This window comes from Brachybacterium phenoliresistens (assembly GCF_039530785.1).
Taxonomy (GTDB): Bacteria; Actinomycetota; Actinomycetes; order Actinomycetales; family Dermabacteraceae; genus Brachybacterium; species Brachybacterium phenoliresistens.
On the sequence record NZ_BAAAOW010000013.1, the window covers coordinates 1 to 56,279 of the forward strand.

Sequence of the window (56,279 nt, forward strand, 5' to 3'; positions counted from 1 at the left end):
CGCGAAAGCGGCTTGAATTTGCTACGCCAAGAGAGGTATTCTCCGAGCACCTGTTGCGCTGACCGTTAGAACCCGCCTCGCGAAAGTGGAACAGATCGGGACGATCGCTCGAACGCCCCGAGGTGTCCACCCCGGGGCATCCGTCGCACGGCATCCCGCTGGGCCGTCCTCCCGGGGCGTCCGTTCCGCGTTCGTCCCGGGGCGTCAGCCCCGCTCGATGGCTGCGCGGACCGAGCCCCAGCCCTGCATGATCTCGCGGGCCTCGGGGTACGTCTCCGCGGCGATCGCCTGGACGAGGGCCTCCTCGAGCAGCTCGTCGATGACGACGCGGGCACCGCGGTCGATCGACGCGACGGCCGCCTCGACCATCGCGAAGCTGAGGATGTTCTCGTGGACCTCGCACATCGGCGAGCGCTTCTCCCGCAGGGCGGTGACGAACTCGATGATCGAGGCGTCGATCTGGTCGGGCTCGGGCTCCGCCAGCGCCTGCTCGACGGCGGACTGCAGCTCCCGGGTGCGGTCCTCGTCCTCGGTGCCCAGCACGGGCACGCCCGTGCCGTCCCAGGTCGCCGAGCCGTGCTCCGTGCCGATGCGCCACTCGCTGTTCCAGTACGTCGGCAGGCCGCGCGGGTTCCAGGTGCCGTTGTAGACGAACAGCGAGCCGCCGGTCATCTCGAAGGTGCAGGTCACCGTCGCGTCCCCGGCGTACACGCTCCAGGCGGGGTTGGCGCCGTGCGCGGTGACGGCCACCGGGTCGGTGCCGGTGATGTACCGCGCGGTGTCGAAGGCGTGGATGCCCATGTCGCGCAGCAGCGGGTGCTGCTGCTCGGCGCGGAAGCCCGTGTGCTCGTGGAACAGGGAGAAGAAGGCGCTGGTGAGCACCGTCGGCCCATGGTCCGCGATGAAGCGGCGCAGCTCCCGCACCTGCGGGAAGAAGCGGCGGGACTGGGAGACCATGAACGGGACGCCGGTCAGCTCGGCGTGCGCCATCAGGCTCAGCGCCTCGGGCAGGGTCTCGGTGACGGGCTTCTCCCCCAGCACCGGGATCCCGGCGTGCAGGGCCTTGACCGTCACCGGGTGGTGGGCGACCGGCACGGTGGGGTTGATGAGGATGTCCGCGCCGACCTCGAGGGCGAGGTCCACGCCGTCGGTGCCGATGGCGACCGCGGACGGGTCCTCGACCCCGGACTGCGCGATGGACTCGGCGGGCATGCCCTCGACGAGGTCCGCGACGCCGACGAGCTCCGTCACCGGGCTGGAGGCGATCACCCGGGCCCACCATCGGCCCATGCCCCCGGCGCCCACCACCACGGCGCGCAGCGGCGGCTGCCCGGAGGAGTTCGCGACGGCGGCGTTCGGATCGGCGACGGCCCCGGAGGTGCTCGTCGCGGCCTGCAGATCAGATGACACGGGTGATCTCCTCGCCCTCCGCGGTGCGGGCGCCCTCGCGGAACCAGTCGCGCGGGGCGTTGGCGATCTTCACCGGCGCGGCCTCGCGATCCTCGGGGCGGGCCCAGAGCACGGCGTTGGCGAGCACGCGCTGGATCTCCGGCTGGCGGTAGACCGGGTACTCCTGGTCGCCGGGGCTGAAGTAGAACATCTTCCCCTTGCCGCGGTGGAAGACGCAGCCCGAGCGGAAGACCTCTCCCCCGGCGAAGGAGGAGATGAACACGAGCTCGTCCGGGGCGGGGATGTCGAACATCTCGCCGTACATCTCCTGGGCGGGGATGACGATCGGATGCGGGACGCCGCGGGCGATCGGGTGGGACCCGTTGACGGTCCACACGCGCTCCTCCTCGCCCTCGTTGCGCCACAGCAGGTTGCAGGTGGTGCCCAGGAGCCGCCGGAACGGCTTGGAGTAGTGGGCCGAGTGCAGCGGGATCAGGCCCATGCCCTCGTGCACGCGCCGGGCGACGCGCTCGGCGATCTCGTCGGGCACGTCATCGTGGGCCATGTGCCCCCACCAGGTCAGGACATCGGTGCTCTGGAGGGCCTCCTCGGACAGGGATTCCTCGATGTCGTCGAGCAGGGCGATGCGCACCTCCGCCTCGACGCCGTCGGCGGCGAGGAGGCTGCGCAGGCCGTCGGCGATGACCGTGTGCATCCCCTCGGGGTAGATCTCCTGGACCTTCGGGTCCACCTTCTCGTGCCTGTTCTCGCCGAAAACGGCGACGCGCAACGTCATGCTGGCAGCTCCATCGTGGTGTCGTGGTGCCCGGGGCGGGGCGGGGGGACGCCGGCTCGTCGGTGCGGCCGTGCGTGCGGTCCATCGTAGGCACGTCACCCCCGGGGCATGTCCAGAGCAGAGGCGGCATCATCCGATGTTCTCGCGGTGACGCCGCTCACAGCCCTCAGCCCAGCTCGCGCACCCCGAGCAGCAGGGAGCGCTCGCGCAGGTCCTCCTCGAGGGCGCGGAGGGACTCCTCGAGGATGCGGTGGGCCCGGCGCCGGCCCAGGCTGCCGCCCAGGGCGCGGCCCTCGCGGTCGTCCCAGACCAGGCGCAGATCCGTGCCGTGGGGCCGCTCGGCGACGCCGAGGGCGGCGGTGAGGTGCAGCGCCTGTCCTGCGAGGCCGCCGAGGAGGATCGTCGCGCCGCGGCGTCCTCGCTCGAGCTCGAGCGTCGCGGGGGTCTGCGCGCGCACCCGCCAGCCGAGGGTCCCGAGCACCTCGCGCGCGATCGCCGCCGCCTCGGCCGGGGGCACGGAGACCGACAGCACCCGGCCGTGGCGGGCCGGGGCCGCACGCCGGCCGGCAGGGGTCGCGCGCCGACCGGCCGGCATCGGCCGCGGATCAGGCATCGTCGCGGGCGCCCGCCGAGGCGGCGGCCCGCGCCGGGGCGGCGGCTGCCGCCGGAGAGGCGACTCCCGCCGGGGCTTCGACCCCCGCCGGGGCTTCTACCGCGGCCGGCGCGGCGACCCCCGCCGGGATCTCGCGCAGCTCGGCGTTGCCCAGATGGGCGAGGGCGCGGTGCTCCCGGGCGGGGCGCCCGGAGGCGACGGCGAGCAGGATCTGCAGCACGTCCCCGTGGGCGACGAGGACCACCGGGGCCTGCCCGGGGCGGGCGCGGGCCTCCTCCAGCACGGCCATCGCCCGCGCGGCGACCTCCTCGACGCTCTCGACTCCCTCGCCGGGGTGCGCCCCGGAGGCATCGGCCGCCCAGATCCCGTCGTAGGCGGTGGCGGGGCCCTCGTCGAAGGTGCCGAAGCAGCGTTCGCGCAGCCGCACGTCGACCACGGGCTCCGCCGCGCCGATCGCCGCCGCGAACTCCGCGGCCGTCTGCGCGGCGCGAGCGAAGTCGCTCGTGACGATCACCGCATCGGCCCCGAGGCCGCTGCCGGCCCCGGCCGCGCGGGCCTGCTCGCGGCCGAGCGCGGTCAGCCCGACCTCGCTCAGGGCGCGCCGGCCGGGGCGGCTGACGATCAACCCCTCGACGTTCGCGGTGCTCTCGCCGTGGCGCAGCACGAAGATGCGGCCCATCGGCCCGTCCTCCCAGCCCCCGTCAGGGGCTGACGATCTTGCCGGGGTTGAGGTTGCGTCCCGGATCGTTCTGCGCGAACACGCCCCGGATCACGTCGGCGCCGAGGGAGGTGATGTCCTCCTCGATCCACGGCTGGTGCTCGGTGCCCACCGCATGGTGGTGGGACACGGTCGAGCCGTGGTCGACGAAGGCCTGTTGCACCCGGCGCTTGGCGCCGTAGTACTCCTCCAGCGCGGTCTCCTCGGACTCGTACGGGATCGCGAACGTGAAGTACAGGCAGGCGCCCGCGTGGTAGCTGTGCGACATGTGGCAGAACATGAAGCCGGGCTTGCCGACCTCCCGGCGCTGGGCGTGGAACGCGTCGTACACCCGGGAGTGGATCTCGTTGATCCGCGACCAGGTCGCTCCCGTGTCGCAGACGTCGCCGAACACCTGGTGGCTCATGAGGAAGTCGCGCAGGTACGGGGTGTCGAACTTCTTCTGGTCGTAGATCGCGCCGGGGCCGGAGCCCAGGGTGATCCCGCCGTTGCGCGAGACGATCTTCTTCACGATCGACTTCTCGCGCTCGACATGCTCCTTGGTGCCCTCGAAGCACACGTAGGAGATGCACATCTCGCCCTGGGTCTGCCAGCCCTTGGAGCGCAGGTACGCGAACAGGGTGTCCTGCACCTTCGCGGCGACCTTGCCCTTGGTGGAGGTGGGCTCCTTGACCATGGCGAGGCTGAACTCGGTCTCCGGGCCGTCGGACAGACGGGTGAAGGTGGGCGAGACCTCGGACCGGGCGATCGCGTGCATGCCGCGGATCCCGTGCTCCCAGTCGGGGTACATGTAGGCGATGACCTGGCGGACCGACGCCACCCGGTGCACCTGGACGGTGCACTCGGAGATGATGCCCAGGCGGCCCTCGCTGCCCAGCAGCAGCTCGTGCAGGGACGGGCCCGAGTCGCGGCCCGGGATCGCCTTGGTCGAGATCACGCCGCGCGGGTGGACCACCCGCAGGCCGCGCACGATGTCCTCGATGTCGCCGTACTTGTCCGACTGCATGCCGCTGGAGCGGGTCGCCGCCCAGCCGCCGAGGGTCGAGTAGGTGAAGGAGTCCGGGAAGTGGCCCATCGTCCAGCCGCGCTCCTGCAGCTGCTCCTCCAGGTCGGGGCCGTAGACGCCGGCCTCCACGCGCGCCAGGCCGGCGGTCTCGTCGATGTCCACCACGCGGTCCAGGCGGCCCATGTTCAGGGTGATCACGGGCCGCCGCTCGGCGGGATCGGGGGTGACCGAGCCGGAGATGCAGGAGCCGCCGCCGTAGGGGATCAGCACCAGGTCGTGGTCCAGCACGATCCGCAGGACCGCCTCGATCTCGTCCTCGGAGGCCGGGTAGACCACGGCGTCCACGAGCCGCTCGTAGCCGCCGGCGCGCACGCGCACCAGGTCCGGCAGGGAGCGGCCGAAGGAGTGCAGCACCCGGAACTCGTCCTCGAGCAGCAGGTTGTCCTCCCCCACCGCGGAGGCGAGCTGCTCGCGCACCGCCTCGGGCAGGCCCGACGGCGGCACCTCGAGCAGGGACAGGTCCGGATCCGGGTCCGGGACGCTGGTGGCGAGGTCCAGGCTGATCTTGTCCCGGGCCAGCGGCGCGAAGGCAGGCTTGTTGTCGTGGCGGAACGCGACGTCGTCCTGCCCCCAGCCCCACCACTTGTGACGACGGACCTCACGGGCGGTCGGGCGTGCCGTGCCTGCACTCATGCGTTCTCCTCATCACCTGCGGCGCGCGGGTTCGGCGCCCCCAGGATCTCCTCGTAGTGCTCGTCATACAGATTCTGCACGCGAGCGCGGATGCGCTGCATGTACGCCGCGACCGACTCGCCGTCCTCGGCGGTCATCGGCTCGCCGAAGACCACGCCGACCGGCGGCCGGCCCTTCTTCGGCCAGCTGCGGCCCTTCGGCATGGCCTCATAGCCGCCGATGATGGCGGCCGGGACCACCGGCACGCCGACCCCGGAGGCGAGCGCGGCCGCCCCCGGCTTGAAATCCGTCATCCGGCCGGAGGTCTGGCGGGTGCCCTCGGGGAACACGAGGATCGGGACCCCGGCGCGCAGCAGGCGCCGCGAGGTCCCCGAGTTCCGGCGCGAGCCGTCCCGGTCGATCGGGAAGGCGTTGAACATCCACCGCACGAACCAGCGGCGGTACCAGACGCGGAAGAAGTAGTCGGCCGCCACCCCGGTGGAGAGGTAGCGCGCCTGCGTCCACGGCAGCCCCTGCGCGAGCATCGGCGCGTCGAGGTGGCTGGTGTGGTTGGCGACCAGCACGAAGGGGCCGCGGACGCTGCGCACCCGGCGGGCGACCTTCACGGTCTGGGTGACGTTCGCGCGCACCAGGATGCGGAACAGCACCCGCTGCAGCACCCAGCGCACGCGGGCGCGCCACGGCGAGCGGTACTTCGCGAGGTCGCCCTCGGCGTCCTCCCAGCCCTCCGCGCGGCCCTTGGCCGACAGGGACGGGATCCGGCGCGCGGGCTGCTCCGGCGTGCTCGGGGCCATGGTCAGCGCTCCTTGCTGCGACGGTCGCTGAGCAGCGAGCTCAGCCGATGGACCACCGAGCGGGGGGTCCCCCGCAGCGCGGCGGAGATCACCTTCCAGCGCAGGCTCGGCACGGAGATCGGCTTGCCGCGGGCGACGTCGCGCAGGCACCCCTCGACGAGATCGTCCGCATCCAGCCACAGCGGATCCGGGATGGAGGAGCCCTTGATGCCGGCGCGCTCGTGGAACTCGGTGCGCACCCAGCCCGGCATGAGCGCCGTGGCGATCACCCCGGTGCCCTCCAGCTGCACGCTGAGGGACTCGGAGAAGTTCGCGGCCCACGCCTTGATGGCGGAGTAGTTGTTCTGCGTGACCTGGCTGGAGACGGAGGCGACCGTGATGATCCAGCCCTGCCCGCGCGCGGCCATCGCCCGCCCCGCGGCGCCCGAGAGCTTCAGCACGGCGCGCTGCATCACCTCGAAGCCGCGGTCGTGCTCGGAGATGTCGGGATCCAGCAGCGAGGCGCGGACGGAGAAGCCGGCGTTGTTGACGAGGATGTCCACGGGCGCGGAGTGCGCGAACTCTCCATGGTTCTCGAGGCGGTCGGCGACGCGCTGCTGGTCCTCGCGGTCGGAGAGGTCGGCGACCATCGTCTCGACCTCGACGTCGTAGGCGGTGGCCAGCGAGAAGGCGGTCTGCTCGAGGCGCTCGGCGCTGCGGGCCACCAGCACCAGGTCGACCCCCCGCCTCGCATAAGCCTTCGCGAACGCCGCTCCGATACCTGCGGTTCCACCGGTGATCAGGGCCCTGTGCATGGCGGCTACGATACACTAGCGGGGTTCTGCCCAGCCCCGATCCCGGGGCTGTGACCTGCGTGCAGAGACCTGCGCGCACCGTCCTGCGGGCACCTGCCGTGCACGGAGCCCTGCGCACGGGATCCGCCTGCAGGGCACTGCCGCACAGAACCGCTCCTTCCCGGCCCGCACGTGCGGGCCCGCCGACCCAAGGGAACCGCTGCATGTCGAACTCGTCCCCCGCCGCCCGCCAGATCCTCCTCACGGGGGTCACCGGATTCCTGGGCCAGGCGGTCCTGCAGTCGCTGCTCGAGAACACCGAGGACGTCCACGTCACGGCCCTGGTGCGCCCCAAGGGCTCCGTCGGCGGCATGAAGCGCCTGCAGGGCCTGCTGCGCAAGCCCGTCTTCGCCTCCTGGGCCCAGCGCGCCGGGGCCGATGAGGTCCGGGAGATCTTCGACGCCCGGGTGAGCGCGCTCGAGGGCGACCTCACCGCCATGCCGGAGCTGACCACGACCTTCGACACGGTCATCCACTCCGCGTCCTCGGTGTCCTTCGACCCGCCGATCGACGAGGCCTTCCGCACCAACGTCGGCGGCGCCCGCAACCTCTACCAGGCGCTGCGCGACTCCGGGCAGGACCCGCACGTGATCCACGTGTCCACCGCCTACGTCGGCGGCATCTCCAAGGGCCTGCGCCAGGAGGGCCGCCTGGTCCACGACGTCGACTGGTCCGCGGAGTACGACGCCGCCCTGGACGCCCGCGTCCGCGTCGAGGCCGAGTCCCGCCGTCCCGAGACGCTGCGCGCCCGCATGCGCACCGCCGCCCTGCGCGACGGGCGCATGGGCCCCAAGGCCGCGGCCGCATCGGCCGAGGAGGCCCGCCGCGAGTGGATGCAGGAGCGCCTGATCGACTTCGGCCGCACCCGCGCCCAGTCCGTCGGCTGGACCGACATCTACACCTTCACCAAGGCCATGGCCGAGCGCGTGGCCGAGGAGATGTGGGCCGATGCCGGCCACCGCGTCTCCTTCGTGCGCCCGTCCATCATCGAGTCCGCGCTGCGGCGTCCCTTCCCGGGCTGGATCGACGGCTACAAGGTCGCCGACCCGCTGATCATGGCCTACGGCAAGGGCGTGCTGCCCGAGTTCCCGGGGCTGGCCGACTCGATCCTCGACATCATCCCCGTCGACTTCGTGGTCAACGTGATCGTGGCGCTCGCGACCCAGGACGTCTCCCGCCGCGGCGACGAGGCCTACTACCAGGTCGTCTCCGGCGCCTCGAACCCGCTGCCCTTCCACGAGATGGTCAGCGCGGTGCGCGAGTACTTCCTCGAGCACCCGCTGCAGGACGACAAGGGCCGCGAGGTCGCCGTCCCCGAGTGGACCTTCCCGGCCGTGGAGATGGTCGAGCAGAAGTTCCGCGCCAAGGAGATCGCCACCAAGGTCGGCCAGAACGTCGTCGCGCACCTGCCCTCCTCGCGGCGCACCCGCGAGTGGACCTCCTCGCTGCACCGCGCCTCCTCGGGGCTGACGACGCTGCGCAAGTACATCGAGCTGTACCGCCAGTACACCAAGACCGAGATGGTCTTCGACGACGCCAACACCCGTGCCCTGCGCGCCGAGCTGCCCGCCGAGTTCCTCGAGAAGCAGGACTTCGACGTCACCACCATCGTGTGGCGCGACTACTTCCAGGACCTCCACCTGCCGGCGGTCACCGAGCTCACGAAGGCCTACTCCCGCGGCAAGGCCGCGCTGCGCACCCGCGCCGCCCGCCCCGCCGGCCCGCTCAAGGAGTCCCCCGACGCCCTGGCCGTCTTCGACCTCGACGGCACGGTCATCTCCACCAACGTCATCCAGCAGTACCTCGCCGTGGTCCGCGCCACCAAGCCGCGCACCCAGTGGGCCCTGGAGATCGGCTCGCTGCTGCGCACCGTCCCCGCCTACCTGCGGGCCGAGCAGCGCAACCGCTCCGAGCTGATCCGCATGGTCAACCGCCGCTACGAGGGCTACCGGGCCGAGGACCTGCGCGCCCTCATGAGCGGCGAGCTGGGTCGGCGCATCCGCGCCTCCATCCGCCCCGAGGCCCTCGCCCTGATCGAGAAGCACCGCGCCGCCGGGCACCGCACCGTCCTGGTCACCGGTGCGCTCGACGTCCTCGTCGAGCCGCTGGCCGACCTCTTCGACGACGTCGTGGCCACCACCATGGACGTGGACGAGAACGGCGTGCTCACCGGCTACCTCGCCACTCCCCCGGTGGTGGACGAGGCCCGCGCCAACTGGCTGGCCAAGTACGCCGACCAGCGCGGTGCGAACCTCAAGGCCTCCTACGGCTACGGCGACTCGATGGCCGATGCCTCCTGGCTCGAGCTCGTCGGCACCCCCTCCGCCGTGAGCCCCGACCTGGGCCTCTACTCCGTCGCCAAGAAGAAGCGCTGGGCCATCCTCGAGTGGTGACCCCCGGCCCTCGACGGGCGACCCCCGACGCGGCCGCCGGTCGCTGACCCCGGCGGCACGACCTCACGAGTGCCGGGTGGCGAGCCAGATCCCCTGCGGATCCGGCTCGCCACCCGGCACTCGGTCGTCGTGGCGCCGGATCCGCCGCCGTGAGCGCCCGGTCTGCCGGCGCTCGCTGCCCCGCGGGTCCCGGATCCGCCCCGGACGACGCACGGCCCGGGCAGGCGGGGTGCCTGTCCGGGCCGTGCGGAGGGTGACGCGGCGGATCAGCCGGTGTTCTTCAGACCCGCGGCGACGCCGTTGATGGTGGTCAGCAGGGCGCGCTGCAGGCCCTCGTCCACGGGCTCGCCCCGCTCCGCGGCGGCGCGCACGCGCTGGAGCATCGCGACCTGCATGTAGGAGATCGGGTCGAGGTAGCGGTCCCGGACGGTGAGGGTGCGCTTGAGGATCGGCTGGTTGTCCAGCAGGTTCAGCACCCCGGTCAGCCGCTCCATCTCCGCGACGGTGAGCTCGTACTCCTCGCGGATCCGGTCGTACAGCGGCCACAGGCGCTCCGGAACGAGGGAGCGCACGTAGTGCGCGGCGATGTCCATGTCGGTCTTCGCGAGCGTCATCTCGATGTTGGAGACGACGGTGCGGAAGAAGTGCCAGTGGCGGAGCATCTCGTGCAGATCGGCCTCGAGGCCGGCCTCGCGCGCGGCCTTCAGGCCGGAGCCCGCGCCGAACCAGCCCGGGACGATCTGGCGGGACTGGGTCCAGCCGAACACCCACGGGATCGCCCGCAGGCCGTCGAGGCCCTTCTCCGAGGTGGTGCGCTTGGAGGGGCGCGAGCCGATGTTCAGGTCGCCCAGCTGCTCCACCGGGGTGGAGGTCACGAAGTACTCGGGCAGGTCCGGGTCGTCGACCAGGGTGCGGTAGCGGGCGAACGCCGCATCGGACACCTTCTGCATGACCTCGCCGAAGCGGTCCAGCTGCTCCGGGGTCGAGCGCGGGGTGGTGTGCAGCGCGGAGCCCTCGAGGACCGCGGCCATCGACAGCTCGAGGTTCTCGCGGGCGAGCACCGGCAGGGTGTACTTGTCGGAGATGACCTCGCCCTGCTCGGTGAACTTGATCGATCCCTCGAGCACGCCGTACGGCTGGGCGAGGATCGCGTCGTAGGTGGGGCCGCCGCCGCGGCCCACCGAGCCGCCGCGGCCGTGGAACAGGCGCAGGGTCACGCCGTGCTCGGCGGCCGCGTCGCGCAGGCGCCGCTGGGCCTGGTGGATCTCCCACTGGCTGGTGACGACGCCGGAGTCCTTGTTGCCGTCGGAGTAGCCGAGCATGACCTCCTGGCGATCCCCGCGCAGGCGGACGATCTCCCGGTAGGACGGGTCGCTGAGCAGCTCGTCGAGGATCTCGCCGGCGTGGCGCAGCTCCTCGACGGTCTCCAGCAGCGGCGCGAAGCCGATGTCGGAGCGCTTGTCCTCCCCGGCGAGGCTCACGAGCCCCGCCTCGCGGGCCAGCAGCGCGACGGCGAGGACGTCGTCCGCGCCGCGGGTCATGGAGACGATGTACGTCTCGATGACCTCGGGGCCGTAGGTGCGCTGCGCCTCGCGGATCTCGCGGAACACGTTGTACGTGGTGCGGGTCGCGTCGTCCAGGACGGTCGCGTTCTCGGTGAGGTCGCTGCCCACGAGCGGGCGACGGGAGGCGAGCTCGTGGGAGAGCACGCGGGTGCGGGCCTCGCGGCTCAGCTCGAGGTAGGGCACCTCCAGCTCGCCGACGCGGTCGAACAGGCGGGCCAGCAGCTCGTGGTGCTTCTCCGCGTGCTCGCGGATGTCGAGCGTGGCGAGGTTCAGGCCGATGCCGGCGAGGACCTGCTGGGCGACGGCGAGGGAGCCGTCGGCCGCGCGGGTGCCGCCGTGGCGGCGCAGCACGTCGCGCAGGAGCGTGACGTCGTCCTGCAGCTCGTGGCCGTCGCGGTAGTCGCGGCCGGGCACGTGCGGCTCGCCGGAGCGGATCCGCTCGCGGGTCGCGACGAGCTTGGCGCGCATCGCGTCGAGCTTGAGGCGGTACGGCTCCTGCTGGTACATCGACTGCTGCTCGGGGTCGCTGTCCAGGCGCAGGCCGAGGTCCGCGGCGAGGCTCGCGCGCAGCTCCTCGTCGTCGCCGGTGAGGACGCTCGAGACGGACAGCCCGGCCAGCAGCTCGGTGAGCACGTTGATCGAGATCTCGATGGCGTTCTCCGCCTGCAGCAGCAGCACCTCACGGGTGACCTGCGCGGTGACGAAGGGGTTGCCGTCGCGGTCGCCGCCGATCCAGGAGCCGAAGCGCAGCGGCACGGCGCGCTCGCGCAGCTCCGCGCCGTGCTCGGCGAGCTCGTCGCGGAGGTCGTCGAGCAGTCCCGGCATGGTGTGCTGGTAGATCTGCTTGAGGTAGTAGAGGGCGTTGCGCGCCTCGTCCTGCGGGGTGGGGCGCTGGCTGCGCAGCTCGTCGGTCTGCCAGAGCGTCTCGATGAGCTCGGCGAGCGCACGGTCCTGACGGCGGCGCTCCGGGGTGCCCTCCTCGGTCTCGTGCTCGAGGAGGTCGGAGATCGAGCGCAGCTTCGTCAGCACGGCGCGGCGGGAGGCCTCCGTGGGGTGCGCCGTGAACACCAGGCGCACGTCCAGGGAGTCGACGGCCTCCTGCAGGCCCTCGGCGCCCAGCTTGTCGTGGACGGCGCGGATGGTGCGGGCCATCAGCGACTGCGCCGCGGAGCGCTCGCCCAGCGCGCGCACGCGGTAGACCTGCTCGGCGGCGTTGGCCAGGAGGAAGTACTCGGTGAAGGCGCGGGTCAGCGAGGTCGCCTGCTCGATGGGCAGGGCGGCCAGGCGCTCCTGGACGGCCAGGGCGTCCTCGGTGCGGTCGGAGGCCTTGGCCTCCTTGGTCTGGCGGCGCACGTCCTCGACCAGCTCCAGCAGCTCGGGGCCGTGCTGGTCGGCGAGGGTGCGGCCCAGCAGCGTGGACAGCCTGCGGACGGTGGCGCGCAGAGGCGCATCGATGTGCGGGTCGTCCCCGACCACGGGGAACTCGCTGGTCAGGGTGGGAACGCTGAACGCGTCGGCGTCGGGCACGGGGCCTCCTGGAGTTCGGCGGCGCCGGGTCCGGCCGACTGCGCGCGCGGCGGAGCGGCCGGTCGGCACTGAACGGACGGGGGAAAGACTACAACCCGCCCTCAGGTGCGCCGCCACCTGTCCCCCATCTGGGAGTCCCGCAGCGTCTGTGCAGGTCAGGGGGCTCTGAGGTCCTCCGGAAGGCTCGTCACGGCGGTGAGAAGGAACACGCTGTCCTCGAGCGCCTCGATGCCGTGACGGGCGTGGGTGATCGGCTCGAGCTCCCCGGCGACGATCTCCTGCACCGCGTCCTGCCCGGTCAGCGCGATCCGCCCGGAGAGGACCTGGAGGGACGCGGCATGCGGGGCGTTGTGCTCGTGCAGGCGGGTGCCGGAGGTGACGGCGATGATGCTCTGGCGCAGCACCCCGTCGTGGATCAGCAGCTGCGCGCTGCGGCCGTGCTCGGCGATGCGCGCCGCCCACAGGTGGCGCTCGACCAGCTCGGGGATCGTCTCGGTCGCGGAGATCTCGTCCGGGGTGCCGGAGACGGATTCGGACGTGCTCATGGATCCTCCTGGGGTGGCGGAGTGGTCCACATCACTGTATCCGCGCACTGCTCCGGCCGCGGAGCATTCGCACCGATCGCCGTCGCGCCCGGGCACGAGAGAGGCTCCCCGGACACGTCCGAGGAGCCTCTGGCCCATAGGGGCGGAGACGAGAGGATTTGAACCTCCGAGGCGACTTTTCACCGCCTACTCCCTTAGCAGGGGAGCGCATTCGGCCGCTCTGCCACGTCTCCTGGTGCCGTCCGCCGGAGCGTCGGGCACGCCGGATCAGCCTACCCGAGCAGGGCCCGGCGACCAAAAGGACCCGATGCGGATCACGTCACGTCCTCTCGGTCAGTTGAAGCCGATGTACTTCCGGGCGATCCGGTAGGAGGAGCGCACCAGCATCTCGCCGCCGCGGCCGGGCACGGACAGCAGCAGGCCCGTCGGCGAGCGGCGGAAGGCCTTGTACACGCGCGGGTCGGTGCGCTTGACGTACAGCAGCAGGTCCTTGCGGTCGCGGCGGGACTCCTCGGTCCCGGCGAGCGCGGTCAGCGTCAGCGAGACGCTGCAGACGATGGTGGCGTAGTGCAGCAGGTAGCGGCGGTGCCGGGCATCGGCGATCTCCGTCGAGCGCAGCGCGGCCACCAGCAGGCGGTTCACCCGCAGCTGCTGGTCGATGCGGGTGAGCATCACCGACTCCTGCACCGACTGGTCCTCGCGGCCGATGTAGTAGCGGTACAGGTCGATGTCGAGGTAGGCGAGCGTGCGCACCTCCCGCAGCGGGATGGCCGCCATGAGGTTGTCGACGTAGAAGGTGTGCGGGGGGAAGGAGACCCCGGAGCGCCGCAGCACCTCGCGCCGGTAGGTGAGGGCGTGCATGAGCAGGTACCGCCCGACGCGGGGGCGGCGCAGGTCGTCCCAGGTGCAGATCCGGCCCTCGGGGATGAACGAGCCGTAGCGGACGCGGCGGCGGGAGCCGCGGCCCTCGTTCTCGTAGACGTAGTTGGTGATGACCACATCGGGCTGCTCGCCGGAGGTGACCCAGTCGCGCAGGCGGCGCAGGTACTCCCCCAGGGCCAGCGGGTCCGTCCAGTCGTCGCTGTCGAGGACCTTCACGTAGGTGCCGCGGGCCACCGAGATGCCGCTGTCCATCGCCGCGCCGTGGCCGCCGTTCTCGCGGTGGACCGCGCGGACGGTCCCGGGGTGCGCGGCGGCGTAGCGGTCCACGATCTCCCCGGTGGCGTCGCGGGAGCCGTCGTTCACCAGCACGATCTCCACGTGCTCGGGGGCCGCCAGCAGCGGCTCGACGGCGCGGTGGAGGTAGTCGGCGGAGTTGTAGCAGGGGATCACGAAGGACACCAGCGCCGGGGGGACCTCGCCGTCCGCAGGCTCGGCGGGAGACTGCTGCGCGTCCTCGTCCTCGCCCTGCACCGTGATCGGGGCCGTGGCATTCACATCCGTCACCGACACCTTTTCCCTGTTCGCGACCGGGTCTCGGGGGGAACGTACCACGGCGGGGGGAACCGTCCGCGGCGCCGCGCTCTGCTCCTGGCCGGTCACAGGCCGAGCTTCTCCTGCAGCAGCGCGATGTGCTTCGGGGTGCCCACGCGGTACTTCACGAAGGTCAGCACGCCGTCGGCGTCGATCGCGAAGGTCGAGCGGATGGTGCCCTCGACGAGCTTGCCGTACATGTTCTTCTCGCCCCAGGCGCCGTAGGCCGCCATCACTGCGTGGGACTCGTCGGAGGCGAGGGTGTACGGGAGGTCCTGCTCGGCCGCGAAGCGGTCCAGCTCGGCCACCGGATCCGGGGAGATCCCCACGACGCGGTAGCCGGCGTCCACGAACAGGCGGTGGTTGTCGCGCAGGTCGCAGGCCTGCTTGGTGCACAGGCTGGTGTTGGCCGCGGGGTAGAACCAGATCAGGGCCGGCGCTCCCCGCAGATCCTCGAGGCGGACCCGGCCTCCTCCGGCCGTGGCCAGGTCGAAGGCGGGGGCGGTGTCGCCGACGGCGAGCTTGACGGGCGGGGTGCTCACGGGTTCTGGGCTCCTCGGCCGCACACGGCGGCGATGGGGTGGGTCCTTGCCTGCCCGCGGCGCGGACGGTGGTGCGCGCGGACCCGTCCAGTATCTCCCCGGGCCGGCCCGGGTTCCTGGGAGCGACGCGGAGGCGGTGCCTGCGGCGTGTGCCACGATGGCCCCCGACCGCCCGTCCGTCCTGCTCGAGGAGCCCTGCCGTGCTCGGTGCCATCGTCCTCACCGCCCTGTGGTGGGCGCTGTTCCTGGTCGTGTTCCGCCGCGAGAGGCGGCGGGTGCGCAATGGCGCGCTGCTGCTGTGCGCCCTGTGGTCGAGCATCTCGCTGGTGCTGCACCTGGTCTCGACGCTGGTCCCCTTCGGCGGGGTGTGGAGCCTGGCGACGACGCTCTCCGTGATCCCGGCGGTGCTCGCGCTCGGGGCGTTCCTCGTGGCGAACGGGCTGACGATCCTGCGCAAGGAGGGCCGCAGCCTGGGCAATGCGCTCTCCCTGCTCGCGGGGCTCGCCGTGTTCGCCGCCCCGGTGCTCGCCCTCGCGCTGGTGCTCACCCGCAACCCCTTCGGGATCGGCCTGGGGGTGCTGCTGGGGCTGGTCTCCCTGCACCTCAGCCTCGCCTTCGCGATCTTCCTGGCGGCCTCCCTGCTCTATCAGTCCTTCCCGCTGCGGCTCGACTCCCCCGGCGTCATCGTCCATGGCTCCGGGCTGATCCGCGGCCGGGTGACGCCGCTGCTGCGCGCGCGTCTGGACGCCGGCGTCGCCTGCCGCGAGGAGCTGCTGGCCCGCGGCATCGACCCCGTGCTCGTGCCCTCCGGCGGGAAGGGCCCGGACGAGCCGCGCGCCGAGGCCGAGGCGATGGCCGAGTACCTCGTCGAGGAGGCCGGGGTGCCGGCGGAGCGCGTGCTCGTGGAGCGGGAGTCCCGCACCACGGAGGAGAACATCATCTTCTCGCACCGGCTGCTGGAGGAGGCCGGCCTCAGCGGCCCGTTCACGGTGGTCACCAGCCGGTACCACGCGTTCCGCGCGGCGCTCATCGCGCGCAGCCTGGGTTTCGCGGACCAGGCCGTCGGCGGCCGGACCGCCTCCTACTACGTCCCCAGCGCGACCCTGCGGGAGTTCGTGGCCGTGATGACCTACCGGCGCTGGTGGAACGTGGCCGCCCTGGTGCCCTCGGTCGCGGTGACCGTCCTGCTGACCGCGAGCCTGCTCACGGCCTGAGGCCCCCGGGCCGATGCGGCCCCGTCCGAGCGCGTCGGGTCCGCGGGGGCTGATCGGCGGGCACGCCCCGTCGGGACGGCCCGGCCCGCTCAGCCCTGGTCCGGGAGCACGGACAGTCCGATCTCCCCGGGGTTGTACGCGATCTCCCAGCGGAAGCCGTCCGGGTCGGCGAAGTAGCCGGTGTACCCGCCCCAGGCGCGCGAGGCCGCCGCGGAGACGTCGGGGGAACCGGCCTCGCGGGCGGTCTCCAGGACGGCGTCGACCTCGTCGGGCGAGGCCACGTTGTGGGCCAGGGTGATCGGCGGGACGCCCACGCCGCGGACGATCGGCCCGACCTCTGCCTCGAACTCCTCGGCCCGCCACAGGCTGAGGATCAGGTGCTGGCCGGCCCGGATCATGATCACCTCGCCGGGCACGTCCAGCTCGGCGCTCCAGCCGAGGCCGTCGAGGTAGAACGCGCGGCTCGCGTCGAGATCGCGGACCGCGAGGGTGATGAAGCTGATGCGCTGCTGCATGAGCCGATGATGCCCCACGATCGGCTCCTCCGGCAGGTCCTTCGCCGGAGGTGCCTCCGGGGACGGGGTCCGGTCAGGCGCGCTCGTCGACGGCGCGCACTCCCCGCCATGCCAGCGGGATGAGCACGGCGGCGATGGCCGCCTTGACGAGGCCGCCGAGGATGAACGGGGTGACGCCGACCTGCAGGATGCCCGCGAGGTCGTACTGCGCGCCCAGGACGACGTTCAGGATCATCGCCATGTACGGCACGCCGAGGAGGAAGGGCACGATGCTCGCGGCGACGAAGCCGAGGAACGCCTTCCAGGAGCGCCGGTCCCAGGAGCGCTCGGCGAAGGCCCCGGCGACGAACGCCGCCGGGATGAAGCCGAGGATGAAGCCGAAGCTGGGGGTGGCGACCGCCGCGATCGAGCCGGTGAGCCCGGCGAAGACGGGGGCGCCCGCGAGGCCCGCGAGCAGGTAGGTCACCAGGGCCGCGGCCCCTCGGCGCGCGCCGAGGGAGGCGCCGACCACGATCACGGCCAGGGTCTGGCCGGTGATGGGGACGATCGGCAGCGGGATCGTCACCTGGGCCAGCAGGGCGACGAACGCGGCGCCGCCGAGCACGAGGGCGAGATCGGTCAGCCAGGTGGCGCGCGGCAGGACGGCGTCGGCAAGGACGGGACGGCGGGCCGGGACGGCGATCGCGGACATCGGACTCCTCGGGCGGATCGGGCGGTGAACGGCAAGCGTAGGACAGGTGGCCCTGCCCCGGCCACACGGTCCCGCCGGGCAGCACCCGGCGCCGGGGATCGCCGGCCGCCGCCCCGGGGCCGCCGCCCGCCGCACCGGGGGTCATCGGCCCCGTCGTCCGGGGCGGGAGGCGGCGCGGGCGTCGATCCAGTGCGCCGGGTCGACCTCGCGCGGGAGCGCGCTGGGCGCGTACCCGTGGCGGGCGCAGAACTCCCGCGCCGCGACCTCGCCGAGCCCGCCGGCGCGCTGCAGGACCTGGGCGATCCCCCGCCCGGGGCCGGTGAAGACCCGGCGGACGAACCGCTGGTGCTCGCCCTGCTCCGCGGCGGGGAGCAGGGGCCGGCGGCGCCGGTCGACCACCAGCAGGCCCGCGTCCACGCCGGGGCGCGGGCGGAAGGCCGACTGCGGGATCCGCCCGTCGAGGCGGACCTCGTACCAGGGCCACCACTGGGCGGTCATCATGGTGGCGCCGCCCACACCGGCGCGCTTGCGCGCGACCTCCCACTGCGTGATGAGCACCGCCCGCCGCCATCCGCGCGAGGACAGCAGGTGGCGCAGCGCCGCGGTGGTGAGGTGGAAGGGAAGGTTGGCCACGACGACCGTCCCCGGCGCCGGCCGATGGCGCAGGAGGTCCTGCTGGAGGATCCGCAGCCGGTCCGCGGATCCGGTCCCCTGCGCTGCGGCGCGCCGGGCGAGGGCCTGCGCCGCACGGGGATCGATCTCGACGGCCTCGATCGGTCGGCGAAGGCGCAGCAGCGCGAGGGTGAGGGCCCCGTCCCCGGCGCCCCAGTCGACGATGTCCCCGGGGACCTCCTCGACGCGCCGGACGATGCGCTCGATGATCCGGCGATCGCGCAGATGGTTCTGGCCCAGCTCGTGCGCGCCGGGGGCCCGGGGCGGGCGGGCGCGCGACGGTTCCGGGGAGCGGGACGGCGCAGGCGTGCGGGGTGCGACAGGGGTGCGGGGTGGGTCAGGGGTGCGGGACGGCGCGGGGGTGCGGGACGGATGGCGGGGGCGACGATGCAACGGGGGCTCCTCGGGGAGGCGGGAGCCGAGCGGGCGCAGCAGACGGGCACCGCCCGGCGGGGACCGGGGGCGGCGCGAGATCGTCGAAGGGGTCCGGGATCCGCGCCGTCAGCGGCGGCGGATCCGGATGAACATGCTGGCGGTGATACCCACGGCGACGACCGTACGGAATCCCCCGGCGACCGGGCAACGGATTTTCACCCCGGCCGATGCGGCATCGGGGCCGCTACGATGGCAGAGCGCTCCCGACCCCGCGGGAGCCCTCGGAGGATCCCCATGACCGGCATCGACGCCGACCTCGCCCGCTGGATCACCGCTCCCGGCGAGGACCCCCAGAACCCCCTGCTGCGCACCGCCTTCACGCTGCCGGCCGCCCCGCTGCGCGCGAGGCTGCTGGTGACCGGGCTCGGCGTGTTCCGCGCCCGGGTCAACGGCGCCGAGGCGCTGCCCACCCGCCTGGACCCGGGGCTGACGGATCCGCGCCGGCGCGTGCTCGTGTGCGAGGCCGATCCCACCGACCTGCTGCGCCCGGGGCAGAACGTCCTGGCCATCGCCCTGGGCCGCGGGTTCCATGCCCTGACCACGCCGAACGTGTGGCGCTGGGAGCAGGCGCCGTGGCGCGGCCCCGTCCGTGCATGGGCGCACCTGAGTATCGAGCTGGCCGATGGCACCCGCCGCGTGATCCGGACCGACGACACCTGGCGCACCTGGCCCGGCCCCGTCACCGCCGACTCGGTGTACGAGGGCGAGACCTTCGCCCCCGAGCCCGGCGCCGACGTCGAGGCGTGGACGCGCCCCGGCTTCGACGACTCCGCCTGGCTGCCGGTGCTCGAGCCGCAGCCGGCCGCAGCCCCTGAGACCCTGCAGCTGCGCGAGGCGGAAGGGGTCGTCGAGGTCGCCGAGATCCGACCGCAGGTCGTGCGGCGCGACGGGGGCCGGCTGATCCTGGACATGGGCCGGGTGATCGCCGGCTGGTGCCGCTACGCGCTGCGGGCGGAGGTCCCCGCCGAGGCCGCGCCGCTGGCCTTCACCGCCCGCCATGGGGAGAAGCTGCGCCCGGACGGCACGGTCGATGACGACAACGAGCACATCTGGACCCCGCGCTTCCAGTGCGACGAGGTGCGGCTGGAGCCATCGGGCGCCCGCTCCTTCGCGCCGCAGTTCAGCTACAAGGGCTTCCGCTACGTGCAGATCGACGTGCTGGCCGGGGACCTGGACATGCTCGAGACCACCGGGATCCACGCCCACGCCGATCTCGCCGTCGCGAGCAGCCTCCGCAGCTCCGAGCCGTACCTCGAGCGCTTCGACGCGGCGATGCGCGCCTCCCTCGCCAACAACCTCCACCACGTCCCCACCGACACGCCGATGCACGAGAAGAACGGCTGGACCGGCGACGCACTGGTGGCGCTGGAGTCCTTCTCCGCGAGCTTCGCCGCCCACCGCACGCTGCGGGCGTTCCTGCAGCAGCAGGCCGATGCCCAGCGCCCGGACGGCTCCCTGCCCGTGATCGCCCCGACGCCCGGCTGGGGATACACCGAGCTGTCCCCGGCCCCGGAGTGGACCACGCTGTTCCCGGTCCTCATCGACCACCTGGCCACCGAGTACGGCGATGCGGACGTGGTCGCGCAGCATTCCGCGGCGGCCCGCGCCCACCTGGATCACGAGCTCGCCCGGCGCGATGCGGACGGACTGATCGACGGGGTCCTCGGCGACTACCTGACGCCCGGATCCCCCGGGCCCGCCCCCGAGGACCGGCGCCTGACCGGCACGCTCTTCGTGGCCCGGGCGCTGCGACGGCTGGCCCATGCCCTGGACCTCGACCTCGCCCGCCGCCGTCCCGCAGCAGCCGCCGATGCCCTCTCCCCCGATGCGCGGCGCCTGCGCGAGCAGGCCGCGTCCCTCGAGCGGGCCGTCAACGCGGCCTTCCTCGATGCGGGCGCGGGTGAGTACCGCATCGGCCGCGACGGCGGATTCCGGATGACGGTCAGCGCCCTGGCCCTGGCCTGGGACGTGGTCCCCGCCGCGGCCCGGGAAGCGGTGGTCTCGCGGCTGGTCGAGGAGATCGGCCGCCGGGGCGATCACCACGACTGCGGCCACATCGGCGTGCGGTACCTGCTGGGGGCGCTGTCCGAGGCGGGGCACGGCGATCTCGCCTGGCGGGTCCTCACCAATCCGACGGCGCCGGGGTGGCGGGCCTGGCTCGAGGCCGGGAACTCGACCTTCATGGAGATGTGGGAACAGCCGCGCTCCTGCTCGCACTACTTCATGGGCACGCCGCAGACGTGGATCCACGAACACGTGGCCGGTCTGCGCCGCGGAGCGGACGGCTGGACCGAGGCGGTGCTCGCCCCGGATCCTGCGGTGCCCGTGGACCGCGTCGAGCTGATGCGGCGCAGCGTCGCGGGGACCTTCCGGGTCGCCGTGGACCGCCGGGAGCACCGCCTGGACGCCTCCGTGCCGGCGGGGGCCCGGGTCCGCCTGCGGCTGCCCGGCCTCGAGGAGACGCTCGGCGCCGGGGAGCACACCCGGCACTGGTGAGGGGAGCTGGGCCGCCGGCGGCGCGGCGGGACGGCGCGGCCGAATGCGCAGGACCCGCGACCCGCGCGGCGGGATGGCGCGGCCGAATGCGCAGGACCTGCGACCCGCGCGGCGGGATGAGCGGGAGCTGCGAGCGGCGGGGCCGCATGTGCGGGAGCGGGAAGCGGTGGGGCCGAGCGGTCACATTAGGTGCGGGGACAGGGCCGTCCAGCCCCAGAAGGTGCAGGCCCCGATCACGAGGACGAACGTCCCGTTCCACAGCCAGGCGGGCACGCCGGTGAGCTCGGCGAGCTGCCCCGGATCGTCGTGCCGTCCCCCGGTGGCGATCACCGAGCCCAGGTGGCGCCACGCCCCCAGCAGGAGCAGCACGCCCGCGCCGAGCAGGAGGCACGCGGCGCCGAGCGGCCCGCCCCACCACCACACGGCGGCGACCAGCGCCGCGGTCACCAGGACCGTGAGGACGGTGTGCGCGCTGCGGGCGAAGACGACGCTGAGCACCAGGACCACGAGCGCCGCCAGCAGCACCGCGCCGGCCCAGCCTCCGAAGGCCAGCTGCACGAGCAGCGCCCCGACCACGGCGGGCGCCGGGTACCCGGCCCAGGTCGAGGCCACCCGGCCGAATCCCCGGCGCGGCCCCACCGTCACCGCGTGCCCCGACATGTCCGCGCTCACCACGAAGCCCGTGAAGCGGCGGCCCAGCAGCATGCCGATCACGGCATGCCCCAGCTCGTGCACGATCGTCACCGCGAGCCGGGCCCGCAGCCAGATCACGGGCACGACCACGGCGACCAGGGCCACGGCGAGCGCCAGCAGCGCCCACCACCCGGCGTCCAGCCCGCTCGCGGGCACGACCCGGTCCCAGACGTCGTCCCGGAGCTGTTCGAGGTCCATCCGGGCATGGTGGCACGCAGCGCTGGGGCGGTGCTGAGGCCCCGGGCGGGGTTCGCGGTCAGGTCCTGTCCGCTCCGGCTGCGAGCATCGACCGCACCGACCCCGTCGTCCGAGGAGGACCCATGACCACCACCGATGCCGCCACCGCCTATCGGATCGGCATGATCACCGTCGACTGCCGCGACGCCCGCGCCCTCTCCACGTTCTGGTCGCAGGCCACCGGCGCGCCCGTCGTGGAGGACTACGGCGAGTACATCGCGCTGGGCACCACGCCCCGCCTCGCCTTCCAGCAGGTCCCCGACCCGACGCCCGGCAAGAACCGGCTGCATCTGGACGGGGGCGGCGGGGACCGCCTGGCCGCGGTGGCCCGGCTGCGCGAGCTCGGCGCGACCGAACGGGAGACCCACGCGATGGAGGGCTTCGCGTGGACGATCATGGAGGATCCCGAGGGGAACGTCTTCTGCGTGGGGGACGATGTCGAGCACCCCTGACCTCGAGCACGCCTGACCTCGAGCCCCCTGATCTCGGGCATCCCGGGCCCGGACGGATCAGTGCAGCGCGGAGGCGAGCTGCGCCGGGGTGAGCTCCCGGTCCGCCAGCACCAGGCGCACGGCCTGCGGATCGGGGTTCCCGGCGTCGGGAGCCCGATGCCGCAGGCACAGCCCCGTCTTCTCGGCCACGCGCCGCGAGGCCCGGTTCTCCTCGAGGAGGTATGCGATCACGGGCAGCTCGGGCCGGAGGGCGCGTGCCGCATCCACGGCGGCCCGGGCCAGCTCTCCGGCGAGACCGCGGCCCTGCACGGCGGGCGTGAGGCGGTATCCGAGGTTCCAGAAGAGCCCGTCCGGCTCCTGCCCGCGCAGGTCGCAGCCTCCGTTGCCGAGCACCGTGGAGGGGTCGGCAGGGTCGGCGTCGTGCCGGCGGACGATCCACGGTCCGAGCCCGGCGCGCTGCCAGCTCCCCTGGAAGCGGTCGAGCATGGCCGCGGTCTGCGCGGGATCGGTGAAGCGCTGGCTCGGGTAGTGCGTCCATACCCGGGGATCGGCGTAGATCTCGTGCAGGGGCTCGAGGTCCTCGGGGCCGGGGGCGTCCAGGCGCAGACGCTCGGTGCGGTGGAGGCGGAGGTCGGGGCTCGGAGGGGGAATGCTCACCCGCGCATTCTGCCGGAGGGGACCGACGCGTCGCCCAGCAGGTGCTCGAGGACCTGGACCACGCCGGCATCGGCATTGCTCGGAGCGCCGTAGCGCGCCGCGGCGGCGACGTCGGGATGAGCATCGGCCATGGCGAAGGAGTGCTCGGCCACGGGGAACATCGGCAGGTCGTTGAGGTAGTCGCCGAACACGGCGGTCTGCGCGGGTGTCACGCCGAGGGCCTCCTGCAGGGCGCGGACCCCGCGGCCCTTGTCGGCCGTGGCGGGCATGACGTCGATCCAGTGCTTGCCGGAGACGACGACCTGCTGGGCGGGCGCGAAGCGCGCGAAGACCGCCTCGGCGGTCGGCGCGGCGTCGATCGCGTCGTGCACGGCGACCTTGATGACCTCGTCCTGGACGGCCAGGAGGTCCTCGACCACGGTGAGCTGGTGGTAGTACTGGCCCGCGACCTGGAGGAACTCCTCGTCGGCCTGCTCGACGTAGGCGCCGTGGACGCCGCAGCGCACGATGCCGAGCGGCCGCCCGGCCCCGGCCTCGCGGGCGGCGAGGATCGCCTCGCGGGCCACGGCGGTCTCCAGGGCGGTGGTCGCGACGATCTCGTCCTCGCGCACCACGACGGTCCCGTTCTCGGCGACGAAGCTGGTCACCCCGTGGGGGCCGAAGTCGGCGCGGAGGGTGGCCAGCTGGCGGCCGCTCGCGGGGACGAAAGCGATGCCGCGCTCCTCGAGGCGCTCGAGCACGGGCCAGAACGCGGCGGGGACCTCGCCGCTGGGCAGCAGCAGGGTGCCGTCCATGTCGACGACGACGAGCCGCAGGTCGACCGCGCCCTCGGGGATCTCGCGCCAGGAGGCGGGGGCGGGGGCGGTGGTCTGCGTGGTCACGGGGCGGGTCTCCGATCGTCGGGGCGGGGCTGCCTCGAATCTACGCGGCCGATGCCGGTGCTGCCGCACCGGCGGACGAGTCTCACACCGGCGGACGGTCCAGCAGCGCTCACCCCGGCGGACGCTCCAGCAGCTGCTCGACCTCCTCGCGCGCCGGCGAGGTCGCCGAGCCCTCCCGGGTGACGGACAGCGCGGCCGCGGCTGCGGCCCATCGCGCCGCCTCCGGCAGCTCCGCGCCGGCGGCCAGGCGCGCGGCGAGCGCTCCGCAGAAGGCGTCTCCGGCGCCGGTGGTGTCCACGGCGCGCATCGGGACCGGCGGGATCTCCTGCACGTCCCCGGACGGGTCCACGAGCGCGGCGCCCCGACCTCCCAGGGTGATGAGCACGCGGCGGCGCGTTCCCGTCAGCGCCCGGGCCGCGGCCCGCGGGTCCTCGAGCCCGGCGAGCGCACACGCCTCGTGCTCGTTGGGAACCAGCAGGTCGACCGCCGAGAGGAGGTCGGCGCCGAACTCCTGCACCGGGGCAGGGGTGAGGATCACCCGGGTGCCGTGGTCGCGGGCATGGACGGCCGCCTGCTCGAGCGCGACCACGGGCACCTCGCCCTGCAGGAGGAGGACGTCGGCGGCGGCGACCGCGGCGAGATCATCGGCCGTGAGCTCGGTGAACGCGGCGTTGGCACCGCCGGCCACGACGATCGAGTTCTCCCCGGCGCCGTCGCGGAGGATCGCGGCGCTGCCGGTGGCCGCGGGGACCTCGAGCATCCCGGCGGTGTCCACGCCGGCTCCGGCGGCGGCGGCGCGCAGCATCCGCCCCTCCTCGTCGCGGCCGATGCGGGCGCGCAGCGCGGTGGCGGCGCCCGCTCGGGCGGCGGCGATCGCCTGGTTCAGGCCCTTCCCGCCGGGGACGCGGGTGCGCGAGCGCGCGAAGACGGTCTCTCCCGGGCGCGGGAAGCGGTCGACCTCCCGGACGTCGTCGACGTTGGCGCTGCCGAGCACGCAGACGCGCCCCGGGGCATGGGTCGTGGTCATCGCTCCTCCACCGTTCGCGGCTCAGATCGCGGGGTCGCCCTCGCCGGCGGCGGCGCGCAGCCGGTCCCGGGCGAGGGTCGCCAGCAGCAGGGCCTGGTCGGCGAGGACGGAGTCGTCGAACACGGCCATCGGCGAGTGGTTGGAGGCGGGCATGTCCTCCGGGTCGAAGTCCTTCGCGGCGCCGACGAAGCCGTACGCGCCGGGCACCTCGGCGAGGACGCGGGAGAAGTCCTCCGAGCCGGTGCGCGGGTTCTCGAGATCGACGTACCGCTCGGCGCCGAAGATCCCCTGGGCGGTGCGTGCGAAGAAGCCGGCCTCGGCGTCGTCGTTGATGGTCGCCGGCAGCACGGTGCGGAAGGTCGCCTCCACGGTGAGCCCGTGGCTGCGGCCGATGCCCGTCACGAGCTCCGGCAGCTGCGCGGCCATCCGGGTCGCCATGCGCGGGGAGAAGGTCCGCACCCCCGCCCGGAAGTGGGCCTCGCCCGGGATGATGTTCGGGGCGCTGCCGGCGTGGACCTCGCCGACCGTCACCACCACCGGGTCGAAGACGCTGGTGCGACGGGTGACGTGGGTCTGCAGAGCGGTGATCATCTCCGCCATGGCGGGGATCGGGTCGAGGGCCTCATGGGGCCGCGAGCCGTGGCCGCCGCGGCCGATCACGCGCACCTCGAGCACCGAGAACGCCGCCATCAGGGTGCCGGCCCGGGTGGAGATCTGCCCGGAGGGGGCATCGGCGCTGACGTGGATGCCGTAGGCGGCGATGGGCCGCTCCCCCGCGGCCTCGAGAACGCCCTCCCGCAGCATGACCCCGGCGCCGTCGTAGCCCTCCTCCCCCGGCTGGAACATGAGGATCACGCTGCCGGGCAGCTCCTCGCGATGCGCCGCGAGCAGGCGTGCCGCCCCGACCAGTCCCGCCATGTGCAGGTCGTGGCCGCAGGCGTGCATGGTGCCGGTGTCCGCGGCGTAGGGAAGGCCGGTCGCCTCGACCACGGGCAGGCCGTCCATGTCCCCGCGCAGCAGCACCGCCGGCCCGGGCCGGCCCCCGCGCAGCACGCCGACGACGCTGGTGGTCTCGGTGCCCAGGGTGATCTCGAGGTCCAGGTCCGCGATCGCCTCGAGGATCATCTCCTGGGTGCGCGGCAGCATCAGCCCCACCTCGGGGTGGGCGTGCAGGCGCCGGCGCAGCGCGATGAGGTCCTCGAGGAAGCCCTCCGGGACGCGGAGCCCGCCGCCGGCGGCGACCGCGCCCGGGCCGGATGCCGTCCCGGGACCTGCGCCGATGCCCGCCCCGGCCTGCTCCGGCCGCTGCTCGTGCTGCGTCATCCGATGCTCCTCGCCCTCGTTCCGGCCGCGATCCGCATGCGGCCCGTGGATCCTGCCATCCTCGCGCGGCGGGCCGCTGGGCTCCACCGGGTCTCAGGCGGCACCTGGTCTCGGGCGGCATAGGCTCCTCCCATGTCCGACCCCACCTCCCGCGGCATCGCCGAGCTCAGCGCCTGGATCGACCGCGGCAGCGCGCACCGAGACCCGGAGGCCGTCACCTGGGCGCGCCTGGCGAAGATCACCGAGGAGGCCGGGGAGGTCGTCGCCGCCTACATCGGCGCGACCGGCCAGAACCCGCGCAAGGGCGTCACCCATGCGCAGGCCGATGTCGAGGCGGAGCTGCTGGACGTGGCGATCACGGCGCTGGCGGCCCTGGAGCATCTGCGCGGGCACGATGCGCGCTCGATCCCCCTGCTCGAGGAGAAGGTCGCCGCGACGCTGCGCCGGGCCGGGCTCGAGGTCCCCGGTCCGTCGGATCCACAGCAGAGCTGACCCCTCCCGGCGACGCGCGCGGCGGCCGGCAGGTCCTCGCCGCGCCGCGGGCCGTCGAGGCAGCCGGGCCGTCGAGGCAGTCGGGCCGTCGAGGCGGGCCGGGCCCGCCCCGACGGCGTCCGATCAGCGGCCGAGGAAGTCGAGCAGCAGGGCGTTCACCTCCGCGTGGTGCGTCCACAGCAGGCCGTGCGGGGCGCCCTCGATCTCGTGGTACTCCGCCTCGGGGAGGAGCTGGGCGAAGCGACGTCCGGTCGCGTCGATCGGCAGGATGTTGTCCGCCGTGCCGTGGACGATGAGGGTCGGCACGTCGATCCGGGGCACGTCCTCGCGGAAGTCGGTGAGCCAGGCCGGCTGCGCCGCGATCGAGGCGTACGGCGAGGCGTTGTAGGCCAGCTGCTGGTTCGCCGCGAGCGCCTCGGGGCTGAGGCGGCTGCCGAGGGTGTCGTCGGTGTTGAAGAAGTCCCGGAAGAACGCCGTGAAGAAGGCGTAGCGGTCCTCGGTGACGGAGGCCTTCAGCCCGTCGAAGACCTCCTGCGGCACGCCCTCGGGATTGTCCTGCGTGCGCAGGAGGAACGGCTCGAGCGAGCCGAGGAACACCGCCTTCGCGACCCGCTCGGATCCGAAGCGGGAGATGTACCGCGCCACCTCGCCGGTGCCCATCGAGAAGCCGACCAGGACCACGTCGCGCAGGTCCAGCGTCTCCAGCACGGCCTTCAGATCCGCCGCGAAGGTGTCGTAGTCGTAGCCCTCGGTGACCTTGGCGCTGCGCCCGAAGCCGCGCCGGTCGTACGTGATCACGCGGTGGCCGGCCTCGAGCAGGGCCGCGGTCTGCTTCTCCCAGGACGATCCGTCCAGCGGGTAGCCGTGGATGAGGACGACGGGACGCCCGCTGCCGTGGTCCTCGTAGTAGAGCTCGACGGGGGTGCTGTTCTCGGTGCCGACGGTGATGGTGCCCATGATGCGTTCCTCTCAACCAGGGGAGAACGATCGTTCTCCCTCGTGTCGACTACAATAGAGAACGATCGTTCCCCGCGCAAGCGGGGCGGCGGAGAAGTTCCCGAACGGGCGGTGGAGGAGAGGACCGGCATGGCGACGAGGACAGGCGGCGCAGGCGCGGCGCCGGAGGCGAACGAGGCGCTGCGCGCGCAGATCGTCCGCGCCGCGGACGCGCTCTACTACTCCCGCGGCATCACCGCGGTGGGCATGGACGAGGTGCGCAGCACGGCGGGCGTGTCCCTCAAGCGGCTGTACGCCCTGTTCCCCGGCAAGGAGTCCCTGATCCTCGCCGTCCTGCGCCACCGCCACGGGATCTGGGAGCAGGGCGTGGAGGCCGCGGTCGCCGCGGCCGGCTCGCCCCGCGGCCGGGTCCTGGCGGTGTTCGACTTCCTGGCCGAATGGTTCACCGAGGAGTCCTTCCGCGGCTGCGGCTTCGTCAACGCGTTCGGGGAGATGGGCCCCGGATTCCCCTCGATCGCGCAGTACGTGCGCGAGCACAAGGAGGGCTTCCAGGCGCGGATGGCCGAGCTGGTCCGGGAGGCAGGGCTGCCGGAGCAGCTCGCCCCGCAGCTGGCCCTGCTCGCCGAGGGCGCGCAGACGACCGCGGCGATCCTCGGCACCGCCGAGCCTGCCGAGCACGCGCGCGCCGCCGCCGAGACCCTCCTCGACGCCTCCGACACCACCGCCGGCGCGCGGCCATGACCCCGGCGCGCACGCCACCCCCCAAGACGACCCTGGATCGAGGCCCCCGATGACCCCTTCCCGCACCATCGTGATCACCGGCGCCTCCGACGGGATCGGCGCGGCGGCGGCCCGCCTGCTCGCCGGGCGCGGCGACCGGCTGATCCTCATCGGCCGCTCCCCGGCGAAGACCGCGGAGGTCGCACGGCAGACGGGGGCCGAGCACCTCATCGCCGACTTCGCGAGCCTGACGCAGGTCCGCGAGCTCGCCGCACAGCTGGCGGACCGCGTGGACGGGACGGGGATCGACGCGCTGGCCAACAACGCCGGCGGGATCTTCGGGCGGCGGGACCTCTCCGAGGACGGCCTCGACCTCACCTGGCAGGTCGACCATCTCGCCCCGTTCCTGCTGACGAACCTGCTGCTGCCGCAGCTGCGGGCCCGCCGCGGCGCCGTGATCACCACCTCGTCGATGGCGCATCGGATCCCGCGGCGGCTGGACCCCGAGACGGCGGGCCGGATCCCGCACCGCAGCGCCCTGGGGGCCTACGGCGCGGCGAAGCTCGCGAACGTCCTGTTCACGCGCGGCCTGCACGACCGCGTCCACGGCGAGGGCGTGAGCACCGCCGCCTTCCACCCCGGCGTGGTCGCCACCGGCTTCGGCGCGAGCACCAGGGGGCCGATGCGCTGGTTCTACGCCTCGGGCCTGGGCCGGCGCACCATGATCACCGCCGAGCAGGGCGGGCAGAACCTCGCCTGGTTCCTCACCGGCACCCCCGGCACCACCTGGACCTCCGGCCGCTACTACGACCAGCGGCGGCCCACGACGAAGGTCAATCCCCTCGCGGAGGACCCGGACCTCGCCGACCGGCTGTGGCGGCGCAGCGCCGAGGCCGTGGGCCTGGACGCCTGACGCCCGCGCGCCCGCGCCCTCAGGCCCGCAGACCGCGGCCGTGGCGCAGGGCGCGGGCGCTCCATCGGCCCTCGTCGTGACGCACCTCGATGGGATGCGCGAAGGCCGCGCTGACCCCCTCCGAAGTGAGGACCTCATCGACCGGCCCGGCCGCCAGGATCCGCCCGTGGGCGAGCAGGACGGCGTGCGTGGTGCTCTCCGGCAGCTCTTCGAGATGGTGGGTGATCAGCACCGTCGCCACGTCCGGCTCCTCGTGGGCGAGGGCGTCGAGGGTGTCCAGCAGCTGCTCGCGGGCGGCGAGGTCCAGGCCCGTGGTCGGCTCGTCCAGCAGGAGCAGCCGGGGCTGCCCGATCAGGGCGCGGGCCACCAGCGCCCGGCCCCGCTCCCCCTGCGACAGGACCGGCCAGCGGGAGGCGGAGCGATCGGCCAGGCCGATGCCCGCGACCAGGCGATCGGCGCGGGCCAGCTGCTCGGGGCTCGGCTCCCAGCGCGGCGGCAGATCGATGGTGCCGGTGAGGCCGGTGAGGACCACCTGGCGGATGCTCAGGGCGACATCGAGAGGGTGTCGCGGGTTCACGTGGCCGATCTCGCGGTGCAGCTCCGAGATCGCGACACGGCCCATCCGCCGGCCCAGCACGTCGACGGTGCCGCGGCTGGGGAACTCCCGGGCCCCGCAGAAGCTGAGCAGGGTCGACTTGCCGGCCCCGTTGGGGCCCAGCAGCGCCCAGTGCTCCCCCGCGCACACCTCGAGGTCGACCTCCGCGAGGATCTGCTTGTCCCCGCGATGGAACTCCACACCCTGCAGCTGCAGAACCCGCTCGCTCACCCTGCTCCTCTCGACGACGAGCCCCGGCAGTCGCCTGCCGGGGCCCGGAACGCGGAGGGTGCGGGATTCGAACCCGCGGTACGGGGTTGCCGCACAGTGGTTTTCAAGACCACCACATTCGGCCGCTCTGTCAACCCTCCATGGCGCCGCGCCGTCGACGCTCCAGGGCGCTGCGCCGCGGATGAGCCTATCGCGACTCGCCCGGACGGAGGCGCCCCGGCACCGTCCGTGCCGGCCCGGCGCAGGACTCGGTCAGAGGTCGTTGCCGTCCAGCGCCTGCTGGAGCTCGTCCAGGCACCGGTCGAGGGCGACGTGCACCGGCTCCTCGGGCCCCGCATCACGGAGGTCGCGCTCCCACCGGGCGGCGAGCTCGCGCACGCGGCGCACCTGGCCGTCCAGGGCCTCCAGACGCTCCGGGTCCGCGTCCGTATCCGACAGCGCGCGGTCGCGCACCCGGACGGCTCGCCGCGCCACCTCCCGCCAGAGCTCGGCGAACTGCTCGTGCTCGGAGCGGGGAACGGACGGCAGGGAGGGCGTGGTGGGCATGCTCGAGGACTCTCTCGTGATCGGACGCTGCCCTGCGGACGCCGCGGGGGCACAGGTCCTCACGGCGATGGGACGCAGGACACACAGCCACCGTCCCGTGCCGCCTCCCGCTGTGACATGAACGACTGTCCAGAAAATATCCCTCGTCCCGCAAGTTTCCCATTGGTAGCTTCCGCCGCATGGACCAAACACGAGCAATGCCCACCCGCCGGACGCTGATGCGCGGGGCGACCTGGGCGACCCCGGTCGTCGCGGTGTCGATGACCGCTCCGGCCTATGCCGCCAGCACCACCTGCATCAGCGTCGATCTCGCCGTCGGCCAGACGGCCACCCTCCCGTGGGATGCGGAGTGGGAAGAGGTGCTGAGCACGGCGAACTTCGTCGACGGGACCGGGACGCTCGCCGGGGCACCCCGGTCCTTCAACCCCAGCGGGGGCTCGCGCTGCTATTACGGCCGGAACGTCACGTCGCTGCAGGGAGTGACGAACGCCAAGGTCGGAGAACGCGACCCCCGGGTCAACGGGGCGTCCTTCGCCTATCGCCGCGCGGTCTGCTTCGCGCCCGGCACCTATGAGCTGCGGTACTACGCGGCCGCCTACCGCGGCAATCCGGTCACGGCGTACATGACGCCGTCGGTCCTCTCGTCCACGGGAAGCACCGTTGCTCTGGGATCGATCTCCGGCATGAGCACCGGCGTGACAGCCCATGGCTTCGTCGACCCGACCACCGGGTCCGGCACGAATGCCGCCTACGTGTCCGCGAACCTGGGCCGCACCCAGTACGGATTCCGGTTCACCGTCGACAGGCAGGGAACCTTCACGTTCCAGCTCACCTGGTCCTTCGGCCGGATCGCCACCGACAGCAGCAACACCGGCCGGCTGCGCCAGACCAATGCCTTCGGCGACTCCTGCATCCAGACGTACGCCAACGACATCGCCGTCGAGGCGCCCGTCATCCGCAGGATCGCCTGACCCTCCGCGCCCGTCCGGTGCCTGCGCTCCTCCGGTGCCCTCGCCCGTCCGGTGCCTACGCTCGTCCGGTGCCTCCGCGGACTACCGTGGTGCGCATGCGCGCCATCCGGATCTCCGCGGAGAACACCCTCGAGCCCGTCGACCTGCCCGAACCCGTTCCCGCCCCCGGCGAGGTCCTGGTCGACGTGATCGCGGCGGGCGTCAACCGGGCCGACCTCGCCCAGACGGCCGGGCACTACCCGCCGCCGCCGGGCGCCTCCGAGCTTCCCGGCCTGGAGGTCGCCGGGCGCCGTCGCGACACCGGCGAGGAGGTCGTCGCGCTGCTCGCCGGGGGCGGCTACGCGCAGACGGTCGCCGTGCCGGAGGGCCAGCTGCTGCCCCTGCCGCCCGGCATGCGTGCGGCCGATGCCGCCGCCGTCGTCGAGGTCTGCGCGACGGTCGTCTCCAACCTCGACCTCGAGGCGCAGCTGCGCCCCGGCGAGACGGTGCTGATCCACGGCGGCACCGGCGGCATCGGCACCGCCGCCCTCCAGATAGCCCGGGAGCTGGGCGCGCGCGTGCTCACCACCGCCGGCTCGGACGAGGCGCTTCCCGCCCTGCGCGAGCTCGGCGCCGACCTCGCCTGGAACCGCCGCACGGTCGACCTCCCCTCCGAGGTCGCGCAGGCCGGCGGCGCGGACGTGATCCTCGACGTCATCGGCGGCAGCGCCCTCGCGGACAACGTCGACATGCTGCGCGAGCACGGCCGCCTGGTGATCATCGGGACCCTCGGAGGCGCCACCGGCGAGCTGCCCATCGGCCGCCTCATGGGCAAGCGTTCCCTCGTCATCGGCACGACCCTCCGCTCCCGGCCCGTCGCCCAGAAGCAGGAGATCCTCGCGCGGACGGCCGAGCTCGTGTGGCCGATGCTGGCCGACGGCCGGGTCCGCATCCCCGTCCACGCCCGCTTCCCCTTCGAGCGCGCGGCCGAGGCCCACCGCGTCCTCCACGAGGGCGGTCACCTGGGCAAGGTCGTCCTCGACGTCAGCGCCTGACCGACGCGGCTCGTCCGCACCTGATCGAGGCGGCTCGTTCCCTCCCGCCACGTCCCGACGTCATCGATCGGACGGAAACCGTCGCTTTCCGCGCAGGAAGCGACGGGTTCACTCCGGTCGATGGCGTAGCGACGGGTTCACTCCGGTCGATGACGCGGCGACCAGGGAACGCCCGTCCTTCTCAGCCGGCCCGACCCGACCCGACCGACCCGACCCGACCCGGCCAGCCCGAGCCGACCCAGTCGGCCCGCCCGACGGCGCCGGATGGGCGGGCTCGGCCGGGGAGCGCCAGGTCAGGCGGGGGTGACGCCGCGCAGGACGAGGGCGACGCCGTCGTGGGCGACGTCCGCGGTGCGGAGGTCGGCGATGTCGGCGACGCCCTGGGGCGCCTGCCCCATGGCCACGCCCACCCCGGCCCAGGCGAGCATCTCGGTGTCGTTCCAGCCGTCGCCGACGGCGACCGTGCGCTCGGAGGGGATCTCCAGGCGCTCGCGGACCAGCTCGAGGGCGCTGGCCTTGGAGACGCCGGGGGCGGCCATGTCCAGCCAGGCCGTCCAGCCGATCGCGTACTCGACGCCGTGGACCCCGGCATCGGCGATGATCCGGCTGAACTCCTGGGGCGTGAGGTCGGGGACGTGGACGACCACGCGCACCGCCTCGAGGTCCAGCAGCTCGTCGAGGTCGGTCTCCTCGGCCTCGACGCCGAAGCTGGCGTCCTGGAAGTCGGGGGTGGCGCGGAAGCGGCCGTCGGCCATCTCCACGGCGTAGTGCGCGCCGGGGGCGACCTCGCGCAGCGCCCGCAGCGCCTGCTGGGGACGGAAGGTGCGCACGTCCAGCACCCGGTAGCCGTCCTCCGCCTCGGGATCCAGGGCGAGGGTGACCGCGCCGTTGGAGCAGACGGCGAAGCCGCGCTCGACGCCGGCTGTGCGCACCACCGGCAGGGTCGCGCCGATGGACCGGCCGGTGGCGATGACGACGTGGTGCTCGCGGGCGGCGGCGGTGAGCGCCGCGTGGACCGGCTCGGACATGTGCCCGTCGTGGTCCACGAGGGTCCCGTCGACGTCCAGGCCCAGCAGCACGGTGCCGTCCTGCAGGGGCGCGAGCGCCTCGTTGAGGGCGGCGCGGATCTCGTCGAGCGCGCCGGGGGCGGCGATGGCGGTGTTCATGCCCGGCAGTGTCCCCGGTGCGTCTTGCGCACGGGTGAACCGCCGATGGCCGCGCGCCCCACGGCGGCGGGCGATGCCGTGTCGGAGGGCGGCGAGGAGATCCTTGGGCGTGCGCACGTCAGCGGGCGACCTCGAAGACCTCGCGGCCGCCGAGGTACGGGCGCAGCCCCTCGGGGACCACCACGGAGCCGTCGGCCTGCTGGTGGTTCTCGAGGATCGCGGCGATGAAGCGGGTGGTGCCCAGCGTCCCGTTGAGGGTCGCCACGGGGCGCAGCCCGTCCTCGGTGCGCTCGCGGATGTTCAGGCGCCGTGCCTGGAACTGGGTGGTGTTCGAGGTGGAGGTGAGCTCGCGGTACGTCTGCTGGCTGGGCATCCAGGCCTCGCAGTCGAACTTGCGGGCGGCGGAGGTGCCCAGGTCCCCGGCGGCGGTGTCGATGATGCGGTAGGGCACGTCGATGCGCGCCATCATCTCCCGCTCCCAGTCCAGCAGGCGCTCGTGCTCCGCGTAGGAGTCCTCGATGCGGCAGTAGCTGAACATCTCCACCTTGTGGAACTGGTGGACGCGGATGATGCCGCGGGTGTCGCGGCCGTAGCTGCCGGCCTCGCGGCGGTAGCAGGCGCTCCAGCCGGCGTAGCGGATCGGCCCGTCCGAGAGGTCGAGGATCTCGTCGCGGTGGTAGCTGGCCAGGGCGACCTCGCTGGTGCCCACGAGGTAGAGGTCGTCGTCCTTGTCGAGGTGGTAGACCTCGTCGGCGTGCTCGCCGAGGTACCCGGTGCCGTCCATCGACTCCGGCAGCACCAGGGTCGGGGTGATCATCGGGGTGAAGCCGGCCTTCGTGGCCTGGTCGATGGCGGAGTTGAGGATCGCCAGCTCGAGCTGGGCGCCGACACCGGTGAGGAAGTAGAAGCGGGTGCCGGAGACCTTCGCCCCGCGGGCCATGTCGATGGCCTTCAGCCCCTCGGCGATCTCGAGGTGGTCCTTGATCTCGAAGTCGATCGTGGGGTTCTCCCCTACGACCTCGCGGACTACGAAGTCCTCCTCGAGGCCCTCGGGGGCGCCCTCGGCGATGTTGGGGATGACGCGCAGGGCGCGGTCGCGCTCGGCGGCGGCCTCGGCGGCCTCCGCCTCGAGGCGCTTCACATCGGCCGCGAGCTGCTTGACCTCGGCCAGCAGGGCCTGCTTCTCCTCGCCCTTCGCCTGGGCGACCTTCTTGCCGAAGGCCTTCTGCTCGGCGCGCGCGGACTCGAACGCGCCGGTCGCCTCCCGCCACCGGGAGTCCGCGGCGATCACCGCGTCCACGGTCGCAGGGTCGCGGCGACGCGCCTTCTGGGCGTCGCGGACGGCGTCGGGGTTCTCGCGCAGGAGCCGCAGATCGATCATCCCCCCAGCGTACCCGTGCACGCCGCCGGTTCCGGCGCGCGCCGGGCCCGGTTACGCTTCGACCATGGATCTGTCCGGCGTGCTCATCCTCGCGTCCCTGCTGATCGGCCTGCTGGCCATCATCATGCTGACCGTCGTCATGCGGGGGCAGGAGGACCTGCGCCGCGAGGTCCACCAGCTGCGGGCCCGCATGCGTACCGAGGCGGCCCTGCCGCGCGGCGGCAGCGCCTCCCCCGTCGACCCCGATGTGGACCCGGACTCGCCTCCCGTGCGCCACGTGGCCGTGGTCATGAACCCCTCGAAGTACGAGTCCCCCGAGCGCTTCCGCGCGCAGGTCGAGCAGGCCGTGCGGCGCACCGTGACGAAGGTCGACCTGAGCTTCTTCGAGACCACCCTCGAGGATCCCGGGCAGGGGCAGGCGCGCCGGGCCGTGGCCGAGGGCGCCGATCTGGTGATCGCCGCAGGCGGGGACGGGACCGTGCGGCAGGTCGCCTCGGCCCTGACCGGCAGCGAGGTGCGGATGGGCATCATCCCCGGCGGCACCGGCAACCTCCTGGCCCGCAACCTCGACGTGCCCCTGGAGGACGTGCAGGCCGCGGTCGCCCACGCCCTCGAGGCCACCGACCACCGCATCGACGTGGGCTGGCTGCAGTCGGGCATGTCCGCGCAGTCGGCCGAGCGCGCCCACCGCCAGATCTTCCTGGTCATCTCCGGGTTCGGGGCCGATGCGGAGATCGTCGGCGCGACCGATCCGACCCTGAAGCGGCGCTTCGGCTGGAGCGCCTACGTCGTCGCCGGGGTCGGCAAGCTGGTGGGCCGCTCCCATGACGTGGTGGTCTCCCTGCCCGACGGCACCGAGCACGTGCTGCAGGCCCGCACGGTGCTGATCGGCAACGTCGGGAGGCTGCCCGGCGGGATCGTGCTCATGCCCGATGCCACCATCGACAACGGGCGCCTGGAGGTGCTGGCCCTCGGCTGGCGCGGGGCCGCGGGCTTCGGCCAGATCCTCACGCAGGTGGTCAATCCGCGCCTGGCGCGGGGCCCGAAGCTCTCGACCATGCAGCGCTACCTCACCCGCTCGGTCTCGGTGGCCTCCTCCAAGCCGCTGCCGGTCCAGCTCGACGGGGACACGGAGGCCGATGCCACGCATCTCATCGCCTCGGTCGAGCCCGCCGCCCTGATCATCCGCGCCGGGGTGCGGTGACACGGTCCGCCGGCGTGTCCTGACGCGCTCGCCCGGGTCGTCGCGGCATGCCCGCGCGGAGACCGGCGGCTCAGCGGCCGCTGATCTGCCGGGTGAGGGCGACGACCCACTCGTGGGCGGCGTCGTAGGCCGCATCGGAGGTCGCCTCGCTGGTCGCGGGGCGCAGCCCGTCGGCCCGCGGGTAGGAGCCCAGGAAGTGGACCACCGGGCAGACCCGCCGCAGGCCCCGCAGCGCGTCGCCGACGCGGCGGTCCGCGAGATGGCCCTCGATGTCGATCGAGAAGGAGTACCGGCCCAGGGTGTCCCCGGTGGGGCGGGACTCGATGCGCGAGAGGTTCACGCCGTGGGTCTGGAACTGGTGCAGCGCCTCCAGCAGCGCGCCGGAGCGGTTGTGGGGCAGCTGCACGACCAGCGTCGTCTTGTCCGCGCCGGTGCGGGCGGGGATGCGCCCGTCCCGGGTGACCAGCACGAAGCGGGTCTGCGCGCCGCGGGTGTCCTCGATGCCCTCGGCCAGCACCGTGAGCCCGAAGTGCTGGGCGGCCAGGGGCGAGCAGATGGCCGCCCGCCCCCGGGCCTCCTCCACGGGCGCCGCGGCCAGCTCCTTCGCCGCGGCGGCGGTCGAGGAGGCCGGGACCACGGAGGCGCCGGGCACGTGGGCACGCAGCCAGCCCTGCACCTGCGCCTGGGCGTGGGTGTGGGAGGCGACCTGCGTGACCTCGGCGAGCTCCATCGGCTCGCGGGAGGCGAGCACGAAGGTGATGGGGACGATCTCCTCGGCGACGATGGTGATGTCGCTGGTGGCTGCGAGCACGTCGAGGGTGCCGGAGACCCCGCCCTCGACCGAGTTCTCGATCGGTGCCATGAGCGCGTCGAGCTCCCCGGCGAGCAGGTCCGTCGCGGCGGTGGCGACGCTCGCGAACGGCACCAGCACGGCCTCGTCCCCCGCGAAGCCCGGCTCCGGCGCATGCTGGGCCAGGGCCTGCAGCAGCGCCTGATGGGTGAAGGTGGTCTCGGGGCCGAGGAATCCGTAGCGCATGCTCGCAGGGTAGTCCGCATCCCCGCCGGCGCGGTGGGACGGTCCACTTCGACGGCGACCTCCATCGGGCGCCGGCCGCGCGTGGGGGCAGGCGGGCCCGGACTGCCGATGATGGCGCCGTGGGGCGGTCTGAGATCGCCGTGCCGGTCCCTCCTGAGGCGGAAGCAGCCCTCAAGAGAAGAAGTCCATAGATCCGACCACAGCGATCGCACCCATGAGCAACACGGGGCGCACTCGATCCGACGCCGGCAGTCGGATCCGCCATCCCCGCGCGAGCCCGCAGGCTCAGGCGATCAGAACCACGGCGCGCCGCCCATGCCCCTCCCCCTCACCTCTCGGGCAGCGATTCGTCCGGCGAGCCGGCCCGAGGGTCGACGAGACCTGCGGCCAAGAACCCGAGGACTGCCACAGCGAACATCAGAACAAGCTGATCGGTCGTGCTCTGCACCAGGTAGCTGGCAAGAAGTGCCGCCGATCCACGACGCACCAGGGCGGATCGATGCGTTCTCCTCGCCAGCCGGTCCAGGATTCTCCACGAGCTGCTCGTCGAAACCGCGAGCAGTGTTCCGCACGCCACGACGCCGACGCTCTCGATCGGCGACGAGGGAATCCCTGCCACGTGGATGACGACGATCAGGACGCACGTCAGCACGAGGGACAGGACGACCTGCACGACGAGGCGCTGCCGCACCGCCCGCGAGTCGGCCCGCCATATCACCACGGCCCCGTCCGCATCGACGGAAGGTGGCCGCGACCTGGAATCCTGCGCGGGCGGGACGAAGGTCCGCCCGCGGCCGCGTGCCCGCATCCCCACTGAGCGCTCCCCCCCTCTGCGACGTCGTCGCCCCTCCGACGCCGGAGAGTGGGCTCAGTATGCGACCCGCGAGACCCGAGGCACGCACCGCTTCACGTCACGGTTCCGTCACGGAATGCCGGGGATCAGCACGACCAGAACCCGACGCCCAGGGCGGCTGCCCCGTGCTCGGCGACACCTTTCCTTCGCGGCGATGATCCTCAGCTCAGAGCGCCTTGCCGGGGTTCAGGATGCCGCGGGGATCGAAGGCGTCCTTGATGCGGCGCTGCAGGCTGCGGGTGTCGGCTCCCAGCTCGAGGTCCAGCCACGCCCGCTTGTCCAGGCCGATGCCGTGCTCACCGCTGATGGTCCCGCCGAGCGCGAGGGCGCTGCGCACGAGGTCATCGGCCGCCTCGTGCAGGGCCGCCGGCAGCACGGAGCCGTCCGCTCCCGGGGGCGTGTCCAGGACCAGCGCCGGGTGCAGGTTGCCGTCCCCGGCGTGAGCGAGGGTGGACACCGCCACCCCGTGCTCGCGCCCCACACGGTCGACCTGCTCGAACATCTCGGCCAGGCGGGACTTGGGCACGGCCACGTCCTCCCCCAGGCGCCACTGCCCCGCCATCACGGTGCCGCGGCCGGTGCGGCGCAGCTCCCAGAGCACCTCGGCCTCGGCAGGATCGGGGTGCTGGACGTCGGAGGCCTCCGCGGCGAGCGCGGCGGTGAGATCTGCCGTCTGCTCCTCGATGCCGTATCCGTCGAGCTCGATGAGCAGGATCGCGTCCTCCTCCCGGGCCAGGCGGGAGCCGCTGGCGGCGTCGATGTCGCGCAGCGCCTGCGGGCCGATGAGCTCGGTCGCGGCCGGGCGTACGGGGCTGAGGGAGATGGCGTTGACGGCGCGGGCCGCCGCCGTGACCGCCGGGAAGCGGGCCAGCACGGTGCGCCGCGCCGGGGGCCGGGGGCGGATCCGCACGGTCGCGGCGACGACCACGGCGAGCGTCCCCTCGGAGCCGATGATCAGCTGCGTGAGATCCAGACCGGTGACGCCCTTCAGCGACCGGTGCCCCGTGCGCAGCAGCGTGCCGTCGGCGAGGACCACCTCGAGGGCCAGCACCGATTCCCGCGTCACCCCGTACTTGGCGCAGTGCAGCCCGCCGGCGTTGGTGGCGATGTTCCCGCCGATGCTGGAGAAGGCGACGCTCGCCGGATCGGGCGCGTAGAAGAAGCCGTGCGGGGCCAGGCTCGCGTCCAGATCGGCGGTGATGACGCCGGCCTCGACGACGGCGACCTCGTCCAGCGGGTCGATCTCGCGGATCGCGCGCAGGCGCTCGGTGGACAGGACGATGCTGCCGTCCTCGGGCACCGCCCCGCCGGAGAGGCCGGACCCGGCCCCGCGGGGGACGACCACGGCCCCGGCGGCGTGGGCGGAGCGCAGCACCGCCTGCACCCCGGGCACGGTGCGGGGGCGGGCGACGGCGAAGCGGGCGTCCGCCGCGGCGCGCAGGCGGCGGTCCCCGTCGTAGGGCTCGGCCGTCGCGTCCCCGGGAAGGATCAGCTCGTCGGGGTCCAGCTGGCCGTGCAGCGTCTCGAGCGCTGCCGCGAGCCGGGCCCGGGCTCCCTCGTCGGCGGCGGCATCGGCCGTCCCCGCGGGCCGGCGCTCGGGGGCGCTGTCGATCGCCTCGGGGGCGGCCTGCGGGGCGGCGGGGCGCGCCGCCGGGCCGGCTGTCGTGGGGTCCGTCATCGTCCGTCTCCGTCCTGCAGCGCTTCCGCGAAGGAGGCTGCTCGTGCGTGGTACTCGGCGAGCGCCGACCGCTGCTGCGCCGCCTCGACGCCCACCAGGACGCCGTAGCCGAAGCCGTCCTCGCCGCGCGCGCGAGCCTGTTCGGCGGCGCGGCGGATGCGCTGCGCGAGGGCGTGGGAGTCGCGGTGCTCCCCGAGGGCGTCCTGGATCGCGCAGGCAGGCTCCTCCCAGGCGGTGCGGCGCCTCCCGAGGCCCGCCTCCGGGATGTCCGCGAGGATCCGGACGATGTAGCGGAGGGTCTTGGCGGCCTTGCGCACCCGGTGCAGCGCCTCGGCCTCCTCCGGCGTCCCCTCGAGATCGCGGGCCCTCGCGATCCGTCGCCGCAGGCGGCGGGCCTGGCGGTCCGTGCCCCGGCCCAGCACGGTAGCGGCATCCTCGCCGCCGCCGATGATCGGCGGATCCGCGATCAGCGCCGCGACCAGCCCCCGGGCGGCCGCATGGTCGGCGGACTCGAGGAACGCCCGGGCTCGTGCCTGCGCGGCCCGGTCGTCCGCCTCGACCATCCGTCTCAGCCGTGCGGCGACCCCCGGCGGGACGAGCTCCCTCTCGGTCTCGGTCAGGCGGCGCCCGCACAGCTCGCGCAGCACCTCGGCGTCCCGGGCGGGGCCCAGGGCGCGGCCGATGCCCCGCAGCGCCGTGACGGCGGGATCCACCGTCTCCGGCTCCAGGGCCTCTCGGCTCGCCGCGAGCACCGCCCGCAGGGACCGCGCGGCGACGCGCAGGCGGTGCACGGCGTCGTCCTCCCCGCGCCGTGCCGGTCCGTCCCCGCGGAGGATCTCCTCCGCCGGTCCGCGCAGCGCGAGCGGCAGGACCCGGCCTCGCGAGGTCGGGGACTCTGCTGGGCTCATGGCGGGCTCCGGGAATCGGCATCGGCGGCATCGGCGGTGCCCCCATCGTCCTCCATCATCCGGGGCGCAGGAACGCCTTCGTAGGATCGAGGGGTGCATGCGACCTCCCGATCCCTCCGGCGCCCCGCCGCGCTCCTGGCCCTGCTGCTCGCGCTCGGCGCGGCGCTGGTGCTGGGCCAGCCGTCCCCGGCGCGGGCCGAGGGCGAGCACACCGCCCCGCTCCCTCCGATCCGCCTGGTGCTCGTCACCTCCGGCCTGACCTGGCAGGACATCACCGCCGAGGACACCCCGGCGCTGCAGTGCCTGGCCGACGGCGCGAGCCTGGGCGCGATGAACGCGGCCAGCATCACCGAGCGCTCCACCCAGCGCCAGGGCGAGGAGACGCTCCGCACCGGCTGGCGGGGCCTGGCCGCCGAGGCGCCCCGCGCCGCAGGCATCCCCGACCCGCCCACCGACCTGCTGGCGCAGCTCCCCGGCGGGGTGCTCGACCTCGACGCCTCGGGCGAGGACCCCGCGCCCGTGATCGCCGAGGCCGTCTCCGCGCTCCCGGCCGATGAGGACGGTGCCGTCGATGATGCTCCGGTGGTCGTCCTGGACCTCGGATCCGTCCCCGCGACCGGCGCCCCGGGCCGCGAACAGGCGATCGCGGAGCTCGACTCCCGTGCCGGGGCACTGGTCACCGCCGCCGGCGGCACGGTGCCTCCGGCCGGAGGCGACGTCACCGGCGACGGCTCCGTCGACTGCACCGCCTCCCTCCCCCGCACCCTGCTGGTCTCGGCCGGGTACTTCCCCGACGACGGCGGCGTCCCCGGCAGCGCGCCGCGGGACGTGGAGACCGGCGCGGTCGAGGCCCCCGGGCGCACCATGCTCCAGGTCGCCCTCGACACGGGCGCTCCGGGCATGGCTCTGACCAGCGGATCCACCCATCAGAACGGGGTCGTGATCCTCACCGACGTGGCCCCCAGCATCCTGGCCAGCCATGGCCTCCCGGCGCCGGCGACCGTCCCCGGCCAGCCGATGGCGATGAAGGCGGTACCCGACGCGCAGCGCCTGGCGCTGGACCGCACCCAGGCCGCGGACCGGCTGCGGCAGGCGGAGGTCCCCGCCCTGCTCTCCTGGGCGGGGATGGGGGCGATCGGTCTGGTGATCCTGCTGGTGCCGCGCCTGGCCCGCAGGCCCCGCCTGGCCGCCGTCGGCCGGGCGCTGGCGGCCTGCGCCCCCCTGGCCGCGCCCGTCGGCCTCGCCGCCGGGGCCGTGCCGTGGTGGCGCGCCGATCACCCCACGCTCGCCCTGATCGGCGTGATCTGGCTGGGCGCCCTGCCGCTGGCCGCGCTCCTGCTGCTGGGGCCCTGGCGCCGCTCCCGGATGGGTCTGGCCGCGGCGAGCGCGGCGATCGTCGCCGGCGGGATCCTGCTGGAGTCGGCCACCGGGTCACGGCTGCAGATGGGCTCCCCGCTGGGCGCCCAGGCGATGATCGGCGGGCGATACTACGGGATCTCCAACCACCTGTTCGGCCTGGTCATCGGCGCGAGCACCGTGCTGCTGCTGGGGCTGTGCGCCCGGGCGGCCACGGCGCGCGGCCGGGTGGCGAGGGTCCTCGCCGTCGGCGCGGTGGTGACGGTGGTGTGCGTGGCCCCGTCGATGGGCGCGGACTTCGGCTCGATGCTGGCCCTGGTGCCGATGTTCGGGCTGCTCGCGCTGCTCGTCTCCGGAATCCGCCTGCGCCCCTGGCACGTGCTGGGGCTGGGCGCCCTGGCGGTCGCGCTCGTGGGGACGGTGGCCGTGCTGGACTGGCTGCGCCCCAGCGACCAGCGCACCCATCTGGGGCGCTTCGTCGACAGCGTGCTGGACGGCGACCTCGGCGCGGTGATCCTGCGCAAGCTCTCCGAGAACTGGGAGATGACCGTCGGCATCCCGGGCCTGGGCGTGCTCGTGGTCGTGGCGGCGGCTCTCTCCGTCGTGGTGCTCATGCCGCGCCGGGCGGGCCTGCAGCGGCTGGCCGCGCTGGACGACGCCGTCCCCGCCTCCCGGGCGGTGCGCGTCGCGATCGTGGCCGGTGCCTGGCTGGGCTTCGCGGTCAACGACACCGGTGCCGTGCTCGTGGCGGGAGCGCTGGCCATGTGGCTGGTGCTGCTGCCCGTCGCGCTGCCCGATCCGACCTCCGCTCGAGACGGGGCGATGCGCACCGCCCTCTGAGGCGGGGCGGCGACCGGTGCGGGGGCGAGTCGCGGGGCGCGGGCATCGGCGCCCGAGGCCTGCGCCGCGGAGATTGCCGGAACGGGCCGCGGGCGGTAGCTTCGCAGGAGGCGCGACACGGACGACGACGAGGTGGAACGTGATGACCGCTGGCCCCTGCCCACATCGCAGGTCCCCATGATGCGCGCCCCCGGCTCCCCGGTGGAGGACGCGTACCAGGCCCAGCTGCTGCGCGCCCACGCCGAGCTGCGCGAGGGGAACCTGCCGGCCGGGCAGGACCGGCCCGGCATGGTGCGCCGGGCGGTGCTGGAGTCCTGGCGCCGCTCCCTGTCCCGCCTGCAGGATCACCCCACCGTCCCGTCGCGGCCGGTGCTCGCCGCGCCCCAGCTCGAGTCCGCCCGCTCCGGGCATCTCTTCGGTCCGATCATGCCGCTGCTGCGCTCGCGGCTGATCGCCCCGGCCGTCGAGGCCGGCATGCTGGTGGCGCTCGGCGACGCGCAGGGCCGCCTGCTGTGGGTCGAGGGGCCCAGCGCCGTGCGCACCCGCGCGGAGTCCATGGGCTTCGCCCCCGGCGCGGACTGGTCCGAGGAGGCGATGGGCACCTCCGCCCCGGCCCTGGCGCTGGCCACGGGCTCCCCCGTGCAGGTGGTGGGCGCCGAGCATTTCGTGGAGGCCGTCCACCCGTGGAGCTGCAGCGCGGTGCCGGTGCTGCATCCCCGCAGCGGCGAGGTCATCGGCGTGATCGACGTGACCGGGGACGTAGGCGCCGTGGCCCCGATCGTGCTGCCGCTGCTGCGCTCGACCGCTCTGGCCGCCCAGGAGGAGCTGCGCGCTCTGCTCGCCCCCGGAGCAGCCTCCCGGCCCGGGCGCACCGGGGCCGGGGCCGTCGAGGACGAGGGCGCCGGGCACGGGACCGGGACCGACCATCGGCCGCTGCTGCAGGTGATGGGGCCCGGTGCGCCCCGGCTGCGCTGCGGCGGGCGGGACCTCGAGCTCAGCGGGCGCCACGCCGAGCTGCTGCTCCTGCTGCACCTGCACCCCGACGGGATCCGCGGCGCGGAGCTCGCCGAGCAGCTGCACGGCGACCCCCGCCACGAGGGCACGGTCCGTGCCGAGGTGGTGCGCCTGCGCCGCCTGCTGGGGGCCGGCGGGCCGGGCCCCGACGGCCGCGCGCTCCCGGAGGGCTCCCGGCCGGGGATCGCCTCGCGCCCCTATCGTCTGCTCGGCGAGGTCGACAGCGACCTCCGCCAGGTCCGGCAGGCCCTGGACAGGGCCGATGTCGCCGCGCTGCTGGACGCCCACCGGGGCCCGCTGCTGACCGCATCGGACGCCCCCGCCGTCGTGCGGGCCCGCGAGGAGCTGGCCGCGCATGTGCGCGAGGTGGTGCTGGAGCACGCCTCCGCCGAGCAGCTGTGGCGCTACGCCCAGCGGCCCGAGGGCGCGGGCGACGCGGAGGTCCTCATGACGGTGCTCGCGCTGGCCCCTCCCGATGCGCCCGAGCGCTCGGCCGCCGTGGTGCGCCTGGAGGCCCTGCGCCGAGAGGCCGGTTGAGCCGGACCGCTGCCGCCCGGCGTCGCATCGGCCCATCAGCTGGCGGCCCATCGGCCATGAGCGGGCACGGACCTGCGGTGCAACGTGGATGCAACGTGCGCGGGGCTACGGTCGCGGGACCTGACGGCGTCGTCATGAGCGGCGACGCACCGGTCCGCATCGAAGGAGCTGCCATGACTGTGTACGCACGGCCCGGGACCGAGGGCGCGAAGCTCGCCTTCTCGCCCCGCTACGAGAACTACATCGGCGGCCAGTGGGTGCCGCCGGTGAAGGGCCAGTACTTCGAGAACCCCACGCCCGTGACCGGGCAGGTCTTCACCGAGATCCCCCGCTCGACCGCCGAGGACGTCGAGCTCGCCCTCGACGCCGCCCACGCCGCGGCCGCCACCTGGACGAAGACCTCCGCGGCGGAGCGCTCCGTGATCCTGAACCGCATCGCCGACCGCATCGAGGAGAATCTCGAGATGCTCGCCGTCGCGGAGACCTGGGACAACGGCAAGCCCGTGCGGGAGACCCTCAACGCCGACCTGCCGCTGGCGGTGGACCACTTCCGCTACTTCGCCGGCGCGATCCGCGCCCAGGAGGGCGGCATCTCGCAGATCGACGAGAGCACCGTCGCCTACCACTTCCAGGAGCCCCTCGGCGTGGTCGGCCAGATCATCCCGTGGAACTTCCCGATCCTCATGGCGACCTGGAAGCTCGCCCCCGCCCTCGCGGCCGGCAACTGCGTGGTGCTCAAGCCGGCCGAGCAGACCCCCGCCTCGATCCTGGTGCTCTTCGAGCTGATCGGCGACCTGCTGCCGGACGGCGTGGTGAACATCGTCAACGGCTTCGGCACCGAGGCCGGCAAGCCGCTGGCTTCCAGCCGGCGCATCGCCAAGATCGCCTTCACCGGCGAGACCACCACGGGGCGCCTGATCATGCAGTACGCCTCGCAGAATCTCATCCCGGTGACCCTCGAGCTCGGCGGGAAGAGCCCCAACATCTTCTTCGAGGACGTGGCCCGGGAGAAGGACGCCTTCTACTCCAAGGCCCTCGAGGGATTCGCGATGTTCTCCCTGAACCAGGGCGAGGTCTGCACCTGCCCCTCGCGGGCGCTGGTGCAGGACTCGATCTACGACTCCTTCCTGGCCGACGCCCTCGCCCGGGTCGAGGCCACCGTGCAGGGCGACCCGCTGGACACCGACACGATGATCGGCGCGCAGGCCTCGAACGACCAGTTCGAGAAGATCCTGTCCTACATCGACATCGGCCGGAAGGAGGGCGCCGAGGTGCTCACCGGCGGGGAGCCGAACGACCTGGGCGGGGACCTCTCCGGCGGGTTCTACGTGAAGCCGACCGTCTTCGCCGGCACCAACTCCATGCGGATCTTCCAGGAGGAGATCTTCGGCCCCGTGGTCGCCCTGACCCGCTTCCAGGACTACGACGAGGCGATCGCGATCGCCAACGACACCCTGTACGGGCTGGGCGCGGGCGTGTGGACCCGCAGCCAGAACACCGTCTACCGGGCAGGGCGGGCCATCCAGGCCGGCCGCGTGTGGGTGAACAACTACCACTCCTACCCGGCGCACGCGGCGTTCGGCGGGTACAAGTCCTCGGGCATCGGCCGCGAGAACCATCGCATGATGCTCGACCACTACCAGCAGACCAAGAACCTGCTGGTCTCCTACGCGGACGAGGAGCTGGGCTTCTTCTGATCCGCGGAAGATCCGCCCGGACGCGGCTCGCCGGACCTCGTGGGTTCTTGCTCTGCCCGCAGCGGGCCATCACGAGCGCGTGCACGAACGGCCGCCATAGAGCCGCGAGCCAGGCGATTGCCTGGCTCGCGGCTCTCAGGCCGCCGATCGTGCACACCGCCGGCCCCTCCGTGCGTTCCTCGGTGCACGCGCCGATGCGCTCGCCGGCGGCGCGGGCGGGCCGCCATCGGTCCCCGAGCCCGCGCACCCCCGTGCTACGCTCCCGGCCATGTCCTCGCGTGCGGTCACCTATCCCCCGGCTCTGGTCGCAGCCGGCGGTGCCTGACGCCCGCATACGGACGACCAGAGCTCGAGGCGAGGACACAGGTCCTCGCCTCTCGTGTTTCCCCCGGGGGCTCTGGCACATGCGCTACTCCTCCATCCGAGGAAGGAGCGGACATGTCCCCTGCCGACGAGGTGCTGCGGCCGATGCTGCGCACCGTCGAGACGATCATCGACGAGGAGTCGCTGAGGGCGCGGCTGGATGCCGGCGAGAGGCTGCGCGTCAAGTACGGCGTGGACCTCACGGCCCCGGACCTGCACCTGGGCCACGCCGTGAACCTGTGGCTGATGCGCCACCTGCAGGATCACGGCCACACCGTGGTGTTCCTGCTGGGGGACACCACCACCCGCGTCGGCGACCCGACCGGCCGCAGCCGCACCCGGCCCGTGCTCGGCGAGGAGGAGATCGCGCGCAACGGGCAGGCCTTCCTCGAGCAGGTCTCCCTCGTGCTGCGCACCGAGCCGGAGCTGCTGGAGGTGCGGCGCAACTCCGAGTGGTACGGGCCGATGGGGGTGAGCGAGATGCTGAGCCTGTTCAGCCTCACCACCCACGCCCAGCTGATGGCGCGGGACATGTTCCGCGACCGGGTGGCGCAGGGCCGCGAGATCGCGCTGCACGAGCTGGCCTACCCCGTCCTGCAGGGCTACGACTCCGTGGCGATGGACAGCGACCTCACCATCGTCGGCTCCGACCAGCTGTTCAACGAGATGATGGGCCGCCACTACCAGCAGCGCCTGGGCAGGCGGCCGCAGGCGGTGATGACCACGGTGATCACCCCGGGGCTGGACGGCGGGGCGAAGCAGTCCAAGTCGCTGCGCAACTACGTCGCCCTCACCGATGCCCCGGGCGAGAAGCTCGGGAAGGTGATGTCGCTGCCCGATGCGCTGGTGGGCACCTGGGCGAGCGCCTACACGGATCTGCCAGACGAGCGCGTCGCCGAGATCGCCGCCGCGGCCGAGGCCGGGGGCGCCCCCGCGCGCGATGCGAAGCTGGATCTCGCCGCCGCGATCGTCTCCCGGTACCACGGGGCCGATGCCGCCGCCCGGGCCCGCGCGCAGTTCCTCGCGGTGTTCTCCGCCGGTGCCGCCCCGGAGGAGATCGCGGACCTGGAGCTTGCCTGCGCGGGTGCCGACCGGGACGCCGCGTCCCCGTCCGGGGTCGGCGGCGTGCGGATCCCGGCGCTCGAGCTGCTGGGCCGGGCCCGCCCCGAGCTCAGCCGATCGGCGGCGCGCCGCCTGCTGGCCCAGGGCGCGGTGCGGGTGGACGGCGCGGTGGTCACCGACCCGGAGGCGATCCTCGAAGTCGCCGACGGCGCCCTGCTCCGGACCGGCCGCCGCTCCTGGACCCGGGTGCGCCTGGCACCGGGACCGGGGTGAGGCGGGGCGGCGCGCTGAGCCTCGGGGCCGCCCGGCTCGCGGAGGCTCGGCACCCGGCTCACGGAGGCTCGACACCCGGCTCACCGGGGCGGGGTCGTCCCGCCGGGAGGCGGCGCGGCCCCGTCCAGGGATCGGCGGGCGGCGCGGCGGATGGCATCGTCCCCGAACCCCGCCTCGCGGGCGGCCCGCACGGCGCCGTCGAGGATCTCCTGGAGCTGCGGGGGGATCTCGGCGGGGCCGGCCGGCCCGGCGGCCACCCGTGTGCCGCCGCCCCGCCGGGTCTCGATCACGCCCTCCGTCTCGAGCTCCTTGTAGGCCCGGGCGACCGTCCCCGGGGCGAGGCCGAGGTCCCGGGCGAGCGTCCTGATGCTGGGCAGGCGATCCCCCGTGCCGATCGTCCCGCGGTCGATCTGGGCGATCACGGCCCGCCGAATCTGCTCGTACGGAGGCGTCGGGTCCTCGAGGTCGACGACGAGGGCGGTCATCGGCGGGCCTGCGCAGGCTCGGCGGTCCGGTCCCGCCCTGCGGGGGCGGCGGCGCCCCGCACGACCAGGCCGGGGAAGACGAGCATCACCGCTCCCCAGGGCAGGGACACGAGCCCGACCACCGCGCCGGTCCAGGGGATCAGGGACTCCGGGCCGTCGATGCGCAGCACCGCCGCCCCGGCGTGGCCGACCAGGGTCATCCCCAGGGCGAGCAGCACGGCCCCCAGCACCGAGGTCGCGCATCGGCGGCGGAGCAGGGCATCGGCCGGGTCGTCCGAGGGCCGGCGGCGCACGATGACCACGATCGCGAGGGCGGCCAGCAGGAGCAGCACCGCCAGGGCCAGGGCCGTGGGCACGGTGTACCAGGCGCCGGGGAAGGGCGAGCTCACGCTCGTGACGAGGTTGCCCTCGGCGTCGACCCCGGAGCGCTCCAGGCACCGACCGTCGGCGCATCCGGAGGCCGCGGCCGTCGCCCAGATGCCGTGCACGAGCAGCACCAGCAGCACGCCGAGCACGGCGACCAGCGGCAGGCGCGGGACCATCGTCGACACGCTCCGGTGGGCGAGCAGCCCGTACCGGTGCCGGGCGCGCGGCGCGGGCATGGTCTGCTCCCCGAGGATGACGGCGAGGATCAGCAGCGCGGCGACGAGGCAGGGCGTGATCGAGAGCAGCCCTCCGTAGGCGAGGCGTCCCGTGGCGGGGATCCCGCGCCCGGTCAGCGCGAGGACGACGCCCAGCAGCGCCCCGGCCGCGAGGATCCCCGCCCAGCGCGCGGCGAGCGCCCCGGGGTGGGTGCCGGTGCGCTGTGCGCCGAGCCGCCCCGCCAGGACGGCGAGCACCAGCACGAGCAGAGCCGCGCCGATCAGGGGCGGCAGGACGAGGACGATGCTGGACATGGGGGCCTCCGGGGGACGCGAGAGCTTGTACTGCCTGTGCGATACAAATGTAGCGCCCTCGCGAGGTTTGTACCAGAACAAACTCCTCGGAAGATCCGGGGCCGAGGTCTGGCACTCTCCGACCGAGAGTGCTAATTTATGGCCAGGCGGGTCACCCCCGGCCCGTCACGCGGAGGACCGCACGCAGCGGCCCTGATGGGAAGGAGACGACATGGCAACCTATGATCCGCTCCGAGACCTGGAGCGCTTCGCGACCACGTTCCTCGATGCCGGGCGCCGCGGCCCACGGCAGATGCCGATGGACCTGTACCGCACCGGGGACCACTACGTCCTGACCGCTGATCTGCCGGGCATCGATCCCGGCTCCGTCGACGTGGACGTCGACGGCCAGCTCCTCACGATCCGCGCCGAGCGGACCCTGCCCACCGATGACCAGGCGCAGTGGATCACCCGGGAACGCACGGGTGGCAGCTTCCTGCGCCAGCTCAGCCTGGGCCAGGGCCTGGACACCGAGCGGATCTCCGCGAGCTACAGCAACGGCGTGCTCAGCGTGACGATCCCGGTCAGCGAGAAGGCCAAGCCGCGCCGGATCGAGGTCCGCACGGAGGATGCGGCCCAGCAGATCGACGCGACGCAGCAGGCCGGCTCCGGCCAGCAGGTCGAGTCCGCCTCGGCCTGAGCGTCGCCGGGGAGGTCGGGCGCCCGGGGATCACCGCCCCGGGCGCCTCGGCCTCACCGACCGCTCGACCCCGCGCTCAGCGCCGGCCCTCGTCGTCCTGGCCCTCGTCGTCCCGGCCCGTGTCGTCCTGCTCCGCCTCGACGGCGGTGTGCACGACCAGGGAGGCGTACTCCCCCGGGTCCAGCGGCAGGGCCGTGTCCGCGGGGATGCGCGGCGTGGGCGCGGCCAGGTGCGCGGCGACGATCACCGCGTGGTCGGGCTCGAAGGGCTCCTCGACGGGCGCGGCCTCGAGCCGGCGACGCAGGGCCTCGAGGTCGATGTCCGCGAGGTAGACGATGTCGTCCGGGCGCAGCGGGCCGCGCAGGGGCAGGGCGCGCAGAGCCCGGTCCAGCGCGGCCAGATCATGATCGGTGAGCGCGCGCGCCTGCTCCGGGGAGAACTCCCCCGAGGCCGGCAGGTCCGAGACGTCCACGGCCGGCAGGTCCTCGACGGGCCGCGCGGCCGGCGTCCCCGCGTCCTCGCCCGCGTCCTGGGCGTGGCCCGCTCCGGCGGCGGCCTCCTCGGAATGCTCGTCCAGCTCGAGCCCGGTGCCCTCCTCCTCGGGGAGGATGTGGCGCCGCTTCGCGAGCGCCCGCAGCACGTCGCGCAGCTGGGCGGCGCGGTGCAGCTGCCCGCGCAGATCGGAGCCGGTGGCCCGATGGTGCAGCTCGCAGGGGACCTCCTCCACCCGGAACCCGGCGGCGAGCGCGTCGATGGTCAGGGACGTCTCCACGCCCCAGCCCCCGGCCAGGGGCTGGCACGCCTCCCAGGCGTCGCGGGTCAGGCAGCGCGTGCCCGACAGCGGCTGGGCGGGCTCCCAGCCGGTGGCACGGCGGATCCCGCGGCGGGCGGTGCCGACCACCATCCCCATCCCTGCGGCGCCGTCCTGCGGGGGCAGCAGCGCGATGGCCATGTCCACCCCGTCCTCGAGGACGGCCTCGACCAGCGGGGCGGCGCCGGCGGCGCTCTCGCCCATGTCGGCGTCCAGGAACAGCAGGGCGTGAGGGGTGAGGTCCGCGCCGATCACCGGCAGCGGGCCTGTGTGCCCGGGGACGCGGGGCTCGGCGTGCAGCTCCTCCTCGAAGGCCTCGCCGCCGTCGGCGCGGGCGGCCGATTCGCGCAGGGAGACGAGGTGGGCGCCGGTGGCCATGGCGGCGGCCTTGCCCTGGTTGGTGCGGTGGCGCACCACGAGGGCGTCGGCCCCCATGGCGACGGCCGAGGTCGCATCGGTCGAGCCGTCGTCGACCACGACCACGAGGTCGACATGGTCGATGCTGCGGGCGGCGCGGATCGTCGCCTCGATCCGCTCCGCCTCGTTCTTGGCGGGGATCACCACGGCGACCGACTCGGGCCGGCCGGCCGCCTCGTGCCCCGCGGCCGTCATCGCAGCGTCACCTGGCGGGCGACGATCCCGCCGCGGGCGCGCCGCTCGAGGGCGGTGAGGGGCTCGGTGGACTCCAGGGCGGTGAGGAAGCGCGCCCGGAACTCCGCGGCGTGCTCCGCGACGCCGGCGGCGCCGAAGCCGTCGGGCAGGTCCCACACCGGGACGGTGAGGCCCTCGGCGCGGAAGGAGCCGACGTAGCGGGTGCCCTCGGCGATCGCCGACTCCCGGCGGGCGTGCAGGCGGGCGACCGCGTCGTAGACCCGCTCCTCCTCGGCGTCCAGCACCCAGCGCAGGTGCTCCTTGGCGCCGGCGTCGACCCAGTAGGCGTGCTCGAGGCCCTCGACCGGGGCCGTCGGCATGATCGACTCGTTCGCCTGGGCGAGGGAGGCCTCGACCTCGGCGGTGCGCTCGGCGCCCGGATCGACCCAGAACTCGAAGGACTCGTGGACGGTGATCGGGAAGCCGCCCTCCAGATCCAGCAGGTCCTGCAGGCGCGGGGAGTCGGCGCTCGGCGAGACGGTGCGCACCGGGGTGCCCGGCTCCGCCTCGAGCGCCTGGGAGAGGGCCTGCCCGAAGGAGCGGGAGAGGTCGTCGGTGGGGACCGTAGCCTGCAGGCCGATGATCACCGAGCCGTCGGAGCGGCGGATCGCGGGCCAGGCCATCGGCAGGATGGTCGCGATGATGACACGGACCGATCCGTGCTCCGCGGTGGTGGCGGCCTCGATCGTCGCGGCGGGGATCAGCTGGCGCATCGCCACCAGGTCCCGCTCGGCGGGGATCCCCTCGAAGGGGCGGCGGACCAGCGATGAGGCGGAGGCGGAAGACATGCCCGCAGTCTACCGAGCGCGGCCGCCGCGCAGGCCCGCCACACGCCCGCGCACTACGGTGGGTCCATGGCCCCTCCCGCTCCCCTCGCGGCCCCGGACCTCGACACGGACGTCGTCGCCCGGCACGCCCTCGCCCATGACGCCTCCCCGTACCTGCTGATCCCGGAGGCCGTCACGGTCCCGGCCGACGAGGCGCAGGTCATCGCCCTGCTCCGGCAGGCCCGCGCGTCCGGGCGGCCGCTGACCTTCCGGGCCGGCGGCACCAGCCTGTCCGGGCAGGCGCAGTCCGCGGCGATCCTGGCCGATGTGCGCCGCCACTTCCGGCAGGTCGAGGTCCTCGACGCGGGGCGGCGGGTGCGGGTGGGCCCGGGCGTGACGATCCGCCAGGTCAACGCGCACCTGGCCCGGCACGGCCGGCGGCTGGGACCGGATCCTGCCTCGGAGTCGGCCTGCACCATCGGCGGCATGATCGCGAACAACTCCTCCGGCATGGCCGCCGGCACCCGCGAGAACACGTACGCGACCCTGGAGTCGCTGCGCTGCGTGCTGCCCTCGGGGACGGTGCTGGACACCTCCCGCCCCGATGCCGATGCGGCGCTGCGGGCCGCGGAGCCCGCCCTGTTCGCAGGGCTGGAGCGGCTGATGCGGCGGGTGCGGGAGGACCCGGAGGCGATGCGGGTGATCCGCGAGCGGTTCGCCCTGAAGAACACGATGGGCTACGGGATCAACGCCCTGCTGGACTTCGACTCCCCCGCCGACTGCCTCGCCCACCTGGTGATCGGCTCGGAGGGGACGCTCGCCTTCATCTCCTCCGCCGTGCTGCGCACCGTCGCGGTGCCGGCGCAGGCCGCCACGGGCCTGCTGGTGCTGCCCGGCCTCCAGGAGGCCACCGCGCCGCTGCCGGAGATCGTCGCGGCGGGCTTCGCGACCGTCGAGCTGCTGGACGCCCGCTCCCTGCAGGTCGCCCAGCGCCTTCCCGGCGCGCCGGGCGAGATCGCCGGGCTGGACATCGGCTCCCATGCCGCGCTGCTGCTGGAGGTGCGGGCCGATGACCCCGATGCGCTCGCCGCGCAGGTCTCCGCCGCGCAGTCGCTGGCTGCGGGGCTGAGGGGAGCTGCCCCCTTCGCCATGTCCACCGATGCCGCCCGCCGCGCGGCCCTGTGGACCACCCGCAAGGGCCTGTACGCGGCGGTCGCCGGGGCGCGGCCCGCCGGCTCGACGGCGCTGCTGGAGGACGTGGTCGTGCCGGTGGACCGCCTGGCGGGGACCTGCCGCGGCCTGCAGCAGCTGTTCGCCCGGCACGGGTACGACGGCGCGGTGATCTTCGGCCACGCCAAGGACGGCAACCTCCACTTCCTCCTGGACGAGCACCTGGGCGCAGCCTCGAGCCGCCTCGAGGCCTTCACCGAGGACATGGTGGACCTGGTCCTGGACCAGGGCGGGAACCTCAAGGCGGAGCACGGCACCGGGCGGGCCATGGCCCCGTTCGTGGAGCGCCAGTACGGCCCGGCCCTGCACGCGGTGATGCGCGAGATCAAGCAGCTGGTCGACCCCGCCGGGATCCTCAACCCCGGCGTCGTCCTCACCGCCGAGCCGGGCGCGCACCTGCGGGACCTGCAGCCCGTGGTCGAGATCGAGGAGGAGGCCGATCGCTGCGTGGAGTGCGGCTACTGCGAGCCGGTCTGCCCCAGCCGCGACCTCACCCTCACGCCCCGCCAGCGGATCGTGCTGCGCCGCGACGCGGCCCTCGCCGAGCAGCGCGGGGACCGCGAGACCGCCCGGGCCATCCGCGCGGCCTACGACTACCAGGGGCTGCAGACCTGCGCAGCCGATGGCATGTGCCGGACCGCCTGCCCGGTCGGCATCGACACCGGCGACCTGGTGCGGCGGCTGCGCGCCCAGGATGCCGAGGCCGATGCCGGCGGTGCCGCGCAGCGGGCGCTCTGGGGTGCGGCGGCCCGGCGCTGGGGACCGACGACCGCGGCCGCATCGGCCGCCCTCGACGTCGCCGGGGCCCTGCCGCCCGCCCTGCCCCGCGTCGCCGCCCGCGCGGGCCGGGCCCTGCTGGGGGCCGATGCGGTGCCGGACTACCGTCCGGAGCTGCCGAGGCGCGGAGGATCCGTGCGCCGCGGCGGCGGCCGCGGACGCACCGGTGCCGAGGTCGACGCGGTGTACCTGCCGTCCTGCGTGCACACGATGTTCGGCGCCGCGGGCGAGGGCATCGGCGCCGGGCCGGCCCTGTCCCGCCTCGCCGAGCGCGCCGGGGTGCGGCTGGCCGTGCCCGATGCCGCCGCGGATCTGTGCTGCGGCACGCCCTTCTCCTCCAAGGGCATGCGCGCGGCGAAGGACATGATGCGATCCCGTCTGCGGGAGGCGCTCGAGGAGGCGGCCGCGCGCCACCGGCTGCCCGTGGTGATCGACGCGGCCAGCTGCACCGAGGGCGTCCTCGACGCCGTGGCGGGGACGGGGCTCGAGGTGGTCGACGCCGTGACGTACGTGCGCCGTCACCTGCTGCCGCGCCTGGAGGTCCGCCGGCCGGTCGCCTCGGTGACCGTCCACCCGACCTGCTCGACCACCCACCTCGGCGCCACGGACGACCTGGTCGCGATCGCGCAGGCCTGCGCCGAGGAGGTCGTCGTGCCGATCGCGTGGGGCTGCTGCGCCTACGCCGGGGACCGCGGCCTGCTCCACCCCGAGCTCACCGCCTCCGCCACCGCCGCGGAGGCCGCCGAGGTCGCGACCCGCGAGACGGACTGGTACGTCTCCGCGAACCGCACCTGCGAGCTGGGCATGCAGGCCGCGACGGGGCGGGCCTACCGCCACGTCCTGGAGCTGCTCGAGCACGCCACGTCCTGACCGCCCTCCCGGAGCAGCCGACCCCGCGCGAGGCGTCAGGGAGCGGAGCGGCAGGGAGCGGACCAACGGGGAGCGGACCGGCGACGAGGGCGCCGCCCGGGGTCCGGGGCTACCCTGGGCTTCCTGGTCGGCGACCCGCGAGGAGGCGAGGACGATGACGCAGCTGCTGGACGTCGGGGGGATGGTCGGCTGGATCCGCCAGGAGGGGGCGGAGGCGATCCTCACCCGCATGACCGCCTGCCTCGAGGAGGACTTCCGCCGCTGGGAGTCCTTCGAGCGGATCCCGCGCATCGCCAGCCACTCCCCCGTCGGCGTGATCGAGCTGATGCCGACCACGGACGGCGAGTCGTATTCCTTCAAGTACGTCAACGGCCATCCCGGCAATCCGGCGCGCGGCCTGCAGACGGTCACGGCCTTCGGGATGCTCGCCGACGTCGCCACCGGCTACCCGACCTTCCTGTCCGAGATGACCCTGCTGACGGCCCTGCGCACGGCGGCGACCTCGGCCCTGGCCACGCGGGCCCTGGCCCGCCCGGGCGCCGCGGTGCACGCGATGATCGGCGCGGGCTCCCAGGCGGAGTTCCAAGCCCTCGCGCTGCGGGGCGCCCTGGGCATCGCGGATCTGCGCATCTGGGACGTGGACCCGGCCGCCTCCGCGAAGCTGCGGCGCAACCTCGAGCCGCTGGGCTTCCGGATCCATGAGGCGCGCGGCGCGGACGATGCCCTCGAGGGGGCCGATGTCATCACCACCTGCACCGCGGACAAGCGCCGCGCCGCCGTGCTCGCCGCGCCGCAGGTGCGCCCGGGCGTGCACATCAACGCCATCGGCGGGGACTGCCCCGGCAAGACGGAGCTGGACCCGGCGATCCTCGCGAGCGCGCACGTGGTCGTCGAGCACGCCCCGCAGACCCGCATCGAGGGCGAGATCCAGCAGATGCCGCCGGACTTCCCCGTCACCGAGCTGTGGCAGGTCCTCACCGGCGCCGCCCCCGGGCGCACCGGCGCGCAGGACGTGACCGTGTTCGACTCCGTCGGCTTCGCGATCGCGGACTTCTCGGCGCTGCGCTGCGCCCGCGATGCGACGCTCGGCACCGACCTCGTCCGCC

Annotated in this window: 49 protein-coding genes and 2 tRNA genes (1 of these 51 running past the window's edge); 17 read left to right on the forward strand and 34 right to left on the reverse strand. The window is 74.0% G+C overall.

Annotated features, from left to right (window positions below; translation table 11 throughout):
- Nucleotides 1-204: 204 nt before the first annotated feature.
- The 7 genes from ABD234_RS18005 to ABD234_RS18035 form a co-directional block, all read right to left on the reverse strand.
- Nucleotides 205-1,410 carry a Gfo/Idh/MocA family protein gene (locus tag ABD234_RS18005; protein ID WP_344359231.1) on the reverse strand — a complete coding sequence of 402 codons (1,206 nt, stop codon included), beginning with the start codon at nt 1,408-1,410 and terminating at the stop codon, nt 205-207.
- A complete protein-coding gene (locus tag ABD234_RS18010) occupies nt 1,400-2,185 on the reverse strand; it encodes a ThuA domain-containing protein (RefSeq protein ID WP_038374243.1) in 786 nt (261 codons plus the stop codon). Before ABD234_RS18010 ends, ABD234_RS18005 begins: the two co-directional genes overlap by 11 nt.
- 166 nt (nt 2,186-2,351) lie before the next feature.
- Entirely contained in the window at nt 2,352-2,798 is a 447-nt protein-coding gene (locus ABD234_RS18015) for a hypothetical protein (protein WP_198025474.1), read from the reverse strand.
- Nucleotides 2,791-3,477 (reverse strand): histidine phosphatase family protein, encoded by a 687-nt coding sequence (locus tag ABD234_RS18020; RefSeq protein WP_084148659.1) that lies wholly within the window; start codon nt 3,475-3,477, stop codon nt 2,791-2,793. Before ABD234_RS18020 ends, ABD234_RS18015 begins: the two co-directional genes overlap by 8 nt.
- A 22-nt stretch (nt 3,478-3,499) precedes the next feature.
- The gene (locus tag ABD234_RS18025) at nt 3,500-5,215 is read right to left on the reverse strand and encodes an FAD-binding oxidoreductase (protein WP_038374242.1); all 1,716 of its coding nucleotides are present in this window, start codon (nt 5,213-5,215) and stop codon (nt 3,500-3,502) included.
- Nucleotides 5,212-6,009: a lysophospholipid acyltransferase family protein gene (locus ABD234_RS18030; protein ID WP_084148658.1), complete on the reverse strand. Its 798-nt coding sequence runs from the start codon at nt 6,007-6,009 to the stop codon at nt 5,212-5,214. The genes ABD234_RS18025 and ABD234_RS18030 overlap by 4 nt, the downstream gene beginning before the upstream one ends.
- Before the next feature lie 2 nt (nt 6,010-6,011).
- Nucleotides 6,012-6,803 carry an SDR family NAD(P)-dependent oxidoreductase gene (locus ABD234_RS18035; protein ID WP_038374241.1) on the reverse strand — a complete coding sequence of 264 codons (792 nt, stop codon included), beginning with the start codon at nt 6,801-6,803 and terminating at the stop codon, nt 6,012-6,014.
- A gap of 203 nt (nt 6,804-7,006) precedes the next feature.
- On the opposite strand from ABD234_RS18035, the gene ABD234_RS18040 reads away from it, so the two are divergent.
- Nucleotides 7,007-9,235 carry an HAD-IB family hydrolase gene (locus ABD234_RS18040; RefSeq protein ID WP_038374239.1) on the forward strand — a complete coding sequence of 743 codons (2,229 nt, stop codon included), beginning with the start codon at nt 7,007-7,009 and terminating at the stop codon, nt 9,233-9,235.
- Between the two features lie 266 nt (nt 9,236-9,501).
- On the opposite strand, the gene ppc is transcribed toward ABD234_RS18040, so the two are convergent.
- From ppc to ABD234_RS18065, 5 genes are all read right to left on the reverse strand, one after another.
- The gene (ppc, locus tag ABD234_RS18045) at nt 9,502-12,327 is read right to left on the reverse strand and encodes a phosphoenolpyruvate carboxylase (protein ID WP_038374238.1); all 2,826 of its coding nucleotides are present in this window, start codon (nt 12,325-12,327) and stop codon (nt 9,502-9,504) included.
- 155 nt (nt 12,328-12,482) lie between these two features.
- A complete protein-coding gene (locus tag ABD234_RS18050) occupies nt 12,483-12,872 on the reverse strand; it encodes a cupin domain-containing protein (protein ID WP_232226480.1) in 390 nt (129 codons plus the stop codon).
- A 143-nt stretch (nt 12,873-13,015) separates the two neighbouring features.
- Nucleotides 13,016-13,105 (reverse strand) — tRNA-Ser (locus tag ABD234_RS18055).
- Nucleotides 13,106-13,205: 100 nt separating this feature from the next.
- On the reverse strand, nt 13,206-14,318 hold the full coding sequence (locus ABD234_RS18060; RefSeq protein WP_198025472.1) for a glycosyltransferase family 2 protein: 1,113 nt from the start codon (nt 14,316-14,318) through the stop codon (nt 13,206-13,208).
- A gap of 92 nt (nt 14,319-14,410) precedes the next feature.
- Complete coding sequence (locus ABD234_RS18065) at nt 14,411-14,887, reverse strand: peroxiredoxin (RefSeq protein WP_038374237.1); 477 nt, start codon at nt 14,885-14,887, stop codon at nt 14,411-14,413.
- 200 nt (nt 14,888-15,087) lie between these two features.
- On the opposite strand from ABD234_RS18065, the gene ABD234_RS18070 reads away from it, so the two are divergent.
- Nucleotides 15,088-16,101, forward strand: a complete 1,014-nt coding sequence (locus ABD234_RS18070) for a YdcF family protein (protein WP_198025471.1) — start codon at nt 15,088-15,090, stop codon at nt 16,099-16,101.
- A gap of 89 nt (nt 16,102-16,190) precedes the next feature.
- On the opposite strand, the gene ABD234_RS18075 is transcribed toward ABD234_RS18070, so the two are convergent.
- From ABD234_RS18075 to erm, 3 genes are all read right to left on the reverse strand, one after another.
- Nucleotides 16,191-16,616 carry a VOC family protein gene (locus tag ABD234_RS18075; protein WP_038374236.1) on the reverse strand — a complete coding sequence of 142 codons (426 nt, stop codon included), beginning with the start codon at nt 16,614-16,616 and terminating at the stop codon, nt 16,191-16,193.
- 73 nt (nt 16,617-16,689) lie between these two features.
- Nucleotides 16,690-17,307 carry a biotin transporter BioY gene (locus tag ABD234_RS18080; RefSeq protein ID WP_038374235.1) on the reverse strand — a complete coding sequence of 206 codons (618 nt, stop codon included), beginning with the start codon at nt 17,305-17,307 and terminating at the stop codon, nt 16,690-16,692.
- Nucleotides 17,308-17,448: 141 nt separating this feature from the next.
- Entirely contained in the window at nt 17,449-18,219 is a 771-nt protein-coding gene (gene erm, locus ABD234_RS18085; protein ID WP_051487133.1) for a 23S ribosomal RNA methyltransferase Erm, read from the reverse strand.
- A 429-nt stretch (nt 18,220-18,648) separates the two neighbouring features.
- Here erm and ABD234_RS18090 point away from each other — a divergent pair, with 429 nt between their 5' ends.
- Nucleotides 18,649-20,910: a family 78 glycoside hydrolase catalytic domain gene (locus ABD234_RS18090; protein ID WP_051487126.1), complete on the forward strand. Its 2,262-nt coding sequence runs from the start codon at nt 18,649-18,651 to the stop codon at nt 20,908-20,910.
- Between the two features lie 180 nt (nt 20,911-21,090).
- Here the strand turns inward: ABD234_RS18090 and ABD234_RS18095 are convergent, their stop codons facing one another.
- On the reverse strand, nt 21,091-21,801 hold the full coding sequence (locus tag ABD234_RS18095) for a M50 family metallopeptidase (RefSeq protein ID WP_038374233.1): 711 nt from the start codon (nt 21,799-21,801) through the stop codon (nt 21,091-21,093).
- 122 nt (nt 21,802-21,923) lie between these two features.
- Here ABD234_RS18095 and ABD234_RS18100 point away from each other — a divergent pair, with 122 nt between their 5' ends.
- Entirely contained in the window at nt 21,924-22,292 is a 369-nt protein-coding gene (locus tag ABD234_RS18100; RefSeq protein ID WP_038374232.1) for a VOC family protein, read from the forward strand.
- 57 nt (nt 22,293-22,349) lie between these two features.
- Here ABD234_RS18100 and ABD234_RS18105 read toward each other — a convergent pair whose 3' ends face one another.
- The 4 genes from ABD234_RS18105 to ABD234_RS18120 form a co-directional block, all read right to left on the reverse strand.
- Nucleotides 22,350-22,949, reverse strand: a complete 600-nt coding sequence (locus ABD234_RS18105; RefSeq protein ID WP_344359247.1) for a GNAT family N-acetyltransferase — start codon at nt 22,947-22,949, stop codon at nt 22,350-22,352.
- Complete coding sequence (locus ABD234_RS18110; RefSeq protein ID WP_344359249.1) at nt 22,946-23,830, reverse strand: Cof-type HAD-IIB family hydrolase; 885 nt, start codon at nt 23,828-23,830, stop codon at nt 22,946-22,948. The genes ABD234_RS18105 and ABD234_RS18110 overlap by 4 nt, the downstream gene beginning before the upstream one ends.
- A gap of 109 nt (nt 23,831-23,939) precedes the next feature.
- Nucleotides 23,940-24,857, reverse strand: coding sequence for a PfkB family carbohydrate kinase (locus ABD234_RS18115; RefSeq protein ID WP_344359252.1), 918 nt, complete (start codon nt 24,855-24,857; stop codon nt 23,940-23,942).
- A 21-nt stretch (nt 24,858-24,878) separates the two neighbouring features.
- Nucleotides 24,879-26,180: a M20 metallopeptidase family protein gene (locus tag ABD234_RS18120; protein ID WP_344359255.1), complete on the reverse strand. Its 1,302-nt coding sequence runs from the start codon at nt 26,178-26,180 to the stop codon at nt 24,879-24,881.
- Between the two features lie 132 nt (nt 26,181-26,312).
- On the opposite strand from ABD234_RS18120, the gene ABD234_RS18125 reads away from it, so the two are divergent.
- Nucleotides 26,313-26,672 carry a MazG-like family protein gene (locus ABD234_RS18125; protein ID WP_344359258.1) on the forward strand — a complete coding sequence of 120 codons (360 nt, stop codon included), beginning with the start codon at nt 26,313-26,315 and terminating at the stop codon, nt 26,670-26,672.
- Between the two features lie 123 nt (nt 26,673-26,795).
- Here the strand turns inward: ABD234_RS18125 and ABD234_RS18130 are convergent, their stop codons facing one another.
- A complete protein-coding gene (locus tag ABD234_RS18130; protein ID WP_038374229.1) occupies nt 26,796-27,629 on the reverse strand; it encodes an alpha/beta fold hydrolase in 834 nt (277 codons plus the stop codon).
- A 129-nt stretch (nt 27,630-27,758) separates the two neighbouring features.
- Between ABD234_RS18130 and ABD234_RS18135 the strand changes: the two genes are divergently transcribed.
- Together ABD234_RS18135 and ABD234_RS18140 are read left to right on the forward strand one after the other, a co-directional pair.
- A complete protein-coding gene (locus ABD234_RS18135; protein ID WP_344359262.1) occupies nt 27,759-28,370 on the forward strand; it encodes a TetR/AcrR family transcriptional regulator in 612 nt (203 codons plus the stop codon).
- Nucleotides 28,371-28,419: 49 nt separating this feature from the next.
- Nucleotides 28,420-29,262, forward strand: a complete 843-nt coding sequence (locus ABD234_RS18140) for an SDR family NAD(P)-dependent oxidoreductase (RefSeq protein ID WP_344359265.1) — start codon at nt 28,420-28,422, stop codon at nt 29,260-29,262.
- A gap of 19 nt (nt 29,263-29,281) precedes the next feature.
- Here the strand turns inward: ABD234_RS18140 and ABD234_RS18145 are convergent, their stop codons facing one another.
- The 3 genes from ABD234_RS18145 to ABD234_RS18155 form a co-directional block, all read right to left on the reverse strand.
- Complete coding sequence (locus tag ABD234_RS18145) at nt 29,282-30,088, reverse strand: ABC transporter ATP-binding protein (RefSeq protein ID WP_344359268.1); 807 nt, start codon at nt 30,086-30,088, stop codon at nt 29,282-29,284.
- A 52-nt stretch (nt 30,089-30,140) separates the two neighbouring features.
- Nucleotides 30,141-30,228 (reverse strand) — tRNA-Ser (locus ABD234_RS18150).
- A gap of 112 nt (nt 30,229-30,340) precedes the next feature.
- Nucleotides 30,341-30,634: a hypothetical protein gene (locus tag ABD234_RS18155; protein WP_344359271.1), complete on the reverse strand. Its 294-nt coding sequence runs from the start codon at nt 30,632-30,634 to the stop codon at nt 30,341-30,343.
- A gap of 179 nt (nt 30,635-30,813) precedes the next feature.
- On the opposite strand from ABD234_RS18155, the gene ABD234_RS18160 reads away from it, so the two are divergent.
- Both ABD234_RS18160 and ABD234_RS18165 read left to right on the forward strand, forming a co-directional pair.
- Entirely contained in the window at nt 30,814-31,605 is a 792-nt protein-coding gene (locus ABD234_RS18160) for a hypothetical protein (RefSeq protein WP_344359273.1), read from the forward strand.
- Nucleotides 31,606-31,700: 95 nt separating this feature from the next.
- A complete protein-coding gene (locus ABD234_RS18165) occupies nt 31,701-32,639 on the forward strand; it encodes a zinc-binding dehydrogenase (protein ID WP_344359276.1) in 939 nt (312 codons plus the stop codon).
- A 293-nt stretch (nt 32,640-32,932) separates the two neighbouring features.
- Here the strand turns inward: ABD234_RS18165 and ABD234_RS18170 are convergent, their stop codons facing one another.
- The gene (locus ABD234_RS18170; protein WP_084148653.1) at nt 32,933-33,805 is read right to left on the reverse strand and encodes an HAD family hydrolase; all 873 of its coding nucleotides are present in this window, start codon (nt 33,803-33,805) and stop codon (nt 32,933-32,935) included.
- Between the two features lie 118 nt (nt 33,806-33,923).
- On the reverse strand, nt 33,924-35,186 hold the full coding sequence (gene serS, locus ABD234_RS18175; RefSeq protein ID WP_038374222.1) for a serine--tRNA ligase: 1,263 nt from the start codon (nt 35,184-35,186) through the stop codon (nt 33,924-33,926).
- A gap of 64 nt (nt 35,187-35,250) precedes the next feature.
- Here serS and ABD234_RS18180 point away from each other — a divergent pair, with 64 nt between their 5' ends.
- The gene (locus ABD234_RS18180) at nt 35,251-36,390 is read left to right on the forward strand and encodes a diacylglycerol/lipid kinase family protein (RefSeq protein WP_038374221.1); all 1,140 of its coding nucleotides are present in this window, start codon (nt 35,251-35,253) and stop codon (nt 36,388-36,390) included.
- Between the two features lie 70 nt (nt 36,391-36,460).
- On the opposite strand, the gene pheA is transcribed toward ABD234_RS18180, so the two are convergent.
- From pheA to ABD234_RS18200, 4 genes are all read right to left on the reverse strand, one after another.
- Complete coding sequence (gene pheA, locus ABD234_RS18185) at nt 36,461-37,426, reverse strand: prephenate dehydratase (RefSeq protein ID WP_038374220.1); 966 nt, start codon at nt 37,424-37,426, stop codon at nt 36,461-36,463.
- 328 nt (nt 37,427-37,754) lie between these two features.
- Entirely contained in the window at nt 37,755-38,147 is a 393-nt protein-coding gene (locus ABD234_RS18190) for a hypothetical protein (RefSeq protein ID WP_038374218.1), read from the reverse strand.
- A 298-nt stretch (nt 38,148-38,445) separates the two neighbouring features.
- Nucleotides 38,446-39,957 (reverse strand): FAD-binding oxidoreductase, encoded by a 1,512-nt coding sequence (locus tag ABD234_RS18195; protein ID WP_084148652.1) that lies wholly within the window; start codon nt 39,955-39,957, stop codon nt 38,446-38,448.
- The gene (locus tag ABD234_RS18200; protein ID WP_038374217.1) at nt 39,954-40,865 is read right to left on the reverse strand and encodes a CHAD domain-containing protein; all 912 of its coding nucleotides are present in this window, start codon (nt 40,863-40,865) and stop codon (nt 39,954-39,956) included. The genes ABD234_RS18195 and ABD234_RS18200 overlap by 4 nt, the downstream gene beginning before the upstream one ends.
- A gap of 93 nt (nt 40,866-40,958) precedes the next feature.
- Between ABD234_RS18200 and ABD234_RS18205 the strand changes: the two genes are divergently transcribed.
- The 4 genes from ABD234_RS18205 (at nt 40,959) to tyrS (ending at nt 48,007) form a co-directional block, all read left to right on the forward strand.
- Nucleotides 40,959-43,061: a hypothetical protein gene (locus ABD234_RS18205; protein WP_344359286.1), complete on the forward strand. Its 2,103-nt coding sequence runs from the start codon at nt 40,959-40,961 to the stop codon at nt 43,059-43,061.
- A 132-nt stretch (nt 43,062-43,193) separates the two neighbouring features.
- Complete coding sequence (locus ABD234_RS18210; RefSeq protein WP_344359290.1) at nt 43,194-44,612, forward strand: sigma-54-dependent transcriptional regulator family protein; 1,419 nt, start codon at nt 43,194-43,196, stop codon at nt 44,610-44,612.
- A 173-nt stretch (nt 44,613-44,785) separates the two neighbouring features.
- The gene (gene adh / locus ABD234_RS18215; protein ID WP_344359293.1) at nt 44,786-46,309 is read left to right on the forward strand and encodes an aldehyde dehydrogenase; all 1,524 of its coding nucleotides are present in this window, start codon (nt 44,786-44,788) and stop codon (nt 46,307-46,309) included.
- A gap of 438 nt (nt 46,310-46,747) precedes the next feature.
- Nucleotides 46,748-48,007 (forward strand): tyrosine--tRNA ligase, encoded by a 1,260-nt coding sequence (tyrS, locus tag ABD234_RS18220; RefSeq protein WP_344359295.1) that lies wholly within the window; start codon nt 46,748-46,750, stop codon nt 48,005-48,007.
- 80 nt (nt 48,008-48,087) lie between these two features.
- Here the strand turns inward: tyrS and ABD234_RS18225 are convergent, their stop codons facing one another.
- The gene (locus ABD234_RS18225) at nt 48,088-48,492 is read right to left on the reverse strand and encodes a GntR family transcriptional regulator (RefSeq protein WP_344359298.1); all 405 of its coding nucleotides are present in this window, start codon (nt 48,490-48,492) and stop codon (nt 48,088-48,090) included.
- Nucleotides 48,489-49,388 carry a hypothetical protein gene (locus ABD234_RS18230; protein WP_038374212.1) on the reverse strand — a complete coding sequence of 300 codons (900 nt, stop codon included), beginning with the start codon at nt 49,386-49,388 and terminating at the stop codon, nt 48,489-48,491. The genes ABD234_RS18225 and ABD234_RS18230 overlap by 4 nt, the downstream gene beginning before the upstream one ends.
- A gap of 211 nt (nt 49,389-49,599) precedes the next feature.
- Between ABD234_RS18230 and ABD234_RS18235 the strand changes: the two genes are divergently transcribed.
- On the forward strand, nt 49,600-50,067 hold the full coding sequence (locus ABD234_RS18235) for an Hsp20/alpha crystallin family protein (RefSeq protein WP_038374210.1): 468 nt from the start codon (nt 49,600-49,602) through the stop codon (nt 50,065-50,067).
- Nucleotides 50,068-50,143: 76 nt separating this feature from the next.
- Here the strand turns inward: ABD234_RS18235 and ABD234_RS18240 are convergent, their stop codons facing one another.
- Both ABD234_RS18240 and ABD234_RS18245 read right to left on the reverse strand, forming a co-directional pair.
- Complete coding sequence (locus tag ABD234_RS18240; protein WP_344359302.1) at nt 50,144-51,490, reverse strand: glycosyltransferase; 1,347 nt, start codon at nt 51,488-51,490, stop codon at nt 50,144-50,146.
- Complete coding sequence (locus ABD234_RS18245; protein ID WP_038374209.1) at nt 51,487-52,317, reverse strand: DUF5926 family protein; 831 nt, start codon at nt 52,315-52,317, stop codon at nt 51,487-51,489. Before ABD234_RS18245 ends, ABD234_RS18240 begins: the two co-directional genes overlap by 4 nt.
- Nucleotides 52,318-52,383: 66 nt before the next feature.
- Between ABD234_RS18245 and ABD234_RS18250 the strand changes: the two genes are divergently transcribed.
- A complete protein-coding gene (locus ABD234_RS18250; RefSeq protein ID WP_038374208.1) occupies nt 52,384-55,173 on the forward strand; it encodes an FAD-binding and (Fe-S)-binding domain-containing protein in 2,790 nt (929 codons plus the stop codon).
- A gap of 154 nt (nt 55,174-55,327) precedes the next feature.
- A protein-coding gene (locus ABD234_RS18255; protein WP_038374207.1) for an ornithine cyclodeaminase crosses the window boundary here: on the forward strand, nt 55,328-56,279 show its 5' portion. The gene runs 77 nt beyond the window's last position; only the first 952 of its 1,029 coding nucleotides appear in the window; the start codon lies at nt 55,328-55,330; its stop codon lies off the right edge, out of view.

Excerpts from the sequence above, each read along its gene's own strand:
- ABD234_RS18160 (WP_344359273.1), top strand. The coding sequence starts at position 30,814 with ATGGACCAAACACGAGCAATGCCCACCCGCCGGACGCTGATGCGCGGG.
- tyrS (WP_344359295.1), top strand. The coding sequence starts at position 46,748 with ATGTCCCCTGCCGACGAGGTGCTGCGGCCGATGCTGCGCACCGTCGAG.
- ABD234_RS18240 (WP_344359302.1), bottom strand. The coding sequence starts at position 51,490 with ATGACGGCCGCGGGGCACGAGGCGGCCGGCCGGCCCGAGTCGGTCGCC.
- ABD234_RS18095 (WP_038374233.1), bottom strand. The coding sequence starts at position 21,801 with ATGGACCTCGAACAGCTCCGGGACGACGTCTGGGACCGGGTCGTGCCC.
- ABD234_RS18235 (WP_038374210.1), top strand. The coding sequence starts at position 49,600 with ATGGCAACCTATGATCCGCTCCGAGACCTGGAGCGCTTCGCGACCACG.
- ABD234_RS18140 (WP_344359265.1), top strand. The coding sequence starts at position 28,420 with ATGACCCCTTCCCGCACCATCGTGATCACCGGCGCCTCCGACGGGATC.
- ABD234_RS18050 (WP_232226480.1), bottom strand. The coding sequence starts at position 12,872 with ATGAGCACGTCCGAATCCGTCTCCGGCACCCCGGACGAGATCTCCGCG.
- ABD234_RS18195 (WP_084148652.1), bottom strand. The coding sequence starts at position 39,957 with ATGACGGACCCCACGACAGCCGGCCCGGCGGCGCGCCCCGCCGCCCCG.
- ABD234_RS18155 (WP_344359271.1), bottom strand. The coding sequence starts at position 30,634 with ATGCCCACCACGCCCTCCCTGCCGTCCGTTCCCCGCTCCGAGCACGAG.
- ABD234_RS18035 (WP_038374241.1), bottom strand. The coding sequence starts at position 6,803 with ATGCACAGGGCCCTGATCACCGGTGGAACCGCAGGTATCGGAGCGGCG.
- ABD234_RS18030 (WP_084148658.1), bottom strand. The coding sequence starts at position 6,009 with ATGGCCCCGAGCACGCCGGAGCAGCCCGCGCGCCGGATCCCGTCCCTG.
- ABD234_RS18245 (WP_038374209.1), bottom strand. The coding sequence starts at position 52,317 with ATGTCTTCCGCCTCCGCCTCATCGCTGGTCCGCCGCCCCTTCGAGGGG.
- ABD234_RS18180 (WP_038374221.1), top strand. The coding sequence starts at position 35,251 with ATGGATCTGTCCGGCGTGCTCATCCTCGCGTCCCTGCTGATCGGCCTG.
- ABD234_RS18115 (WP_344359252.1), bottom strand. The coding sequence starts at position 24,857 with ATGACCACGACCCATGCCCCGGGGCGCGTCTGCGTGCTCGGCAGCGCC.
- adh (WP_344359293.1), top strand. The coding sequence starts at position 44,786 with ATGACTGTGTACGCACGGCCCGGGACCGAGGGCGCGAAGCTCGCCTTC.
- ABD234_RS18040 (WP_038374239.1), top strand. The coding sequence starts at position 7,007 with ATGTCGAACTCGTCCCCCGCCGCCCGCCAGATCCTCCTCACGGGGGTC.
- ABD234_RS18165 (WP_344359276.1), top strand. The coding sequence starts at position 31,701 with ATGCGCGCCATCCGGATCTCCGCGGAGAACACCCTCGAGCCCGTCGAC.
- pheA (WP_038374220.1), bottom strand. The coding sequence starts at position 37,426 with ATGCGCTACGGATTCCTCGGCCCCGAGACCACCTTCACCCATCAGGCG.
- ABD234_RS18125 (WP_344359258.1), top strand. The coding sequence starts at position 26,313 with ATGTCCGACCCCACCTCCCGCGGCATCGCCGAGCTCAGCGCCTGGATC.
- ABD234_RS18130 (WP_038374229.1), bottom strand. The coding sequence starts at position 27,629 with ATGGGCACCATCACCGTCGGCACCGAGAACAGCACCCCCGTCGAGCTC.
- ABD234_RS18170 (WP_084148653.1), bottom strand. The coding sequence starts at position 33,805 with ATGAACACCGCCATCGCCGCCCCCGGCGCGCTCGACGAGATCCGCGCC.
- ABD234_RS18090 (WP_051487126.1), top strand. The coding sequence starts at position 18,649 with ATGACCGGCATCGACGCCGACCTCGCCCGCTGGATCACCGCTCCCGGC.
- ABD234_RS18200 (WP_038374217.1), bottom strand. The coding sequence starts at position 40,865 with ATGAGCCCAGCAGAGTCCCCGACCTCGCGAGGCCGGGTCCTGCCGCTC.
- ABD234_RS18075 (WP_038374236.1), bottom strand. The coding sequence starts at position 16,616 with ATGCAGCAGCGCATCAGCTTCATCACCCTCGCGGTCCGCGATCTCGAC.
- serS (WP_038374222.1), bottom strand. The coding sequence starts at position 35,186 with ATGATCGATCTGCGGCTCCTGCGCGAGAACCCCGACGCCGTCCGCGAC.
- ABD234_RS18010 (WP_038374243.1), bottom strand. The coding sequence starts at position 2,185 with ATGACGTTGCGCGTCGCCGTTTTCGGCGAGAACAGGCACGAGAAGGTG.
- ABD234_RS18015 (WP_198025474.1), bottom strand. The coding sequence starts at position 2,798 with ATGCCTGATCCGCGGCCGATGCCGGCCGGTCGGCGCGCGACCCCTGCC.
- ABD234_RS18025 (WP_038374242.1), bottom strand. The coding sequence starts at position 5,215 with ATGAGTGCAGGCACGGCACGCCCGACCGCCCGTGAGGTCCGTCGTCAC.
- ABD234_RS18120 (WP_344359255.1), bottom strand. The coding sequence starts at position 26,180 with ATGACGCAGCACGAGCAGCGGCCGGAGCAGGCCGGGGCGGGCATCGGC.
- ABD234_RS18020 (WP_084148659.1), bottom strand. The coding sequence starts at position 3,477 with ATGGGCCGCATCTTCGTGCTGCGCCACGGCGAGAGCACCGCGAACGTC.
- ABD234_RS18100 (WP_038374232.1), top strand. The coding sequence starts at position 21,924 with ATGACCACCACCGATGCCGCCACCGCCTATCGGATCGGCATGATCACC.
- ABD234_RS18225 (WP_344359298.1), bottom strand. The coding sequence starts at position 48,492 with ATGACCGCCCTCGTCGTCGACCTCGAGGACCCGACGCCTCCGTACGAG.
- ABD234_RS18250 (WP_038374208.1), top strand. The coding sequence starts at position 52,384 with ATGGCCCCTCCCGCTCCCCTCGCGGCCCCGGACCTCGACACGGACGTC.
- ABD234_RS18080 (WP_038374235.1), bottom strand. The coding sequence starts at position 17,307 with ATGTCCGCGATCGCCGTCCCGGCCCGCCGTCCCGTCCTTGCCGACGCC.
- ABD234_RS18230 (WP_038374212.1), bottom strand. The coding sequence starts at position 49,388 with ATGTCCAGCATCGTCCTCGTCCTGCCGCCCCTGATCGGCGCGGCTCTG.
- ABD234_RS18135 (WP_344359262.1), top strand. The coding sequence starts at position 27,759 with ATGGCGACGAGGACAGGCGGCGCAGGCGCGGCGCCGGAGGCGAACGAG.